The sequence below is a fragment of the Photorhabdus temperata genome, from assembly GCF_025384845.1.
Classification (GTDB): Bacteria; Pseudomonadota; Gammaproteobacteria; order Enterobacterales; family Enterobacteriaceae; genus Photorhabdus; species Photorhabdus temperata.
Map to the genome: position 1 here is coordinate 1 of NZ_JAJAFX010000035.1, position 56,190 is coordinate 56,190.

The 56,190-nt window shown below is 43.0% G+C and carries 60 protein-coding genes and 3 pseudogenes; 21 read left to right on the plus strand and 42 right to left on the minus strand.

From position 1 onward, the window contains the following. The 14 genes and pseudogenes from LGZ99_RS14550 to LGZ99_RS24860 form a co-directional block, all read right to left on the minus strand. Positions 1–392 (minus strand): annotated as a pseudogene (locus LGZ99_RS14550) (hypothetical protein); the annotation flags it as partial. Continuing rightward, positions 383–1,540: a KPHS_23130 family T6SS system protein gene (locus LGZ99_RS14555; protein ID WP_262979250.1), complete on the minus strand. Its 1,158-nt coding sequence runs from the start codon at positions 1,538–1,540 to the stop codon at positions 383–385. The gene LGZ99_RS14555 and the pseudogene LGZ99_RS14550, both read right to left, overlap by 10 nt. 287 nt (positions 1,541–1,827) lie before the next feature. Further along, positions 1,828–2,274, minus strand: coding sequence for a cytochrome c oxidase assembly factor Coa1 family protein (locus tag LGZ99_RS14560; RefSeq protein ID WP_023046422.1), 447 nt, complete (start codon positions 2,272–2,274; stop codon positions 1,828–1,830). 135 nt (positions 2,275–2,409) lie between these two features. Next, complete coding sequence (locus LGZ99_RS14565; protein ID WP_262979251.1) at positions 2,410–3,894, minus strand: formylglycine-generating enzyme family protein; 1,485 nt, start codon at positions 3,892–3,894, stop codon at positions 2,410–2,412. Next, on the minus strand, positions 3,891–4,814 hold the full coding sequence (locus LGZ99_RS14570) for a formylglycine-generating enzyme family protein (RefSeq protein ID WP_262979252.1): 924 nt from the start codon (positions 4,812–4,814) through the stop codon (positions 3,891–3,893). Before LGZ99_RS14570 ends, LGZ99_RS14565 begins: the two co-directional genes overlap by 4 nt. Continuing rightward, positions 4,811–5,758 carry a formylglycine-generating enzyme family protein gene (locus LGZ99_RS14575; protein WP_390894022.1) on the minus strand — a complete coding sequence of 316 codons (948 nt, stop codon included), beginning with the start codon at positions 5,756–5,758 and terminating at the stop codon, positions 4,811–4,813. Before LGZ99_RS14575 ends, LGZ99_RS14570 begins: the two co-directional genes overlap by 4 nt. Positions 5,759–5,763: 5 nt before the next feature. Beyond that, entirely contained in the window at positions 5,764–6,699 is a 936-nt protein-coding gene (locus tag LGZ99_RS14580) for a formylglycine-generating enzyme family protein (protein ID WP_390894023.1), read from the minus strand. A 5-nt stretch (positions 6,700–6,704) separates the two neighbouring features. Next, positions 6,705–8,903: a hypothetical protein gene (locus LGZ99_RS14585; protein ID WP_262979255.1), complete on the minus strand. Its 2,199-nt coding sequence runs from the start codon at positions 8,901–8,903 to the stop codon at positions 6,705–6,707. Between the two features lie 20 nt (positions 8,904–8,923). Then, positions 8,924–11,404, minus strand: a complete 2,481-nt coding sequence (locus LGZ99_RS14590; protein WP_262979256.1) for a type VI secretion system Vgr family protein — start codon at positions 11,402–11,404, stop codon at positions 8,924–8,926. Continuing rightward, positions 11,394–13,046: an OmpA family protein gene (locus tag LGZ99_RS14595; protein ID WP_023046230.1), complete on the minus strand. Its 1,653-nt coding sequence runs from the start codon at positions 13,044–13,046 to the stop codon at positions 11,394–11,396. Before LGZ99_RS14595 ends, LGZ99_RS14590 begins: the two co-directional genes overlap by 11 nt. A gap of 10 nt (positions 13,047–13,056) precedes the next feature. Further along, positions 13,057–13,707, minus strand: a complete 651-nt coding sequence (gene tssL, locus LGZ99_RS14600; protein WP_021322974.1) for a type VI secretion system protein TssL, short form — start codon at positions 13,705–13,707, stop codon at positions 13,057–13,059. After that, complete coding sequence (gene tssK, locus LGZ99_RS14605; protein ID WP_023046231.1) at positions 13,704–15,062, minus strand: type VI secretion system baseplate subunit TssK; 1,359 nt, start codon at positions 15,060–15,062, stop codon at positions 13,704–13,706. The genes tssL and tssK overlap by 4 nt, the downstream gene beginning before the upstream one ends. A 20-nt stretch (positions 15,063–15,082) precedes the next feature. Next, on the minus strand, positions 15,083–16,615 hold the full coding sequence (gene tssC / locus LGZ99_RS14610) for a type VI secretion system contractile sheath large subunit (RefSeq protein ID WP_036840809.1): 1,533 nt from the start codon (positions 16,613–16,615) through the stop codon (positions 15,083–15,085). Between the two features lie 71 nt (positions 16,616–16,686). Continuing rightward, positions 16,687–16,782, minus strand: a pseudogene (locus tag LGZ99_RS24860) (type VI secretion system contractile sheath small subunit); the annotation flags it as partial. A gap of 102 nt (positions 16,783–16,884) precedes the next feature. Here LGZ99_RS24860 and LGZ99_RS14620 point away from each other — a divergent pair. The 4 genes and pseudogenes from LGZ99_RS14620 to LGZ99_RS14635 all read left to right on the plus strand — a co-directional run. Further along, on the plus strand, positions 16,885–17,115 hold the full coding sequence (locus LGZ99_RS14620; RefSeq protein ID WP_152552762.1) for a hypothetical protein: 231 nt from the start codon (positions 16,885–16,887) through the stop codon (positions 17,113–17,115). 451 nt (positions 17,116–17,566) lie between these two features. Beyond that, entirely contained in the window at positions 17,567–18,352 is a 786-nt protein-coding gene (locus LGZ99_RS14625) for a class I SAM-dependent methyltransferase (RefSeq protein ID WP_036840813.1), read from the plus strand. Further along, positions 18,352–18,522, plus strand: coding sequence for a hypothetical protein (locus LGZ99_RS14630; protein WP_160171168.1), 171 nt, complete (start codon positions 18,352–18,354; stop codon positions 18,520–18,522). The genes LGZ99_RS14625 and LGZ99_RS14630 overlap by 1 nt, the downstream gene beginning before the upstream one ends. A 148-nt stretch (positions 18,523–18,670) precedes the next feature. After that, positions 18,671–18,817: pseudogene (locus LGZ99_RS14635) on the plus strand (IS982 family transposase); the annotation flags it as partial. A 229-nt stretch (positions 18,818–19,046) separates the two neighbouring features. Here the strand turns inward: LGZ99_RS14635 and LGZ99_RS14640 are convergent. Together LGZ99_RS14640 and LGZ99_RS14645 are read right to left on the minus strand one after the other, a co-directional pair. After that, on the minus strand, positions 19,047–19,325 hold the full coding sequence (locus LGZ99_RS14640) for a type II toxin-antitoxin system PemK/MazF family toxin (RefSeq protein ID WP_262979257.1): 279 nt from the start codon (positions 19,323–19,325) through the stop codon (positions 19,047–19,049). A gap of 2 nt (positions 19,326–19,327) precedes the next feature. Further along, on the minus strand, positions 19,328–19,600 hold the full coding sequence (locus LGZ99_RS14645) for an AbrB/MazE/SpoVT family DNA-binding domain-containing protein (protein ID WP_023046237.1): 273 nt from the start codon (positions 19,598–19,600) through the stop codon (positions 19,328–19,330). A gap of 187 nt (positions 19,601–19,787) precedes the next feature. On the opposite strand from LGZ99_RS14645, the gene LGZ99_RS14650 reads away from it, so the two are divergent. Together LGZ99_RS14650 and LGZ99_RS14655 are read left to right on the plus strand one after the other, a co-directional pair. Continuing rightward, complete coding sequence (locus tag LGZ99_RS14650; RefSeq protein ID WP_023046238.1) at positions 19,788–20,870, plus strand: DUF262 domain-containing protein; 1,083 nt, start codon at positions 19,788–19,790, stop codon at positions 20,868–20,870. Beyond that, a complete protein-coding gene (locus LGZ99_RS14655) occupies positions 20,870–21,646 on the plus strand; it encodes a HEPN domain-containing protein (protein ID WP_036840814.1) in 777 nt (258 codons plus the stop codon). Before LGZ99_RS14650 ends, LGZ99_RS14655 begins: the two co-directional genes overlap by 1 nt. 889 nt (positions 21,647–22,535) lie before the next feature. Here the strand turns inward: LGZ99_RS14655 and nqrM are convergent. The 8 genes from nqrM to LGZ99_RS14695 form a co-directional block, all read right to left on the minus strand. Beyond that, positions 22,536–22,763: a (Na+)-NQR maturation NqrM gene (gene nqrM, locus LGZ99_RS14660; RefSeq protein WP_036840817.1), complete on the minus strand. Its 228-nt coding sequence runs from the start codon at positions 22,761–22,763 to the stop codon at positions 22,536–22,538. Positions 22,764–22,775: 12 nt separating this feature from the next. Then, positions 22,776–23,771 (minus strand): FAD:protein FMN transferase, encoded by a 996-nt coding sequence (locus LGZ99_RS14665; RefSeq protein ID WP_390894024.1) that lies wholly within the window; start codon positions 23,769–23,771, stop codon positions 22,776–22,778. A 109-nt stretch (positions 23,772–23,880) separates the two neighbouring features. After that, positions 23,881–25,107: an NADH:ubiquinone reductase (Na(+)-transporting) subunit F gene (gene nqrF, locus LGZ99_RS14670; RefSeq protein ID WP_036840820.1), complete on the minus strand. Its 1,227-nt coding sequence runs from the start codon at positions 25,105–25,107 to the stop codon at positions 23,881–23,883. A 15-nt stretch (positions 25,108–25,122) separates the two neighbouring features. Further along, positions 25,123–25,719: an NADH:ubiquinone reductase (Na(+)-transporting) subunit E gene (nqrE, locus tag LGZ99_RS14675; protein WP_021322987.1), complete on the minus strand. Its 597-nt coding sequence runs from the start codon at positions 25,717–25,719 to the stop codon at positions 25,123–25,125. An 8-nt stretch (positions 25,720–25,727) separates the two neighbouring features. Beyond that, the gene (locus tag LGZ99_RS14680) at positions 25,728–26,357 is read right to left on the minus strand and encodes an NADH:ubiquinone reductase (Na(+)-transporting) subunit D (RefSeq protein ID WP_036840822.1); all 630 of its coding nucleotides are present in this window, start codon (positions 26,355–26,357) and stop codon (positions 25,728–25,730) included. Further along, on the minus strand, positions 26,350–27,147 hold the full coding sequence (locus LGZ99_RS14685; RefSeq protein ID WP_036840826.1) for a Na(+)-translocating NADH-quinone reductase subunit C: 798 nt from the start codon (positions 27,145–27,147) through the stop codon (positions 26,350–26,352). Before LGZ99_RS14685 ends, LGZ99_RS14680 begins: the two co-directional genes overlap by 8 nt. Beyond that, the gene (locus tag LGZ99_RS14690; protein WP_036840829.1) at positions 27,140–28,378 is read right to left on the minus strand and encodes an NADH:ubiquinone reductase (Na(+)-transporting) subunit B; all 1,239 of its coding nucleotides are present in this window, start codon (positions 28,376–28,378) and stop codon (positions 27,140–27,142) included. The genes LGZ99_RS14685 and LGZ99_RS14690 overlap by 8 nt, the downstream gene beginning before the upstream one ends. Positions 28,379–28,381: 3 nt before the next feature. Beyond that, positions 28,382–29,725, minus strand: coding sequence for a Na(+)-translocating NADH-quinone reductase subunit A (locus LGZ99_RS14695; protein ID WP_036840832.1), 1,344 nt, complete (start codon positions 29,723–29,725; stop codon positions 28,382–28,384). A gap of 417 nt (positions 29,726–30,142) precedes the next feature. On the opposite strand from LGZ99_RS14695, the gene LGZ99_RS14700 reads away from it, so the two are divergent. Then, positions 30,143–30,877 carry a L,D-transpeptidase family protein gene (locus LGZ99_RS14700; RefSeq protein WP_036840834.1) on the plus strand — a complete coding sequence of 245 codons (735 nt, stop codon included), beginning with the start codon at positions 30,143–30,145 and terminating at the stop codon, positions 30,875–30,877. On the opposite strand, the gene LGZ99_RS14705 is transcribed toward LGZ99_RS14700, so the two are convergent. Together LGZ99_RS14705 and lpcA are read right to left on the minus strand one after the other, a co-directional pair. Next, positions 30,848–31,615: a class II glutamine amidotransferase gene (locus LGZ99_RS14705; RefSeq protein WP_036840835.1), complete on the minus strand. Its 768-nt coding sequence runs from the start codon at positions 31,613–31,615 to the stop codon at positions 30,848–30,850. The two genes, LGZ99_RS14700 and LGZ99_RS14705, sit on opposite strands and share 30 nt — an antisense overlap. A 24-nt stretch (positions 31,616–31,639) precedes the next feature. Further along, positions 31,640–32,221 (minus strand): D-sedoheptulose 7-phosphate isomerase, encoded by a 582-nt coding sequence (lpcA, locus tag LGZ99_RS14710; protein WP_036840841.1) that lies wholly within the window; start codon positions 32,219–32,221, stop codon positions 31,640–31,642. A gap of 254 nt (positions 32,222–32,475) precedes the next feature. Between lpcA and fadE the strand changes: the two genes are divergently transcribed. After that, positions 32,476–34,911: an acyl-CoA dehydrogenase FadE gene (fadE, locus tag LGZ99_RS14715; RefSeq protein ID WP_036840843.1), complete on the plus strand. Its 2,436-nt coding sequence runs from the start codon at positions 32,476–32,478 to the stop codon at positions 34,909–34,911. A gap of 65 nt (positions 34,912–34,976) precedes the next feature. Here the strand turns inward: fadE and lysA are convergent, their stop codons facing one another. Next, the gene (gene lysA, locus LGZ99_RS14720) at positions 34,977–36,248 is read right to left on the minus strand and encodes a diaminopimelate decarboxylase (protein ID WP_262979258.1); all 1,272 of its coding nucleotides are present in this window, start codon (positions 36,246–36,248) and stop codon (positions 34,977–34,979) included. Positions 36,249–36,372: 124 nt separating this feature from the next. On the opposite strand from lysA, the gene LGZ99_RS14725 reads away from it, so the two are divergent. Next, a complete protein-coding gene (locus tag LGZ99_RS14725) occupies positions 36,373–37,308 on the plus strand; it encodes a LysR family transcriptional regulator (RefSeq protein ID WP_262979259.1) in 936 nt (311 codons plus the stop codon). Here LGZ99_RS14725 and LGZ99_RS14730 read toward each other — a convergent pair. After that, positions 37,291–38,205 carry a LysR family transcriptional regulator gene (locus LGZ99_RS14730; RefSeq protein WP_036840853.1) on the minus strand — a complete coding sequence of 305 codons (915 nt, stop codon included), beginning with the start codon at positions 38,203–38,205 and terminating at the stop codon, positions 37,291–37,293. The genes LGZ99_RS14725 and LGZ99_RS14730 overlap by 18 nt on opposite strands. Positions 38,206–38,311: 106 nt before the next feature. On the opposite strand from LGZ99_RS14730, the gene LGZ99_RS14735 reads away from it, so the two are divergent. Continuing rightward, complete coding sequence (locus tag LGZ99_RS14735; RefSeq protein WP_023045378.1) at positions 38,312–39,196, plus strand: MBL fold metallo-hydrolase; 885 nt, start codon at positions 38,312–38,314, stop codon at positions 39,194–39,196. A gap of 32 nt (positions 39,197–39,228) precedes the next feature. Beyond that, positions 39,229–39,870: a DsbA family protein gene (locus LGZ99_RS14740; RefSeq protein ID WP_262979260.1), complete on the plus strand. Its 642-nt coding sequence runs from the start codon at positions 39,229–39,231 to the stop codon at positions 39,868–39,870. 34 nt (positions 39,871–39,904) lie between these two features. Here the strand turns inward: LGZ99_RS14740 and LGZ99_RS14745 are convergent, their stop codons facing one another. Further along, on the minus strand, positions 39,905–40,582 hold the full coding sequence (locus LGZ99_RS14745; protein ID WP_262979261.1) for a prepilin peptidase: 678 nt from the start codon (positions 40,580–40,582) through the stop codon (positions 39,905–39,907). A gap of 297 nt (positions 40,583–40,879) precedes the next feature. Between LGZ99_RS14745 and rsmE the strand changes: the two genes are divergently transcribed. The 4 genes from rsmE (at position 40,880) to ruvX (ending at position 43,663) form a co-directional block, all read left to right on the plus strand. Beyond that, positions 40,880–41,611: a 16S rRNA (uracil(1498)-N(3))-methyltransferase gene (rsmE, locus tag LGZ99_RS14750; RefSeq protein WP_262979262.1), complete on the plus strand. Its 732-nt coding sequence runs from the start codon at positions 40,880–40,882 to the stop codon at positions 41,609–41,611. A gap of 9 nt (positions 41,612–41,620) precedes the next feature. Beyond that, positions 41,621–42,571, plus strand: coding sequence for a glutathione synthase (gshB, locus tag LGZ99_RS14755; RefSeq protein WP_021323008.1), 951 nt, complete (start codon positions 41,621–41,623; stop codon positions 42,569–42,571). A gap of 108 nt (positions 42,572–42,679) precedes the next feature. After that, a complete protein-coding gene (locus LGZ99_RS14760; RefSeq protein ID WP_021323009.1) occupies positions 42,680–43,243 on the plus strand; it encodes a YqgE/AlgH family protein in 564 nt (187 codons plus the stop codon). After that, the gene (ruvX, locus tag LGZ99_RS14765; RefSeq protein WP_262979263.1) at positions 43,244–43,663 is read left to right on the plus strand and encodes a Holliday junction resolvase RuvX; all 420 of its coding nucleotides are present in this window, start codon (positions 43,244–43,246) and stop codon (positions 43,661–43,663) included. 42 nt (positions 43,664–43,705) lie between these two features. Here the strand turns inward: ruvX and LGZ99_RS14770 are convergent, their stop codons facing one another. Then, the gene (locus tag LGZ99_RS14770; protein WP_262979264.1) at positions 43,706–44,725 is read right to left on the minus strand and encodes a type IV pilus twitching motility protein PilT; all 1,020 of its coding nucleotides are present in this window, start codon (positions 44,723–44,725) and stop codon (positions 43,706–43,708) included. Positions 44,726–44,746: 21 nt separating this feature from the next. On the opposite strand from LGZ99_RS14770, the gene LGZ99_RS14775 reads away from it, so the two are divergent. From LGZ99_RS14775 to LGZ99_RS14800, 6 genes are all read left to right on the plus strand, one after another. Further along, a complete protein-coding gene (locus LGZ99_RS14775) occupies positions 44,747–45,442 on the plus strand; it encodes a YggS family pyridoxal phosphate-dependent enzyme (RefSeq protein WP_262979265.1) in 696 nt (231 codons plus the stop codon). 25 nt (positions 45,443–45,467) lie between these two features. Further along, positions 45,468–46,289, plus strand: a complete 822-nt coding sequence (gene proC, locus LGZ99_RS14780; protein WP_262979266.1) for a pyrroline-5-carboxylate reductase — start codon at positions 45,468–45,470, stop codon at positions 46,287–46,289. Positions 46,290–46,307: 18 nt separating this feature from the next. Then, positions 46,308–46,856: a YggT family protein gene (locus LGZ99_RS14785; protein ID WP_021324397.1), complete on the plus strand. Its 549-nt coding sequence runs from the start codon at positions 46,308–46,310 to the stop codon at positions 46,854–46,856. 26 nt (positions 46,857–46,882) lie between these two features. After that, positions 46,883–47,476 carry an XTP/dITP diphosphatase gene (locus LGZ99_RS14790; protein ID WP_023045370.1) on the plus strand — a complete coding sequence of 198 codons (594 nt, stop codon included), beginning with the start codon at positions 46,883–46,885 and terminating at the stop codon, positions 47,474–47,476. After that, positions 47,469–48,599 carry a radical SAM family heme chaperone HemW gene (gene hemW, locus LGZ99_RS14795; protein WP_021324399.1) on the plus strand — a complete coding sequence of 377 codons (1,131 nt, stop codon included), beginning with the start codon at positions 47,469–47,471 and terminating at the stop codon, positions 48,597–48,599. Before LGZ99_RS14790 ends, hemW begins: the two co-directional genes overlap by 8 nt. Before the next feature lie 564 nt (positions 48,600–49,163). Further along, positions 49,164–50,189, plus strand: a complete 1,026-nt coding sequence (locus tag LGZ99_RS14800) for an IS630 family transposase (protein ID WP_262979267.1) — start codon at positions 49,164–49,166, stop codon at positions 50,187–50,189. 132 nt (positions 50,190–50,321) lie between these two features. On the opposite strand, the gene LGZ99_RS14805 is transcribed toward LGZ99_RS14800, so the two are convergent. The 12 genes from LGZ99_RS14805 to LGZ99_RS14860 form a co-directional block, all read right to left on the minus strand. Beyond that, positions 50,322–50,642, minus strand: a complete 321-nt coding sequence (locus LGZ99_RS14805; RefSeq protein ID WP_262979268.1) for a contact-dependent growth inhibition system immunity protein — start codon at positions 50,640–50,642, stop codon at positions 50,322–50,324. A gap of 44 nt (positions 50,643–50,686) precedes the next feature. After that, on the minus strand, positions 50,687–50,998 hold the full coding sequence (locus tag LGZ99_RS14810) for a contact-dependent growth inhibition system immunity protein (RefSeq protein WP_036839941.1): 312 nt from the start codon (positions 50,996–50,998) through the stop codon (positions 50,687–50,689). Between the two features lie 45 nt (positions 50,999–51,043). Then, entirely contained in the window at positions 51,044–51,364 is a 321-nt protein-coding gene (locus tag LGZ99_RS14815) for a contact-dependent growth inhibition system immunity protein (RefSeq protein ID WP_036839938.1), read from the minus strand. 80 nt (positions 51,365–51,444) lie between these two features. Continuing rightward, positions 51,445–51,750 carry a contact-dependent growth inhibition system immunity protein gene (locus LGZ99_RS14820; protein ID WP_051769556.1) on the minus strand — a complete coding sequence of 102 codons (306 nt, stop codon included), beginning with the start codon at positions 51,748–51,750 and terminating at the stop codon, positions 51,445–51,447. Positions 51,751–51,833: 83 nt separating this feature from the next. After that, positions 51,834–52,154 (minus strand): contact-dependent growth inhibition system immunity protein, encoded by a 321-nt coding sequence (locus LGZ99_RS14825; protein WP_036839933.1) that lies wholly within the window; start codon positions 52,152–52,154, stop codon positions 51,834–51,836. A gap of 81 nt (positions 52,155–52,235) precedes the next feature. Next, on the minus strand, positions 52,236–52,556 hold the full coding sequence (locus LGZ99_RS14830; RefSeq protein WP_262979269.1) for a contact-dependent growth inhibition system immunity protein: 321 nt from the start codon (positions 52,554–52,556) through the stop codon (positions 52,236–52,238). A 44-nt stretch (positions 52,557–52,600) separates the two neighbouring features. Beyond that, a complete protein-coding gene (locus LGZ99_RS14835; protein WP_051769552.1) occupies positions 52,601–53,206 on the minus strand; it encodes a contact-dependent growth inhibition system immunity protein in 606 nt (201 codons plus the stop codon). A 45-nt stretch (positions 53,207–53,251) separates the two neighbouring features. After that, entirely contained in the window at positions 53,252–53,572 is a 321-nt protein-coding gene (locus LGZ99_RS14840) for a contact-dependent growth inhibition system immunity protein (RefSeq protein ID WP_036839918.1), read from the minus strand. A 40-nt stretch (positions 53,573–53,612) separates the two neighbouring features. Further along, positions 53,613–53,903: a contact-dependent growth inhibition system immunity protein gene (locus tag LGZ99_RS14845; RefSeq protein ID WP_021324254.1), complete on the minus strand. Its 291-nt coding sequence runs from the start codon at positions 53,901–53,903 to the stop codon at positions 53,613–53,615. A 16-nt stretch (positions 53,904–53,919) separates the two neighbouring features. Continuing rightward, complete coding sequence (locus tag LGZ99_RS14850) at positions 53,920–54,789, minus strand: RNase A-like domain-containing protein (protein ID WP_051769550.1); 870 nt, start codon at positions 54,787–54,789, stop codon at positions 53,920–53,922. A gap of 2 nt (positions 54,790–54,791) precedes the next feature. Then, positions 54,792–55,271 (minus strand): Hcp family type VI secretion system effector, encoded by a 480-nt coding sequence (locus tag LGZ99_RS14855; protein WP_021324256.1) that lies wholly within the window; start codon positions 55,269–55,271, stop codon positions 54,792–54,794. A 456-nt stretch (positions 55,272–55,727) separates the two neighbouring features. Beyond that, the gene (locus LGZ99_RS14860; RefSeq protein ID WP_072008863.1) at positions 55,728–56,045 is read right to left on the minus strand and encodes a YjeO family protein; all 318 of its coding nucleotides are present in this window, start codon (positions 56,043–56,045) and stop codon (positions 55,728–55,730) included. Positions 56,046–56,190 lie beyond the last annotated feature (145 nt).

The window sequence follows — 56,190 nt, forward strand, 5'->3', positions numbered from 1 at the left end:
TCTACCTGTTCCGGTTCGCCCATCACCAGCAATATGCGCACTTTGCGACGCCAGAAACGGCCATAACACTGGTTGAGGTGAAAATTGATAACCTCGACATACTCATCTTCAGAGGAATGAATTTTTAAACGCTTTTCCTTGGCTGGATACAGCCCTTCTTGTTCGATTGTCCTTCTAATATATTCCTGTCGATAGATTCCGGCGATTATCGGTGCAAGATGAAGTACACCCAAGATCAAAACAGCCAATCCCCAGGCAAACGTTTTTTTATAATTTTCATCCAATCCGACTTTTTCACCATAAAACCAGATACAAAATGCCAGTACAGAAGCAATGACGATAAATAGCAATGCATTACCGGCTCTGGTCCATTTATTACCGATTATTTCCATTGCTCCTCCAATGTCTGAACGGTATTTATCACCCAGTTACATTCATTTTTTGACAAAACTAAATAACTTCCTGAATTATATTGAGATAGATCAATAGCCAATCCGGTCGTCAACCAATAAGCGCCGGGACCGGGTACACCTATAAACCTTTCGATATTCTCAATATGTTCTAGCTTTAATGCTGCATTCTGCTTTTGGATCACAGACATTATTTGTGAGAAATATGAATGCATACTGCCATTATCCCCTATCATGTCTGTTGCCATTTTGGCGGGTAATTGGGTACTGATAAAGATTTGAAGTTCTTGTTCAAAATCTTCTGAATCAATTTCCATAGGCCGGTATATTCTGGCTTTCTCAGCCAGGTTAAATTTTTTCGTCAAATCATCTGTTGCGATAAGAAATACAGCTAGACCTTCTGAAAACTGTTCATTGCTTTCAATTTGCATCAATATCAATAATTGCACTTCACTGGTGGTTTCTTTTAACCAATTATCAATATGCATTGCAGACAAATGAGGCGATATATTTAACTGAGATAATGGCTTACCCGAAGGAAAAACCGACTGCCAGCTTTCCTTTAGCACACTCTCTAATTTTTCATATTCCTGCTCAACATAATTAGTGATAACAGTTGCACAGATTAACTTATCCGGCAGTATATCCGAAATCGTTTTTTCCACACTATGCAATAATATCTTCATTGAGTCACGCCATTTATCTTCTGACCATGAAAAATAATCTATGACTTTTCGCTTGCCATATTGAACTTCAATTTTCGATTCTTCCTGTACTATGGTGGCAGCGGTAATATTCTCCGGCAAAAATACGCAACTGTATAACACTGACATATATCGGCCCGCCCAAGATTGCCATTCTTTCTCAACATGTTGGCCCTCTTTATGCCAAAGACGATACATCTCCAGCCGGTAACCAAAGAGATATAACCGCAGCCCAAATGCGGTAAGCCATATCAAGCCGATAACGCCAAAGATCATCCACCACAGAGACTGCCTGATAAATTCAGACCATAGCAGATAGCCGGCAATACAGATGCCAACAATAGCAATCAATGAAACCAGCCAACGCCATAATACGGGAGGGACAGGCTCTTGCTGCATGGTTATAACAGGTTTATTCCAACCCATATTTACCCCATCGAAACATGTAGTACACTTGAGATAACCCGACAAACACATAAAGGAGGAGAAAGATATTTAATTACACTGAATAAAATATCATTCACCCTAAGTTTCTCGATTTTCTCGTGCAGAAATGAGTCTCATTATCCCAAGATAATATTAATCACACTCAGGCGAATGAAGACATTAATAAAACCACAAAAGAAAATAATCTTTATTTCATGGAGTTATCCATTACCAACACATCATTAATTTCGCATTTTAAAGTTATCCACGACATTGCAGAACCTGTATTATTGATTCAAACTGGGATTCAGCAGGTTTATTAATTTACTGCCGTCATCGGGCTGAACAGAAATCTCCTTATATCGCCAATGACCTGAATGTTTCTCAGCATCAACATACACTGTAGCGCCGGAGCGATTTCCTTTAATGGGTATTTCCAATGCCGCTTCGCTATTACTGATACTACCAGAAACAAACCAACCCACCTCAATAGGCTGCCCTAATATATTCTTTACCACAGAACTGGATTGCGCCAATGATAACGCTTTTTCATAAGGCTCCGAGGATTTCATTGAATGAATGATTATAGCGAATACACCGGCGATGATAATAGGCATTATACAAAGAATAACCCATTTCCATTTTCCTGCCAACCAACGGTGTTTTCCAACAAGAGAAGGCGTACCCGTCATGGATTCATTATCAGTCAGAGACCACTCTTTTTTTATCTTCATATCTTTAATACCTTATCTATTATGGCAGAATGCCATGTTAAAAACATTTTTTGATGATAAATGCTAACTTATTACTAAGATTCGAATATAAGTACAAATATCGTTGTTCAGATAAATGATTGCTATTTTCTATAACTACGCAGACCGTTTAGCACCTAAATTTACCGTCTGCCAACCATGTTGTTCAACTACAACTTGTGGACAGCTACTTAATAACGCCGCATTCACCGGTTTCAATGGTTCATTGGCATTTGCCTGAACAGCAGGTAGTGAACGATAAATTTTCCGTAAATTCTCAGCATAATGGCTCGATTGGATCGTAACCTTAGCGGCAAAAGGAATAAAATTATCACTGCGCCCATAATTTACCGGCGTTTCACCTTTGCTTAAAAAGGTAATAACTTTCGCTTCATTGATCTGCCAATTCTTTTCCCCATCAGCCGTCGGAATTATTTCCACATGTTGCATCACATTTTCATAATCACGCTTTGACTGTATCCATTTTAACGCCGCCAACACTGCTCGCTTACGCTCATTGAGTACAGAACCTTCCCCACACTTCTGCTCGTCATGATTCACCGGGTTTACCACTTCCCGCCAGAGGTTAGAATCAATCAGAACGGCAATTACCTCCCCTTTAGTTTCTAATGGCATAGACTTCAACATATCGCCCTGGCTGGCATTGATTTTTTCCATCAGTTCCACCCGCGCTTCTTTATTGTTGCGAATGCTTGTTAAGTCTGGCGTTAAATTTTTAACTTCCGGACGATTAATGACACAGCGAAAACCATAGCCAGGAAAGTAATGATCGCCATTTTTAAAAGCCTCAGAAGATGTATTGCTCCTTGCCACTGTTGTGCTAAGAGATTCATCTTTGCCAGCTATGCCCCTCATTACCTTTTTATCACCATGCTCAGGCCCTTGGGGATTACGCTCTGGTGAATTCTGATAATAGTCAGCAGCATACCAGTCATTAACCCAATCCTGACCATTCCCCATCATGTCATACAACCCCAGAGGATTCGGCGGATAAGAACCTACCGGGCTAAAACCATCTGTAAAATTCTTGCCCAATTCAAGACGGTTATTATTGTTAGCAAAGATAAATAACTGACCACGACTACGGGCTGCATACTCCCATTGCGCTTCTGTCGGTAAATCCACCGGCTCACCACTGACTTTACCCAACCACTGGCAATAATCCTTAGCCTCTTGCCATTCCACCGAAGCAGGATAGTTATCTCCCGTAATCCGGGCAAAATACTCGCCAGAGTTGCCTTTCAAACTGTCATACGCTTCTGATTTCGGCTTCCCCAAAATTGCCCGATAGCGGTTAAGCTGGCCCCATGTCACTTTGTATTTAGCGATGCTAAAACTGTCCAGCGTCACCTTATGCTCTGGTTTGTTATCCTGATCCGGGGTGAGGGGAATGTGTTTACCCATCTGCGGGCCAAAATCGCCCATCATAAAGCTACCCCCTTCCACAGGCACCATTTCCGCCAATGCTTCTTTCACCAGTGTCTGCGGTTCTGGCTGAATTTTCTTTTCACCTTTACAACCCACCAGTGTCAGCAATGCCAGCCCAGCTATTATGGGATAACACATCGTTCGTTTTATCATTTCAATATTTCCTCGTTGTTGTGGGAATTTTTTGAATCTAAATTAGCGTTTTTGGTTTCAGGTGTATTGACCACACAACGAAAGCCATAGCCCGGTGGGTTAGTTTTAGGATTCTCAAAGTAATCCAAAGCTCTCTTATCACGATTAATAACATGATTACCTAATATATCAGCTCCCATCTGGCCCCTGATTACTTTTGCTTTTCCCTTTTCAGGACCCTGTGGGTTATGCTCCGGCGAATGCTGATAGTAATCGGCATCATACCAGTCATTAACCCAATCATGCCCATTACCCATCATGTCGTACAACCCTAACGGATTAGGTAAATATGAGCCGACCGGACGAAAATCATCTGTAAAATTTTTCCCTGGCTCATACACATTGTTATTGTTGGCAAAAATAACTAACTGACCTCGACTACGGGCCGCATACTCCCATTGCGCCTCTGTCGGCAAGTCTACTTTCTTACCACTCATTTTTTCCAACCATTGGCAGTAATCCTTAGCCTCTTGCCAGTACACCGAAGCAGGATACTTTTCTCCCAACAAAGCACGATAATACTCGTATTCTTTCCCATACTTTTTAAAGTGTTGATAGAAATCATTCTCTGGTAACCCAAGAATCCCTCGGTAACGATTAAATTGAGCCCAAGTCACCCGGTATTTCGAAATACTAAAACTATCCAGCGTCACTTTATGTTCTGGCTGATTATCTAGATCAAAACCATAAGGCAAGTGCTCACCTACCCGACGGCCAAAATTTCCCATCATAAAACTGCCACCTTCCACTGGTACCATTTCCACCAATGCTTCTTTCACCAAAGCCTGCGGTTCTGCCTGAACTTTATTTTTATCTTTACAGCCCGACAGTGTTAGTAATACCAAGCCCGCTACTAAGGGATAACAGAATATGCTTTTCACGATTTTGCTACTCCCTGTTTATTAAGCAGGTTCACTGTCGGCTTTTCTCCGTCATGTGAGTCTTTTAAATCTAAAGTTGGATTCTTGGTTTCAGAGTAGTTAACTACACAACGGAAGCCATAACCCGGAGGGTAACTCTTATGTTTTTCAAAGTAATTTAAATCTATGTTGTCACGGCTAATAACCAAATTATCTTGGTCACTATCACCAACAGATCCTCTTAATACTTTTTCCTTTCCCTTTTCAGGTCCTTGCGGATTATGTTCCGGTGAGTACTGATAATAATCTGCGGCATACCAATCATTCACCCAATCCTGTCCATTACCCATCATATCGTATAGCCCTAGTGGATTAGGTGGATAAGAGCCGACAGGACGCATATCCCCTGTAAAATTTTTATCTAATTCATACACATTATTATTGTTGGCAAAAATAAATAACTGACCGCGACTACGAGCCGCATATTCCCATTGTGCTTCTGTTGGCAAATCCACATCCTCACCACTCATTTTCCCCAACCACTGGCAAAAATCCTTAGCCTCTTGCCAGTACACCGAAGCTGGATACTTTTCACCCAGCAAAGCATGATAAGACTTATACTCTCTCCCAAACTTTTTAAAGTGTTGATAGAAATCATTCTCTGGTAACCCAAGAATCCTCCGGTAACGGTTAAACTGCTCCCAAGTCACTCGGTATTTCGAAATACTAAAACTGTCCAGCGTCACCTTATGTTCAGGCTTGTCATCCTGATCCCAGCTATAAGGCAGGTGTTCATATACCCGACGGCCAAAATCCCCCATCATAAAACTGCCTCCAGCCACTGGTACCATTTCCGCCAGCGTCTCCTTCACTAATGCCTGCTGCTCTGCCTGAATTTTCTTTTCATCCTTGCAGCCCACCAGCGTCAACAATGCCAGCCCAACTATCATGAGATAACTGGTTATTCGTTTCATGATTTCGCATCTCCCTGGGAAGAGGACTGTTCAGCCACAGGTATGCTCTGGCTGCTGCTGGCGTTTTTCAGATCTAAGGCAGCGTTTTTGGTTTTAGACGAATTGACTACGCAGCGGAAACCGAATCCCGGTAGATAAATTTCTTCACTAGGACGGTGGCTATAGCGATTAATTACCAAGTTATCCTGATTGTCATCCCCGACAGATCCTCTGAATACTTTTTTATCCCCCTTTTCAGGACCTTGAGGATTATGTTCCGGTGAATGCTGATAATAGTCTGCTGCGTACCAGTCATTGACCCAATCCCGTCTATTACCCATCATATCGTAGAGTCCCAGCGGATTAGGTGGATAAGAACCCACTGGACGAATCTCACCCGTAAAATTTTTATTCGGCTCATAGACATTGTTATTGTTGGCAAAAATAAATAGCTGACCACGACTACGTGCTGCATACTCCCATTGCGCCTCTGTCGGTAAATCCACTTTCTCACCGCTCATTTTTCCCAGCCATTGGCAATAAGCTTTAGCATCCAGCCAACCCACCGAAGCCGGATAATTATCTCCTGTACTCTGAACGAAATATGCAACATCTGTTGCGCCTTTCAGATAGTTATATGTTGCTGTTTTCGGCAACCCCAAAATAGCCAGATAACGGTTAAACTGCCCCCAGGTCACTCGATATTTGGTAATACTAAAACTGTCCAGCGTCACTTTATGTTCCGGTTTGTTATCCTGATCCACGCTGTAGGGCAGATGTTCATATACCCGCCGACCAAAATCGCCCATCATAAAGCTGCCTCCAGCCACTGGTACCATTTCCGCCAGCGCCTCCTTTACTAATGCCTGCTGCTCTGCCTGAATTTTCTTTTCATCCTTGCAGCCCACCATCGTCAACAGTGCCAGCCCGACTATCATGAGATAACTGGTTATTCGTTTCATGATTTAAATATCCTCACATAGCTGTGCTGTTCAACCACCACCTGCGTAATGCTTTTAAACAACTCTGCATTTACTGGTTTCAATGGTTCATTCAGACACTTCGCCAACTCTTCAGTAGTCGGTAATGAGTTATAAATGTCTTTCAGATTTTTTGCATAATGGCTTGGCTCAATAGTCACTTTAGCCGCAAAGGGAATAAAATTATCACTACGCCCATAGACTTGAGGCGATTCTCCCCGACCTAAAAAAGCAACCACTTCTTTTTCATTTGTCTTCCATTCACCACTCTCTTCGCCCGGTATTTTGCACAGGGACTTCATCACATTCTCGTAGTCACGCCTTGACTGCACCCATTTCAGTGTCATCAACACTGCCCGTTTACGAGCACTGAATATTGTCAAAGCCTCACCTTTTAGTTCACGGTGACTGGCCGGGCTAGCGACCTCATCCCAGAAGTTGGTCTCAATCAGTGCTGCAATTACGGCTCCCCGGGTTTCTGGCGGTGCGTATTTCAATACATCCCCCTGACTGTCATTAATTTTCTCCATCAGCGCCACCCGTTTTTCTTTATCCTTCCAAGATTGGCGCAGAGCGGAAACTAAACTGTCAATGCTCTCAGTCAGCACCAATCCCCCCAAATTCAGCAACGGCATCATACAAAACGCGTAATAGTGTTCCTTGACTATCAGTTCCGTCAGCTTCACGTAATCCGCATTGCGCAGCATATACGCCAGGCAGGGCATAAATTCCGTCATAATCTCTTCGCCATCGATATCAAAACTGACCGAGCCTTTACCGCCCACACCCCAGCATAGGCCACCTTTTGCGATTACCCGGATAAGACCGTTCTGATAACTGAATGACACGATGCCACTTAAACCCACACCGCCCTGCAATGTAGCGCCTGCACTGACTTTCGCCAGTGGCTGAAATTTCATTGGATCTTTTTCCGGGTTTTTCCACATCAGGCTGCCACTCAGATTGGCGCTGCCTTCTGCACCGACAAACACACCCAATTCAGCCCCAGCATCCGAATCTTCCAGCATCTTAGATACATCCACCTTACGACGCCCCGGTATCCCGTTGTTATCCAACGCCATCTTCGCCGGTACGCCTTTGGCGATATCACCTTTCAGGTTCACACCTGCCTCAATGCCCAAACTGGCACCCACACTGCCGGATAACGTTAGCGTCAGGTCAAACCGCCATATGCCCAGCACCCCCTCACTGCCATCCTTGCGGGGATAGCACAATCTCACTCCTGTTCTGTCCGGCAAATGCAGCGTCCCTCTGCTCCTTGATTCCGCCAGAGCAAAATTGGCATAAAAATTGGCTTTTCCTGAACCCTCCAACAGCCCCTTTATGCCATTTTTTGTGATTTCCAACGGATTCAGTGAGGCTTTAACCCCGGCGCCGTAAGACCAGCGCATGAGTTGTGATTCCGAACTGAACGAAATGTGCTCCCCCTCATATGGCGACATTTTCAGGCTGTCATTCAGGTCCTGCGCCCATTTCCCCCAGACTCCACTGTGATCATTAATCAGCTTTTTATCTATCACGGTTAATGAAGGTTTGAGTTTTTTAATTTGCGACTCCAGTTTCTTCCCATCTATCTCCATTCGGGTACGGCTGTTGCCCTCTTTATCTGTATACGGCACTTCCCGTAAAAAGCTTTTACCGCCGCTTTTCTTATCCTGATCATTCAGCTTATAGCGCCGCCAGTGGCTTTTGATTTTGTCCGACCGGACATAGGTGTACTTGTAGCCCTGATACCCCTTATCCATCGCGATCAGTTCAGTGATACCAATCGCGCTTTTTTTGGCGTTTTCATCCAGTAACATGGTTTTAGGCAAGTTCTCCAGTGGGCTTAATGTCGTCAATTGATTATGCAGTCGATCACAAGCACCATTGAGTTCGTCATACGCCGCTTTAAGCTGCGTTTCATACCCATAAGCAGGCACCATTGTTTGTCTGGTACACTGTTCAGTCAGCGTATCCAACTTCAATTCAGCCTCAATGCGCTGTTCCACGCAGTGACTGAGAAAGTTATACTCTGCCTCCAAAGCATGGATATCTTCCTTATCCACAAAAATCAGCGTTTCACTGTCAGGGTGAAAATAAAGTGCAGGCTCTGCCTGTACGTGCACATCGGTATTTTGCGGCTTTACAGCGGTTTTCCCGGTAGATACGGCCATAAGATCTTCCTCTTAGAAACTTAAAAATGTTCGATATTCAGCTTGTCCGGCATTACCGTATGGATCTCAACAGTTTTACCGTTTTCATCACTCCTCCCTTCAAATACCTGTCCATCGGAAGTGGTAATGCGATAACGCTTATGAGGTAGAATTTGCCCGCTATCTTGATCCTTCAAAGTGAAAAACCCACTAAAACCCGGTGATAAAGCCGGCGGCGGCGCATTAAAATTCGTGGCACCCATCACTTGTACGTTGGACGTTTTCAGCAGTATGTTGCCGGGACAACCCAATTCGATATTGCCGTCTTTAATCCGAATATAACCCCCGCCACTGGTCAGCAAGATTTCCTGACTGGCGCTAACCGTGACTTTTCCCTCCACACTGGTAATATCAACATCCTTTTTCGCCAGTGTGGATAACCCATCGTCCTGCGCCTGTATCTCCAGTTTTCCCTGATGGGCAAATAATTTCATGCCGGACTTTTGCGCAAACAGATTCACCGACTCACCGCCAACAGCCGTAATGTCTTTTAATGCACTGATATCCGCATTTTTTCCCGCGATCACTCCGACACTGCTGTGACCCGATGCCACCCTGACCGTCTTAGGGCTGATAATCCCTATTCCTTGTGGCGCATGCATCAGTATTCCCGGCTTTTTCAACCCTGCCAGCGTCTGGTTAAGTGCAGCCTGTCCCGCAGAATCTCCCGGTTTACCCTGGCCGATCTCTGCCGCCTGCGATAATGATTTAGCGATAGACAATGCGGTTTCTAACTGTTCGATCACTGCCGACATCTCCAGTTGCTGTCCTGAAGCTTTGGTCTGCTCATCCGCACTGATAAATAGCCCTTTCCCGGCACGAATAGCTCCCCAGTCGTCGGTTCGCAGTTCGAAGCCTTCACCGCGTTTATTCGGATGCGGTCTCTGCCTATCCACCAGATGACCCAGATTAAGCTGGCTTTTACCCCCGTACTCGGTACTCAGTTTGATGTGTTCTTTGCCGCGCTCATCGTCCATGCGCAATTTGTTGTTAGCCGGTGTACGCAGCACGTTGCGTTTGTAGTTGTAGCGGGTCACATGATCTTCATGCCGCGAGTCATGCAACGCATGGGCGATATAGGGCCGGTCCGGGTTGCCCTGTTCAAACGCCACCGCCACCTCCGTCCCCTGAACCAAAGGCCAGTGGAAACCGTAGGCGCTGCCCGCATACGGGCGGGCTAACCGTACCCACAGGCTTTCTCCTCCCAGCGGCCATTCATCCAAATCAAAATCAAATTTGATGCGGTAACGCCCCATTTTATCGATATGGCCGTAGGTGTCGTTCGGCCAGTCACTGGTCACCCGCGCCGGCACGGTTCCCGCAATGACGGGCCGGGCTATCAGGGCTGGCCGGTAGCTCATCATTTCGCTGTAAGGAATACCACTGAAACTGATCAGATAGTTGCTGTCCCGCCGCGCGCTGCTTTGGGTTGACACGATCAGCAGCCCTTTCTTCAGCACCGCCGGGCTTTCTCCTGTCACTTCCAGTACCTGGCCCGGCGCTAAAAGCGGCGACGAGCTTTTGCCACAAATGATGTGCTGACGGCACAAATCGCGCTCATGATGCAATCGGGCATAAAATGCCGCGGTTTCCACCTGTGGCCGGATCTTTTCACCCCGGGTCAGAAAGTGGTCACCATAGCGATAAACCTCGCCTTCCGTCGTCGTATCCCGTTCCCGTGTGACCTGAAATTGCAGGTCACTCCCCACTTCCCGGTAGTTGTAGTCACGCACCTTCACCCCTTGAGTGACCACCTGATGTTCAACGTGCAGGCCCCACACCGAGTCATTCGCGTTGTGATTCATCCCCGCCGGGTTATGCAACGGCAACAGCACGTCGTACTGATAATTGCGCTGATTGTCACCAAACCGGACCACGGTAATGCCCAGACGGCTGTCCACGTCGAAGCGGTACCAGATCCCCACCTCCGCCAAGATACGATGCACAAAATCCAGATCACTCTCTTGCCACTGCACGACCAGTTCCCGCTTTGGGTAATCCTGAGCCAGTGTGAACAGAAAATCCTGCCCCCGGAAAGCGTGTCGTTCACGCAAGATCTTTTCCACAATGTCCGGGACCGACTGGTTCTGGTAAATCGCACAACGGCGGGTATGACGCAGCAGCGCCAGATACGGCTCCAGACACACCTGATAGTGCGTTTCATCCCGCGAAGTGGAGATCCGGTTAAAACGGGTAATCACCCCGTGTACCTTGCGCACCTGACCGGGATTATCCGGCGCCTGCAAGGTAAATGTCGCGGATTGCTTCAACATCACCACCGGGTCGATATCCCGGGTGGTACTGGTGAAATCAATGGTGTAGCGATACGGCGCGCATAAGTGCTCTTCCCCAGTGAAGCTGAAAACATCCAGCACCGCGTCACAACGCCGAACTTCAAGCTGGTAACGGGAATGGCCTTGCAGCCACAGTTTGCCCGTTTGCCGTAATTGTTTATTCATCATTCGCTTTCCCCGGAATCAGGCTGATTTCAACCCTGCGGTTGGCCGCTCGCCCCGCAATCGTTGAATTGGTGGCGATCGGCTGTGCGGCTCCCTCACCTCGTACGGTGAAACAAGCAGGTGACCTATCGCTGGCTTGTAATATCCAATCGCGTACCGCTTCTGCCCGCGCCAGTGACAGCGCCTGGTTTTTTGCAGTATCACCCGTGGAATCGGTATAGCCTGTTATCACTATCATCCAACCGGGTTTAGCGTTGATATCACTCAACACATTCACCAAGGCTTTGACAGACCCCGCTTTAAGGCGTGACTGCCCAGGATCAAACAGTGATAAGCTGTTAAGCGTCAACGTCTGCGCCTTATCGTTCTTCGGCAAAGCAGGCGGTGGCGCCAGCAATACCGCCTGGTTGATCACCTTCATCAGAGGCATATAGAGGCGATCGCCTAAATAAAGCCCTAATCCCAAACGCACCGGCACACCATCACGCTGGTATTTTTCCAGCAATGCGGCATCAAGCCTGAGCTGATGGTAAGCCTGTGCCCGGGTACGATGATCTGTCATGCTGATGGCGTGATAGTGTTGTAAATCACTGCGTATATGACGCAACAGACGCTGGTTATTCCAGGCGCTGGCCGTTAAGGACAGGCAAGTAAACCCGGTCAGCAAGCCGATAGCCCAAACCCCCGCACGCCGTCGTGGTGTATCGCCGTTATGACGAGGCAACAAGCGCAGCATGGCATCAGGAAATGGCGGTGTGATCACCGTCCCCGATAGGCTGTGACTGATGCTGGGTAAGGTGGTGCGGGAAACCAGCCATTGAGTCCACAGGTTGTTTGCCAGCGGAGTTTGTGGCAAAAACATCAACGCCATGGCAATGGGATAACAGGGCTGGCTGACAGACTCCTGCGATTGGCACTCACTCAGGACGTTTTCCACCATCCAACGTTGCCATGCCGCCACTGCAATCACCTGTTGCAAACGCGCCGTACGTTGTGACATCTCTCCTTCGGTCAACCAAATATTCATGCCAACAGCAGAGTGTTCCTGACTCCATACCGTCATCATCGGACTATCTGCCTGCAATTCGAACCACGGGCTGATATCGCCATCAAGATAGCCGGCAATCAGCATCGGTGTACGACATGCGGTCAATTGAGCCACCCTGGCAACCTGATAGCGAAACTCCCGAATTTGTGCCACCATCACCGGCTGATCGCGTTGCTGCTCAGGAAAGAGTGTCAGTAACACGCTGATTTGAGCGCCCCAGTCCGGTCTGACGGCAATGATGGCCTCTGCTAATGTGGCTATCTCATTTCGCCGGGATGCACAGATAAAACAACCTTGTGGGGTGATGCGAACCGGTTCCCCGGCAAACAGGGTTGCCACATTTTCCCCACAAGTCAGTACCACCGGCTGACGCCAGGCAGCTGGTGGCAGTTCTGCCAGCAAATGGCGGAGAGTTTCCTGGCCGGGCACCTCACGCATAACACGCCCTACTTGCCACCAGGCAATCATCGCGACGATGAGGATCACCCCCAACCCCAGTGCAACAGACACGTTCCCTAACGGGAAGAAAAACCGGCACAGCACCGCCGCCAGAACGCAAGCCAAAAGCCACAGTGCTCGTTTGAATACGCAACTCAACGTTCTCTCCTTAGCCTTGTCCAACAGACAGACATTGCTGAAGATAGAGATGCAGACCCAACCACATCAACGCCACGACAGCAACAGCCAGGCCGCCCCAAAACCACGGGGAACGTGAACGCCAGCACCGGCCTTGATGGCGACGCTCATTTACCCGGATGGCCTGATGGGGTTGCACCACCATAACGCCGGCACGCTGAGTCAATTCATCCAATAATGACTGGCGTTCCTGGGCAATATGCGCAAGGTCTTCCCCTTGAAATCCGAGCGCCAATATGCGTTGGAAACAGGCCAGCACCAACTGAGAGGGTTGCGGTTGATTCAACACATGGCGTATACGTTCAAACAACCACTCCCCTGCATAATGGGTATTAAAAAACCGCGCCTGCAACGGTGTTTTCAACCAAATTTCATAACCGTTATCCTGAACCGGACGTCTCAATACGGTTTCATCCAGCAACGCACACAAGGCGTACATCATCTGATTGATGTTGTCTTCACTCACATCCCCTTCATTTAATCGCTGCCGGGCGGTCTCTATCAATTCAATCCCTTTTTGATATAACGCCTCACCGTGCGTCGATTCATCACCGTTTTTCAACGCAATCACCCAGACTTCAATGTCAAGCATCAAATCATCAATTGAGATCACTTTATTCATGAGCGCAGCACCGCAAACAGTTCTAACTGAATACCCGATAATGTCCCGGGCACATAGAAAGCACAGCTTCCCGCTTCCAGCATGGCTTTAGCCAACGGGTTATTCAGATCGAAAGCAAAATATTGGTTTTCCAGCCGCAGTGGGATCGCCGCCGGCACATGACTAAGCGGATGTAAAGGGATCCCCCTCAGTGCTTGGTTAATCAGACGGTTAATATCATCAGGGGCACCCACTTTGCACAATTGCGGAAACTGGGTTTGCAGTAAGTGCGCCGGCATTGACGATCGTACTGAGAGGTAGAAATCGGCTTCTTCTCGCAGGCGTCTATCGTGAAGTGAGGCTTTCCACTGATTTTCGCGCACCACTTCCAGTTCAATAGCCACCACCCTAGATGGCAGGCTGGCTTCCAATAAGGTGCTGATAAGCCGCATCAACGGCGGGAAAACATCACTTAATTGATCGTGTTTATAAGGCGGGATCACATCAAGATCATGATCCAGAGAGAACGTGAGCAACGCGCCGGCCAACTTGGCCAGTTCACGGTGGATGATTTCTGGGTGCAGCGCTGGGGCAGCATTAAACCCATTCAACACCGGTTCATAGCTGTTGAGCGCATTGAGCAACCAGAACAATGACACATCAGCAACAGCAAAATCCGCCATTCGTTCATTACTCTCGCGGCGCATCCCCATCAGACGACTGCGTTTAGTACGTAGCTGCATGAGCAGCAGATCGAGCTGTTCCAGGAGTGGCGGATGAGCAGCAAAAGAAATCAGCGGAGGAATAAAACGATTATCGAGTTTCCAACCCGCTTTCTCATCACGCACCAGACGGGCCAGCGGACACGTTTGGTAAGCCTCATTTTCGTCATGGGCAAAGCGCAAGGACAGTGCGTGGCGCTCAACCGCAATGGACTCACACGTACTGCCGTACCGGTCCTGCACCTCAACCCATTCCTGCTGATAACGTAGCGGTGTCTGGCCCGGTACCATCGCCTCACCGCTCTGACGACAGTTTCCCCCATTGGCGTGCTCCAGGGGCAACGCGAGTAATACCTCGACGGTACTCAACTCATCGGGAATGATTTGCTGCAAATCACAAGCCGCAGGCAAATTATCCGCGTGATCGGTATCAATCAGTGTGCCATCCTGTAAACGGACTCGGAGATGTTGAACTTTCAGGCGACCTAAGCGCAGTGCATCCTGATCAAACTGAATGTTGTCTATCCCCCAAGGGTGGATCACCCCCAAACGAGCAACACAATTGTTAGTCAACACCTCCCAGCGTACCTGTTGCTGAAATTGTTGCGGCGACAAAAAGGTATCCTCAATCCAAAGAGGACGTAAAATTCTCATCATAATCTCCTGGTGAACGGTTATTCTTTCGCTTTCGGCATCTGAGAAACCAAAGACAAATTGACATTGAGCCCTTCTACCTGGAAGTGCGGTACGGCATACAATTTGACCCGGAATAACCCCGGATTGTCGTCAATATCCTCAACAATGACGCGCGCTTCGCGCAACGGATGAGACGCCTGCAAATCGTCGGCAGGATCAGTCATCTCCGTCACTAACGTATCGATCCAATTATTCAGTTCAATTTCGAGCAGACGCCGATCCTTAGTGGTGCCGATATTCTCCCGCTGGATCAACTTCAGATAATGGGCAATACGTGACAATAGGAAAATATACGGTAGACGCGCATTGATACGGCTGTTAGCCGTCGCTTGGCTGGTATCGTACAACGCGGGTTTCTGTGTGGAATTGGCCGAAAAGAAGCAGGCGTAATCCCGGTTTTTATAGTAAGAAAGTGGAATAAAACCCAAATTGGCAAATTCAATCTCACGGGTTTCCAAGATCATCACTTCTGATGGGATTTTAGCCTGATGGCGGGTCCCCAGATCGTAGAGATGGATCGGTAAATCGGTAACAGCGCCACCTGCCAGAGGCCCACGGATCTGCACACACCAGCCATTTTTCACAAAGCTTTTGACCATGTTAGCCGCAAAAGCAAAAACCGCGCTGGTCCACAAATATTTATCGTGATTCGGCCCTTTTACCTGTTCGGTATAGTTAAACGTCCGCATCGGCACAGTATCTGGGTCGTATGGCAGACGCCCCAGAACACGCGGCAAAGTCAGGCCGATATAACGGGCATCGTCGCTGTCGCGGAATGCTTGCCACTTGATGTATTCGGCGCGGTCAAAATAGTCACCGATGTTTTTAATCGCGACCACTTCATCCATATTTTTTTTGCCAAAAAAGGCCGGACCCGCAGCAGCAATGAAAGGCATATGCGCCGCGGCTGATACTTTAGCGATATTGCGCAAGAGGACAATATCCTGTGGACTGGCGTCAAACTCATAATTGGCAATCACCGATCCGATAGGTTCGCCGCCCGGCATGTCGAATTCCTGAATGTAAGTGTGGCAATAGAAACCACTCTGGATAATTTCCGGCGTATCATCAAAATCCCGCCGCAGATCATCCTTGGTCACATCCAGCACATCAATTTTAACGTTCTGACGAACATCAGTCCGATCAACCAAAAATTTCAAGCCTCGCCAGGCGGATTCGATTCTCTGGAACGCTGGATGATGTATGACCACATCCAACTGGCGGCCAATTTGGTTATCCAGTTCACCGATATAATGATCCAACAAGGCCTTGTCCAACTGCTTAATTTTACGCGCTGAAACTTTCAACAGATTGAGAAAAACGCTGACCGCCGCAGTCACCCGTTCATCCTCCGTCACCTCAGCCAGCACATCGTTATTCTGAAAGCGGTCGATATCACCCAATCGTTCGATCGGCTGTAAATGGATTTTCTCAAACAACGATTGATAGACACGGCCTTCGGCGTAAATGGTGGTTGCCACCGCAGAAGCCGTTTGCTCTTGTACAGTCATTACATTTCCTTACTTAACTTAAATCAGATCATGCCTTTTCCAATGCCAAAAAACCGTTCAGCCCGCAGTTAAGGAATTTGGCGGGCCACTTGCTCAGGCTCGAAATCGTTTATTCTCTGAAAGGTGAATACGATATTTTCTTCGCTGCCGTTTCCGGCCAGCGTATTAGTACGCAAATCCAATTTAATATTCACACGCGATTTGTGGATCGCGTTTTGGAAACTCTGTATCACAAGCGACGCCTCAACAATGAAAAAGAACTCAATAGCATGAGTCATGCCATAATAAATTTCAGGAATGCAAAACCGGATTCAGGTATTTCAGGACAGGCAATTAACCAAGCAGAAAATAAGAGAACACCGACAATACCCACCACAATAAATAACATCATTTACCAAGCAGGCCATTTCCTAACCAATGGCGATTTTCTAAACTCTCTTTTAAAAAATCAAGACATTTTTTTAAAAAAGCACTTTTTGTTTAAGGCTTGTCAGAGATAAAACCCACAAAATGGTGTAAGAAAAAAACAATATATCAACAAAACATAAACGGATTGACACTCACTATCATAAAGAAGTTGTATTTATTTTCATTAAATGATAGCCAATCATCTATTACTCTATAATAGATAGAGTAACTCAGCTATATATTACACTGCCGTACTTTTATTATTTATATTATTTTTCAATCAGGTAAATAATAAAAATCCACGTTAAAGCATCGGTGAAAAAGAGAATGATTATCAATCAAAATGTGAGAATGAGAATAGATTCTGTCAGGAGAAGTTATAATCTTTGTAATATATGACCAAGCATGATAATTATTTTATCGCTTATCTGTGATAATAATGAGTTTAAAACCTGAATACTTATTAGAGAGTTTTTTAGATGTTTCTGCCGTGGACATTATTGAAAATATTTTACGGGCAATAGAGAAGGAGCAGAGGATAATATGACACAGCATAAAGAAAAATTTGATGGTTTGGCTAAAGATTATGATCGCTACCGCCCTCATTACCCGCAGGCACTTTTCCGTGAAATTTGCCACTGGCTGCCTAAAGATAGAGCGCTGTCTGTTGTCGATATTGGTGCTGGAACCGGCATTGCTCTCGAAGGGCTGGCAAATCTGCTTGGTCAGCAACACCACTACACGGCCATTGATATTTCGCAGGATATGATCGACACCGGTAAACAGAAACTACCATGGGTCAGTTGGTTACATGGCCGTGCTGAACAGCATCTCGCCAATGTGGGTCATCCTGACCTAATCATGGCAGCACAATCTTTTCAATGGATGGAGCGGGCAACAGTATTAAATCTGGTCAGAAACAGCCTGGCAGATAATGGCGTCATGGCGATCCTGCAAAATAACCGAGATTACCGGCATAGTGAATTTCTGAATGAGTATGAAAATCTGCTGGAAGAATTAAGCCCTAACTATAGCCGTCACTATCGGGATTTTGATTATGAGCAGGAATTGAATACTGCATTCCTGCATGAAAATGCCCTCCGTATTACACTCAATACCCGCTGGAGTATGCCTATACCCGGCGAAGCATTTATCGGGATGAGTCGTTCATCGACTCAAGTGCAACGTGCTTTAGCTGTCCACGGTGAGTTATTTATCGAAAGATTAAAAATGCTGGTGGATAAATATCAATTTGAGGAGAAATTGGCAATTTTATATGAAAGCCAACTGTTTATGGTTGTTAAGCAGGTTAATTCTGGAAACGAATAATGCCAGAAATCGCGATCAGCTTCTCTATACCAACTGAGGAAAATATCCAGAGAATATTGGCACTCTTGCAAGATGTTTATCTGCCATTTGTGGCTGATTTTATGCCGACAACACTGAATGCAACGCCTGTCAGTACTATGGGAGAAGTTAATTTATTGGAGAATTACTAAATAACCTGAATTCTGGATAAGAAATTGACGAGAAGCCTGTTCCGGGAGCAAAGTTTTGGTGAACGCCGAAAACAGCTCCGAGGAGGAACAGGCTATGAATAACTTAGTTGAAATTTTCTGCGATGTCGACGATTTTTGCCGTTTTTTCATCCCTCAAATAGAACACTCGCGCCACCGAAGTATAAAAGGATTTCTGTTGACTGTTTTAGGGGGTGTGATTGTTTACAGCCTTAAATTGAAAAAGCCATCACTTAAAAATTTCTACTCAGAAGACGATTTTCCAGTGATGGCTTAAGCGGAATTCGGGTTAATTTAAGCAGTTATCCATCTGGTTTTGCGAAGACTAATTATTGATGACATGAACGACCTGATGAAAAAACTCAGCATAACATTGAAGCGCGGGCACCCTTGCTCAAAATTTGACGATCAATTTAATTGAGGATCTAAAATATCTATCACTTTAGCTAAGACTTCATCAACGATATTAGGTTCAGCTTGTGCCGAATAGGTAGCTTTGCGTTTATTCAAATCAAGTGAACGAATCTGGTAGCAAAGCACCACACCGGTAATTTTTCCGGTATCGGTACTTGAACGCCATCTGGATATACGGCGATAGCTTCAGAACGTGCCAGCCCTCCTCCACTGGTAATTGGAACACAAAGTGCAGTGCCTAACTTTTGGTTCAGTGCAAATTCAGAGATAACCAGCAGATAATAATGTGCCCCTTTAAACTCTCTGCCGCTAACGGGATCGCCGTCAGCATGCCAGATTTCCCCCTTGCTTGGGACGTTCCTTCTACGCATCATTAAATCACCTCATTACCAACAGGATGAGAATTTAGATCGTCGGCTGCTGCTTCGTTGAAAGTCCGCACTTCTGTTTCATCAATGCCCTGCAACAATTCAGAAAGAGACTTCCTGCCTCTGGCAATTCTACCTGCTGGTTTGATGCTTATTCCGTCGCCTGACGTTTTTACATCCAATTTTATGCCTACTGACCACCCCATTACTGCTGCAACGTCACTAGGAATTGTGATAACCACTGCCCCGCCCTGTTGACGTAAACGTGTTATTGCCATCTTTACCTCCAATCAATGCGTAACTTTATCTCACATATTGATTATTATCATATAGTTTCACAAAGTCACATCTTTTGCTTTAAATAAATGTTCCAACAGAATTAGGAAATATAGGCTTATTTTAGTTCACCTAGGTGTAAGTGGTGATGTATAATGCCATATACTTTATTCTTTTGAGGTTTATAAAATGACATTGAAAAATCAATTGGCTGACTTACAGAAAAAAGCCAAAGAAAGAACTGTAAAAACTCAGAACATAGAGTATGACTTAGAGACATTAGTAAAAAAAATAGACCGTAAAACAATAAAACTTAATCCTGATTATCAGCGCAGGCATCGCTGGACAACGGAAGCTTCATCTCGGTTAATAGAAAGCCTAATACTTAACATACCTATACCTTATGTATATATATCTTTAGACGTTGATGTAGATGATGAAATCGATGATGAAGATGAACAATATAGATATTCAGTTATTGACGGTCAGCAGCGAATTACTGCAATATATGAGTTTATGAAAAATAAATATCCTTTATCTGGATTAGAAGTATTGTCTCCATTAAATGGCTCTTGCTATAAAGATTTACCACCATTCTTAATAAGAAGATTAGAAGAAAGAACCATTAAATGTCTAAGAATAGACTCAACTGTTGATTCACAAGTAAAATATGACATCTTTGAAAGACTTAACACAGGAGCATTAAAACTCGAGTCACAAGAACTAAGGAATGCCATTTACAGAGGGCCATTTAAAGATCTCCTAGTTGAATTATGCTTAAATAGTGACTTTAAAAAGACAACAAATCTGAGCGAGAAAAAAATAGCAAAAATGGATGATCAGGAGATCATTCTTAGATTCTTTTCACTACATTACAAAGATGGATATAAAAACTATAAACGTGGATTTAAAAAATTCCTCAATGATAAAATGGAGCATTTTAACGGATTAAGTGAAAATGAACTAAAAGAAATGAAATCTCTATTTGAAAATACATTCAAAAAAATTGTAAATAGCAACATTAACATACCATTTTCAAACTGGAGTAATAACAAAACAACCGGTAAAGTAAAGAAAAAATCAAACTTCAATGTTGCTGTATATGACACAGTTTGCAGAATATATGTTTTAGGCAACAACAAATTAACAAGAGAATCACTAACCGATTTCTTGTTCAGTGATCCTAGCTACGTAGAAGCTAATTCTGGAAGCTATAACGACATATCAAAGTTAAAAGCCAGAATGACTAAAGCTATGGAGTTATATAAATAATGAGAACGTTTACTGTCGACTATCTAAGTAAACTTAATGCTCAATGGAGAGAAATTGATTACATAATTGACTTGGCAGATAAACACATACATAGCCATATTGACACATATAACAGCCTATGTCGTTCAGCTATGGTCTTATGTGTATCTCACATGGAAAATTTTTATAAGGAATTAGTGAAAAATTTCATTTCAGATATAGAAATAATGGATTTTAAATTACTTCCTGATGCAATGAAAAAGCAATTTTGCAGGAAATTTATCGGATATGATGAAAGCAAAGAAAATAATGAAAAAATAGAATCTCTAATGAAAGAATTAGAACAACATGGTAATTTCAAATTATCTTACGATGCATTTCTTCCAAACAAAAACAAAAATCCAAAACCTAGCGTTATTGAATCAATATGTGACAATTTAGGAACAAAAAAGATATTTAAAAAGCTGAACGGGACAATATTTGATAACGTGTTCTCTATGACAGATAAGGAAATAGAACGATTCGAAAAAATCATAGATAAAGCTGTAAAAAAAAGGTTATCAAAACAAGACAAGTTAGATACATTTGCGTTAATAAAAAAAACACAGTCAACACAATCACAAGACAGAAGTCTTTGGGAATCATTTTTTGATAATATTAATACAAAAAGGCATGATATTGCTCATGGTAATGTTTTTGACAACTCAACATCCACATTAGAATTAAGAACAATAAAAAACAAATGTAAAATATTTCAAAAAATTTGTATTGTCATTATATTTTCGAACCTTAACTAATATCTAATCGGGGTAACTACAGAAAATGGAAAAAAATAGTGCGCTAAGCCAAGAGAGCATAAAATAATGTCCCAAACTTTTTTATACTCTATAGAAACGTCGATGTCATACTGACATTGGCAGAGAAAACGTCAGGAAAAACGGATTTTAAATTGATTAACAAGATGACAAAGTTAACCCAATAACAAAACGTTTAATAAAGTTAACCGTATTGTAGAAAAAGAACAATAACGTTTAGCAGAATTAAAAACGACTAAAGCAATGAGCTTTGATTTTAATCCCATTGTCATCTCTTTTACCCTCTCTGATTTTAAACTTAAAAAATCAAATACTGGAAAAAGAAAAACGAGAGAACCTGAGTATCAATTTAATGCAGAGGAGAAAGTTTAAATACGGAACAGAAAAAACGATGCATTTTTTGATGATCTCAATCGCCTTTTTATCAGTTATTAACTCAGCTATCTATCAACTAAAGGTAAAAAAACATAGGTTCTCCATTAATACCAGATTTTAAAAAGAGACAACTTGACCGAAAACGGTTTTATTTTCTGTCACATTTAATGCACTTATCGGCAATACTATCCTCTGTTTATTTAACCAACCTGATTATTTAAAAATACTAATATAAATAGATTTAAGTTTTTGTATAATACCCTGATTTAGCTCAAAAAATGCATTTTCTCAAATAAAGGTAGATTCACATAATAAGTGCAACATCGTTAATCTGGAAGTAAACATGTCCGTATTCCCTTAAATAATTCATGTCGTTACTTTTCAAATCATTTTCGTGCCCTATTAACGCTTAAATATCCATCTCCCCCCAAATACTAAAAGTTCGCTTTGCTCTCAATTAGCATTTGGGAAGGAGAATTCCACAGTTTTATTAAACTCAGATAATCCGATGCTTCTCTAACTGAACCTGCCGGGCTGCTTCACGATCCATACGTCTCTTACGGGCATCACAAGGTTCTGGGCAATCACACACTTTCTCTACCCCAATGCTGCTTAAACCACCACAGCTCCCTTGTATGCTTTTACGTTTAATCATATAACCTAATGACATTCCCGCAAAAGCCAGCAGGAAAAAGATGAAGGTTGCAATAAATATTTCCAGCATTCCCTTCCCCTCTCATTGCTTTTTCTGTAAGTACGGCTCAAAAGCTTTACTATAACGCTCTTCAAAGCCATTTTTTGTTTTTACAATCATAAAAACCGGGATATTCAAGCTTTCTGCAACTTTCAATCCTTTTTCCGGCCCTAACACATTTAACCCGGTAGAAAGCCCATCAGCGCTCATGCAAACCGGCGCAACTATAGTAATAGAGACCAGATTGTGCGAAATAGGATCACCTGTTTTTGGATCAATCGTGTGTGAATAGCGCACACCATCTTGTTCAAAATAGTTACGGTAATCGCCAGAAGTGGCAATCGACATATTTCCAGGAGTTATCACTTCCTGAGCACTTTGTTCCATTCCGGTATCAGAAGGCTTTTCAATCGCAATCCGCCACGGCAGATCTTTACCATTATGGCCTGATGTACGAACTTCACCACCAATATCAACCATATAATCGTTGATATTCTGCGATTCCAGATATTCAGCAACAACATCTACACCATAACCTTTAGCGATAGATGACAAATCGACATACAGCTCTGGCACTGTTTTAATCAGATTATTGCCTTCCACCGCCAGTTTCTCAATCCCCGTCCATTCACGACGTTTTTCCAGTTCACTTTCAGAAGGTGCCTTCGTCACGCGACCTTCAGGGCCAAAACCCCATAAATTAACCAACGGCCCCACCGTTACATCCAATGCGCCATCCGTTAATCTATTAATACGGATCGCTTCTTTGACTACTTTTGCTGTCGCCGGTGATACAGGGAATGGCTTATTAATCTCACGGCTTTGATTAAAACGACTCAATTCAGAATCAGGACGATAAGTTGACATCTGGTCGTTAACCTCTTCCAGCAAACGATCAATCTCTTTTTGCAAAATTTCTGGCGAGGGGGCCGACGAACCAGTGACAAATTTAATGGAGTAATAAGTCCCCATCGTTTGCCCATGAATATTTTGCTGCTCCTGACCATCACATGCAGCCAACAGCAACACTGCAAACATTAACGCTATCCAGCTACTTATCTTTCTACGCACAATTCATTACCCTTTCTGAACCACCAGCGCCCACAAATTGTGGGCGCCAGTATTAAATCAAACTGTTTATGGCCTATCAGCCACCGAAATCATCCAGCATGATGTTTTCATCCTCAACACCAAGATCTTTTAACATCTTGATCACTGCGGCATTCATTACTGGAGGTCCACACATGTAGAATTCGCAATCTTCAGGAGCCGGATGGTCCTTCAAATAGTTTTCAAACAAAACATTGTGGATAAAGCCGGTGTAACCATCCCAGTTGTCTTCAGGCAATGCATCAGATAAAGCCACGTTCCAGGTAAAGTTTTCATTTTCAGCCGCCAGTTGGTCGAAATCTTCAGTATAGAACATTTCACGTTTAGAACGGGCGCCATACCAGAAGCTGATTTTACGTTTGGAATTCAATCGATTAAGCTGATCAAAAATATGAGACCGCATTGGCGCCATACCCGCACCACCACCAATGAAAATCATTTCCGCATCAGTATCTTTTGCGAAAAACTCACCGAATGGACCAGAAATAGTCACTTTATCACCGGGTTTCAGTGACCAGATATAAGAAGACATAATTCCCGGAGGCGCTTCTGAATCCCTTGGCGGCGGCGTTGCAATACGAACGTTAAGCATGATAATGCCATGTTCTTCCGGGTAGTTTGCCATTGAGTAAGCACGAACTGTCAGCTCTTTCACCTCAGAGACAAAACGGAACAAGTTAAATTTATCCCAGTCTTCGCGGTACTCTTCCGGCACGTCATAATCTGAGTAACGAGCAGTATGTGGTTGAGCCTCAATCTGAATATAGCCACCAGCACGGAAAGGCACGACTTCGCCATCAGGGATCTTCAGTTTCAGCTCTTTAATGAAAGTGGCCTTGTTATCATTGGAGATAACTTCACACTCCCATTTCTTAACACCGAATATCTCTTCCGGTAATTTGATTTTCAGGTCCTGTTTTACATTAACCTGACAAGCCAGACGGCAACCCTCTTTCGCTTCACGCTTACTAATGTGGGAAAGCTCTGTTGGCAGAATATCGCCACCACCATCTTTAATCTTTACACGGCACTGACCACAAGAGCCACCACCACCACAGGCAGAAGATACAAAAATGCCCTGGCTTGATAACATATTCAGCAACTTATCACCGGCAGGAGCGGTAAAGCTCTTTTCCGGATCACCGTTAACTTCAACTTTAATATTCCCGGTGTTAACTAACTTTGATTTTGCGAACAAAATCAGGGCCGTTAGTACCAACACAATCAGGGTAAACATCACTACGCCTAAAATTATTATATCCATGAACGCTTCTCACCTTTATAACTGCACACCAGAGAAGGACATAAAACCCAATGCCATCAAACCCGTGGTGACAAAGGTGATCCCCAATCCTTTCAGACCTGCCGGAACATCAGCATATTTCATTTTTTCACGGATAGAAGCCAGCAAAACAATTGCCAGCATCCAGCCTATACCTGAACCAAAGCCATATACGATGGATTCAGAAAAGTTATAGTCACGCTGCGCCATGAAAGAAACACCACCAAAAATCGCACAGTTAACGGTAATCAGTGGTAAAAAGATGCCGAGCGCGTTATAGAGTGAAGGGAAATAACGATCGAGGATCATTTCAAGAATCTGCACTAATGCAGCAATCACGCCGATAAAAGTAATAAAGTTCAGGAAGCTGAGATCAACCCCTTCAACCAATGCACCGTCACGCAAGACAAAGTTATAAACGAGGTTATTAGCAGGAACAGAGATCCCGAGAACCACCGTTACTGCAATACCTAAACCAAATGCTGTCGTGACATTTTTCGATACAGCCAAAAAAGTGCACATACCGAGGAAGAAAGCCAATGCCATATTCTCAATAAAGACGGCACGGACAAACAGGCTTATAAAATGTTCCATGTTGTCAGTTACTCCTTCTCAGCCTGCGCCGGTTTTAAAGTTCTCAGACCCCAAATCAGCATACCAATGATGAAAAATGCGCTGGGTGCTAACAGGAACAAGCCATTAGGCTGATACCAGCCACCATTCTGTGCGGATTCCATCACGGTAATACCGAACAATTTGCCGGAGCCAAACAACTCACGCAGAAAACCAACCAGTACCAGAATAACGCCATACCCCAAGCCATTACCGATACCATCCATAAAGCTCTCAATAGGTGGAGACTTCATAGCATAAGCTTCCGCACGCCCCATCACGATACAGTTAGTAATGATAAGGCCAACAAATACAGATAATTGCTTGGAAATTTCATAAGCATATGCCTGCAAAATCTGATCTACTACGATAACCAGGGATGCAATAATCGCCATCTGTACAATGATTCGTACACTGCCGGGGATGTAATGACGGATCAATGAGATAAAAAAGCTGGAAAATGCGGTAACCAACGTCACAGCGATTGTCATCACCAACGCAGTTTCCAGTTTGGTTGTTACAGCCAGCGCGGAACAGATCCCCAGAACCTGCAATGCAATCGGGTTGTTATCCAATAGTGGTCCAAGAAGGACACGTTTTATTTCTTTACTATCAGCCATCTTTCAACGCTCCTTCGCGTACTTTTTTCAGGAACGGACCAAAACCGTTATCGCCTAACCAAAAATCAAACATATTCTGCACACCGGCAGAGGTCAGAGTCGCACCAGACAGGCCATCAACACCATAAGGATTATCAGCAGTAGCGCCGCCACGGACAATTTTGATCGCCGGATGGCCTTCATCGTTATACAGTTTTTTACCTATCCACTTTTTACGCCACTGTGGATTATCGACCTCACCACCCAGCCCCGGGGTTTCTCCGTGTGAATAATAGGTAATACCGCGGGCGGTTTTGCCATCTACATCAACAGAGATAAAGGCATACATGACAGACCACAGACCAGAACCATAAACAGGCAGAACGATTTCACTGGTTTTACCCTGTTCATCCTTCACCAGATAGATCTCCGCCATATTGGCGCGACGGCGGATTTTAGCCAGATCCTTCTCAGGAGGTAATGCGATACTGGTATCATCACTGCGCAACGCATCATTCAGGTTAAACTTGCTATGGCTCTTTTCAAGCGTTGCCGTATCCAGATTCAATAATTCAGTTTTAATACGGCTTTCGAACGTTTCTTTAAGCTCATCAACACTCATTTGGAGGGTTAATAACCCGGCGACATCGAGAATGTTACGCTGTTTATCCAGCAGTTTTTGTTCCTGTTGCTGAGATTTCAGCCCTACCGCAGAACCTGCTACAACAATTGAACAAACGAGACATAGCACAAAAACAACGATAAACGTCCTGCCAGTGCTGTCATTATTTTTTGGTTTATCATTAGCCACGGGCTTTTCTCCGCTTAATGTTGGCCTGTACTACCAGATAATCAAACAATGGCGCAAACAGGTTGGCGAACAGAATCGCCAGCATCATGCCCTCCGGGTATGCCGGGTTAACAACCCTGATCAGAACACACATCACACCAATCAGAATGCCGTACCACCATTTACCTTTATCGGTAAATGATGCGGATACCGGATCTGTCGCCATAAAAATCATACCAAAAGCGAAACCACCCAGAACCATGTGCCAGTGCCACGGCATAGCAAACAGCGGGTTAGTGTCTGAACCGATAGCATTAAACAAGTAGGAAGTCGCCACCATACCCAACATGACACCAGCGACAATGCGCCATGAAGCAATGCGGGTAAACAGAATGATTGCCCCACCGATGAAAATCATTAGGGTAGAAACTTCACCAATAGAACCCGGAATATTGCCAATAAAAGCATCCATCCAGGTAACAGGCTGACCGGTAACTGTATTGACTAATCCCTGACTACCACCGGCAGCCCACTGAGACAACGGAGTCGCACCAGAGAAACCATCAGCCGCAGTCCATACCAAGTCACCTGAAATCTGTGCAGGATAAGCAAAGAACAGAAATGCACGGCCAGCCAATGCCGGGTTCAGGAAATTACGACCGGTACCGCCGAAGACCTCTTTCGCAATCACAACACCAAATGTAATACCCAGCGCTGCCTGCCACAGGGGAATCGTTGGCGGAACAATCAATGCAAACAGAATAGAGGTGACGAAGAATCCCTCGTTAATTTCATGTTTACGAATAACGGCAAACAGCACCTCCCAGAAACCGCCAACAGCGAATACAACGGCGTAAACAGGCAAGAAGTAAGTTGCACCAAGCAACATTTTACTGCCCCAACCCGCATCTGGTGTCAGTGATACGCCAAAGAACTGAGCAACACGATAGTGCCAGTCAGATGCCAGCAGCTGTTGCAGTTCTGCGCCACTGTATAAATGATGCAGTGCAGGGATCGCCTGTTGACCAACGTTATACATTCCCCAGAACATTGCCGGGAATACCGCCAGCCATACCGTGATCATCATACGTTTTAGATCGATAGCATCACGGACATGGGCACGGCCAGAAGTCACTGTACCTGGTGTATAGACAATCGTCGTTACCGCTTCATACAACGGGTAATATTTTTCTAATTTTCCCCCGGGCTCAAAGTGGCGCTCAATTTTTTCAAAAAAGTTTTTCAGGCCCATGGATCATCCTTCCTGCTCTATCTTAGTCAGCACTTCACGCAGTACCGGACCATATTCATATTTGCCGGGACAGACATAGGTACAAAGCGCCAGGTCTTCCTCATCCAGCTCCAGACAACCCAGTGCCTGAGCACTATCGGTATCACCTGCAAGCAGATCCCGCAGCAAATGCGTTGCCATAATATCCAAAGGCATAACACGCTCGTAGTTACCGATTGGCACCATAGAGCGCTCACCGCCGTTCATTGTGGTTGAAAAAGCAAAACGCTTATTTTTCAGGAAATGACCAAGAGTGGTACGGGTAACAGAAAACTTATCGGCACCCGGCATGATCCAACCAAACAGTTCTTTTTCGCGGCCTTCACGCAAAACAGAGACTAAAGTGTGGAAGCGGCCGAGATAGTGATGAGCATCATCTGACTGCGTCCCACACAATACAGAACCTGAAATAATACGGTTTTCGCCCGCTTTCAATTGATCCTGAGTCAACTCAAGCAGGTCTGCGCCCAGGCAGGTACGCATAAGGCGCGGCTTCTCAACTTGTGGTCCCGCCAGTGCAATAACACGGTCAGTATAAAGTGTGCCGGTAGTGAATAACTTACCGATAGCAATCACATCCTGATATCCCAGATGCCATACCGTTTTAGTCGCGCTGACGGGTTCAATAAAGTGGATGTGAGTTCCAACAAGTCCCGCAGGGTGTGGACCAGAGAACTGATTATAAGTAATTTGTGCATTATTACCGGCATTCGGCAAGCTTCCTGCACCATGGCAAACATGAACTTTACCTTCGGTTAATCTGGTCAGCACATTCAGACCATCAACAAAAGCCTCTTCCTCAGCAGCGATAACCACCTGTGGATTTGCAGCCAGGGGCTGGGTATCCATTGCTGTTACAAAAATTGCTTTCGGTGAGGAACCGGGAACAGGGCTTTGACTGTAAGGGCGGGTACGCAGTGCAGTCCATAATCCGGAATCAATCAGATTCTTTTCTGCTTGTTCCCGGGATAACTGGGTAAGTTGGCAACGATCATAACGGTCAAAATCAACCTGCTCGTCTCCAGTTATCTCAATCACAATTGACTGAAAAACACGTCGCTCACCACGATTGATCGCAACTACCTGCCCACAAGCCGGACTGGTGAAAACTACCCCTGGATTCTTTTTATCTTCAAAAAGAATCTGGCCTTTCTTAACATACTCACCTTCCTTAACCAACATAGAAGGACGCATTCCAACATACTCATCACCCAGCAGTGCTACATGGCGAATCGTCGGACCGTCTTCTATCACTTGAGCAGGCGCTCCTGCAATCGGGAGGTCGAGTCCTTTTTTAATTTTAATCATAAGATTTGCACAAGTTTATCAATTAAATCATATGCTACAGATTACCTGGTGGTAACATAGCCACTCTATAAAAAACCCCTTAAGTCACGAATCGTGCCCAGGTTATAATTCTCCGATAATTGTTACGATTTTCTTTCAATCTCAGGGCAGCAATTTTAACATCTCCCTTCTTCGACTGTCTGACTAATCAAGTGATTTAGTTCAAGCAAACAGGAATAATTTTGGCCCTGAACAATCAACAGATCGTAAAAAACGAACTATTGTATCACCTTTCCCGACAACTGATTGTTTTTCGATCTCATAATCACTTTGCAGGACAAAACCATCGTTATTATTCTTTATTCACAAAGTCGATCACTCATGGCAATCTTAAGCTAAATTCCGAATTAGCCCACGACATCTCTATAGGGTAGTCACATGAAAAAAACTGCTGCTTTTGCTGCAATAACGTTGTTGTCTTTTAGTTCATTCCTACCTGTCTATGCTCAGGATACTTTAGTTCAACTTAAGCAAAGCTCCCCCACGCCCCCCGGCTATCCCATCTTTATCCAAATATTCAAAGAGGAGCGGATACTGGAGCTTTACACTAAAAATAATCATGGAAACTACCAACTGACTAAAAGCTACCCCATTTGCAATTACTCTGGTGGCCTCGGCCCTAAAACCACAGAAGGTGATTTGAAAAGCCCAGAAGGTTTTTATCGTGTAAAAACCAGTCAGCTAAATCCAAATAGTCGGTATTACCGATCTATTAATCTCGGTTTTCCAAATGAATACGATAAATCCAGAGGCTATTCCGGCAACCATTTAATGATCCACGGCGAGTGTAAATCTGTCGGCTGTTACGCGATGACTAACGGTTACATGGATGAGATTTACCATTATGCAGAAAGTGCATTATTGCGCGGACAGTATGAAATTGATATCAGCATTTACCCATTCAGAATGACACCGCAGAATATGTTACGCCACCGCTCATCCTCCGATTATATGTTTTGGCTGCAATTACAACCGGCCTATGAGTATTTTGTCAAAAATAACCGGCCGGCAGCGATTAGCGTCATCAATGGTCAATATACGGTTAACGCAACACCTTATAGATCGCCATCTTTACAGAATCAATCACAATATGCATTCACCAAGATGAAATAGCGCATAATCACCCGGCTCGATCCGATTCCAGGACTCATTGCCAGTTAAAGGCTGAGTCACAATGACAGAAACAACATCATCCGGCTGAGTGTGCTGTTGGAAATCAATTTCAACATCCTGATCCAAAAGTTTTGCTTTTCCAAACGGCGCACGGCGGGTAATCCAATAAAGATGGGTTGAACAATATGCCATCACAAAACATCCGTCTGACAGCAGCATATTGAATACACCTTTTTTCCTGAGTTCATCCGCCAGTGAGGCAATAAAACGAAAGACCGCAGGCCAGTTAGAGGGAGTCCTTGGATATTTTTGTGAAAGTTGATGCAAAATCCAGCAAAAAGCATATTCACTGTCAGTTTGCCCGACGGGACGATATTGACCAGTTTCAAGCCGCCGATAACCTCTAAGTTGCCCATTATGGGCATAGGTCCAATTGCGCCCCCACATCTCACGGATAAAAGGGTGGGTATTTTCCAACGCAACATTACCCCGGTTAGCCTGCCGGATATGAGAGATCACCACTCTGGATTTAATCGGGTACTCTTGTACAAAACGGGCAACAGGTGAATGGCAACCTGGTTGATGATCTTTAAATGTGCGACAGCCCCGCCCCTCATAAAAAGTGATCCCCCAACCATCTTTATGGGGTCCGGTATGACCGCCACGCTGAATCAGACCACGTAAACTAAAGCAGATATCTGTTGGCACATTTGCACTCATGCCAAGTAACTCACACATTGCCCACCTCTGTAGCCTGTACAATCAAGCTTTAACCATCTCTTTTTCGATAAGTTGAATCAGGATATGAATCACTTTGATATGAATTTCCTGAATACGATCTGCATAGCCAAAATGCGGGACACGAATCTCCACATCAGCCGTTCCTGCCATTTTGCCGCCATCTTTGCCGGTCAACGTAATCACTTTTATACCTTTCAAGCGGGCAGCTTCAACGGCCTTAATAATATTGCCGGAATTACCGGAAGTGGAGATACCCAGCAAAACATCTCCTGCTTGCCCGACCGCTTCCACATAACGGGAAAAAACGAATTCATAACCAAAATCATTACTGACGCAGGAAAGATGGCTCACATCAGAAATTGCAATCGCCGGATAACCGGGGCGATTTTCGCGATAACGGCCTGTCAATTCTTCCGCGAAATGCATCGCATCACAGTGCGAACCACCATTACCGCAAGACAGTACTTTGCCACCCGCTTTAAATGAATCAGCCAGTAATACCGCTGCTTTCTGAATCGCTTCAATATTTGCATCGTTACTTAAAAACTTTGCCAACGTATCCGCGGCCTCACTCAATTCACTACGGATCAGGTCTTGATGCATAGGTTCCTCACTTCAGTCAGGTAATCTTTAATGTTGCGCCAAAGGGCAGTTTACCGGATCAAGGGTATCGAAAGAAGACAACATCACATTTCCGGGAAATTAATCTGCTCGCGATCTCCATCAATTTGTGAGCTGTATTGTAATTAAGATGTAAATATATTGATAAAAACACATTACTGGTCTAAAAAGAAAGGAACATTACAACAGGTCAGACCTCTGATGACTTACCCTGAGATTAACCAGGAGCTTTTATTATGACCACATTGAGTATTGTTCTATTCTTAGTATTAATTGGGATGCTTTGCTACCACAAAGTTAATCTCAATCTCAGCAGCCTGCTGCTTCTTGTCTATACCGTCCTGATGGGCGCTATTGATGCATGGAGCTACTGGATTTTACTGCCAATGGCCATCATTCTGTTCCCGCTGAATTTTGCGCCAATGCGTCATTCCTTACTTTCCGCTCCGGCATTGAAAGCCTTCCGTAAAGTGATGCCGAGCCTATCCCGTACCGAAAAAGAGGCCCTTGATGCCGGTACTACCTGGTGGGAAGGAGATCTGTTCCGGGGTAAACCTGACTGGAAAAAATTGCATGACTATCCAAAGCCTCAGTTAACCGCTGAAGAACAAGCATTTTTGGATGGACCGGTAGAAGAAGCCTGCCGCCTGACCAATGATTTCCAGATAAGCCATGAACTTGCTGATTTACCACCTGAGTTATGGAACTACCTGAAAGAACACCGCTTCTTTGCCATGATTATTAAAAAAGAATATGGCGGCCTGGAATTTTCAGCTTATGCGCAAGCACGGGTATTGCAAAAACTGGCAGGTACTTCCGGCATTCTAGCCATCACCGTAGGTGTACCTAACTCCCTTGGCCCAGGTGAATTATTACAGCATTATGGCACCGACGAGCAGAAAAACCGTTATTTACCCGGACTGGCCCGTGGTGAAGAGATCCCTTGTTTCGCACTGACCAGCCCGGAAGCCGGTTCAGATGCCGGCGCTATCCCGGATACAGGCGTAGTTTGTATGGGAGAATGGCAAGGCGAACAAATTCTGGGTATGCGTCTGACCTGGAACAAGCGTTACATCACACTTGCCCCTATCGCCACCGTACTTGGCCTGGCTTTCAAACTCTCTGACCCTGACCATTTACTGGGTGATACAACAGAATTAGGCATTACCTGTGCATTGATCCCAACAAATGTACCAGGAGTAGAAATTGGTCATCGCCATTTCCCGCTGAACATTCCATTCCAGAATGGTCCAACTCGCGGTAAAGATATTTTTGTACCAATCGACTATATCATTGGTGGACCAAAAATGGCCGGACAAGGCTGGCGTATGCTGGTTGAGTGTCTGTCTGTTGGCCGCGGCATCACCCTGCCGTCAAACGCAACCGGTGGTTTGAAAAGCGTTGCCATGGCGATTGGCGCATACGCTTATATTCGCCGTCAGTTCAAAATGCCAATTGGTAAAATGGAAGGGATTGAAGAGCCACTGGCACGCATTGCCGGTAACGCCTATCTGATGGACGCCGCTTCAACGCTTGCTACAACAGGTATCATGCTGGGCGAGAAACCCTCTGTGTTATCAGCTATTGTGAAATATCATTGTACTCACAGAGGCCAGCGTTCGGTTATTGACGCAATGGATATTGCCGGTGGTAAAGGTATTTGCCTTGGCCCATCCAACTTCGTTGCCCGCGCTTATCAGGGCGCACCTATCGCCATTACCGTTGAAGGCGCTAATATTCTGACCCGCAACATGATTATTTATGGTCAGGGAGCTATTCGCTGTCATCCTTATGTACTTGATGAAATGGCCGCGGTTGAAAATAACCGTATTAAAGATTTTGATAAGGCATTGTTTAGCCACCTCGGTCACGTTGCCAGTAACCTGTTACGCAGCTTCTGGCTTGGCCTGACCAATGGCCGCACCAGCAGCACGCCGGTTAATGATGCAACCCGCCGTTATTATCAACAATTAAACCGTCAGAGTGCCAACCTGGCTCTGTTATCAGATGTGGCAATGGGGGTATTAGGTGGCAGCCTGAAACGCCGTGAACGTGTCTCTGCCCGTCTTGGGGATGTTTTGAGTCAAACGTATCTGGCTTCAGCGACCTTGAAACGTTATGAAGATGAAGGTCGCCAGAAAGACGATTTACCGCTGGTACACTGGGCCGTTCAGGATAGCCTGTATCAGGCAGAACAGGCGATAGACAACTTACTGCGTAATTTCCCAAACCGTCTGGTTGCAGGTCTGATGCGCGTTATTGTCTTCCCATTAGGACGTGTGCATTCAGCGCCATCTGACCATTTAGATCACAAACTGGCGCAGCTCTTACAACAGCCTTCAGCTACCCGTGATCGTATTGGCCGTGGTCAGTATCTGACACCAAACGAACATAACCCTCATGGATTATTGGAAGAAGCTCTGCACGACATTATTGCCGCAGAACCAATCCATGCCCGTCTGAGCCGCGAAGCTGGCAAACGCCTTGGCTTTACTGGCCTGGATAAACTGGCAGAACGGGCGCTGGCAGAACATAAGATTACACCAGAAGAGGCGGAGATTCTGAAACGTGCCGAAGCAAACCGTTTACGTTCTATTAATGTCGATGAGTTTGAACCGGAAGCGCTGGCTGTTCCTGTTCAGGACACAAAACTAAAAACGAAAGCGGCCTGATGCTGACGGCTGAAAAAGAGTAAAAACTAATCACGGGGCGATATCCTAGGGTATCGCCCCGTATTTTATGACAAGGATACCTCTTCCAATGCTAATAACTCTTCAATCGTTTGACGACGGCGAATCAATTGAGGTTTGCCATTAATAAACAGCACTTCGGAGATAAGCGGACGACTATTGTAATTAGAAGACATTGACGCACCATAAGCACCGGTATCATGAAAAACCAGATAATCGCCAACCTGAACAGGTGGCAACATTCTTGGCGCAACCCCACCACCCTCCACCTGAGTGAAAACATCACCTGATTCACATAACGGACCTGCGACTAATGTTTCCTGCAATGGAAATTGTTCAGGCTGACGTCCATCAGCAGGCAAAACCGAAATATGGTGATAACTGCCATACATTGCCGGACGCATTAAGTCATTGAATCCCGCATCCACCAGCACATAATGACGGCTCCCCATCTGTTTAACAGCCCGAACTTCTGTCATCAGAATGCCGGATTCTGCAACCAGAAATCTCCCCGGTTCAATTTCCAGTTCAATGCTATGACCTAAATGTTGCTCAATTCTTTTACGGGCATCATCCCACAACCCAAAATAGTGAGTGATATTGATCTGTTCATCTCCCTGCTGATAAGGAGTAGATAAACCGCCACCAGCTGAAATTGCCTGAATATCTTCACCGCAGAGAATAACTTGTTCAACCATAGCATCGCACACACTCGCAAGGTGTTGATAATCAACACCAGAGCCGATATGCATATGCAAACCAAGCAATTTCAATCCATAGTGCCGTATTTTCTCAATTGCCAGTGAGAGATCCTGATACCAAATACCATGTTTGCTGTTTTCACCACCAGTATTCGTTTTCTGACTATGACCATGACCAAACCCAGGGTTAATCCGCAACCATACCGGATGTCCTTTTTTACATTGACCAATCTGCTCCAGCATATCAATAGAGCCCGCATTCACTGGAATATCCAGTTCAGTTACCTGTCTAAGCGTTGGCACATCTATTAAATCAGCAGTAAAAACGATTTCTGCCATTTCTTGGCCTGGACGAAACCCAGCCCGTAAAGCACGCTCAATTTCACCCAGTGAAACCGCATCAACTTTCACACCATACTCACGCATAAGACGCAAAATATGAGTATTAGAGCAAGCTTTCTGCGCAAACCGAATCACATCAAACTGACGTAACATCCTGATCCTTTGGATAATCGTTTCGCTATCATAAACCCATAACGGAGCGCCATAAGTTTCTGGCAGACAGCTCAGATTTTCTGGCATCAGATCAGAACGACTATTGCGGATAAAGGTATTCATCAGGGTTTCTCTCACAAAATCGGCAGATAACCCATTATTGGCAGTAAAAAACAGGAATAAAAATATCTGTTTCGCTATAGTCTATTCATTTGTGATATAGAGTTATCAACTGAAGGAGTCATCTATGTCTGCTTGTTCATGGCGCCATATTGAAATATTCCATGCGGTAATGACGGCAAAAAATCTGACAGAAGCGGCGGCTTTATTACAAACTTCACAACCAACGGTCAGCCGAGAATTAGCACGATTCGAGCATCTGATAAAATTCAAACTGTTTGACCGGGTAAAAGGCCGCCTGCATCCGACAGCCCAAGGATTACGCCTTTTTGAAGAAGTTCAGCGCTCTTATTATGGACTTGAAAGAATAATGAATGCGGCTGACAGTATCCGTAAATTTCAACACGCCCAACTTTCTATTACCTGCCTGCCGGTATTTTCACAATCCTTGTTACCTAAAGTTTGCCACAACTTTACCCGCCAATATCCTGATGCTAATTTAACCATCATTCCACAGGAATCACCGCTATTGGAGGAGTGGCTCTCAGCTCAACGTCATGACCTTGGCCTGACCGAACATTTGCAAACACCGCCCGGTACACAAAGAGAAACACTGATCACGCTGAATGAAATTTGCGTATTGCCCACCGCTCATCCGCTCAGTCATAAATCATTGCTGACTCCTGAAGATTTCAGTGGACAAAATTTTATCAGCCTTTCGATAACTGACAGCTACCGTCAACTTATTGATGGAATCTTTGCAGAGCACCATATTAACCGCCGAATGATTATGGAAACTCACAGTGCCGCATCAGTATGTGCAATGGTACGAGAAGGTATCGGCGTTTCTATTGTCAACCCACTGACCGTACTCGATTATCTGGACCACCACGGCGAAGCTGAGATATGCGCCCGCCCGTTTAATATTAACATTCCTTTTACTGTCAGCCTGATCAAGCCCATTCACCGACCTTCTTCCGCCCCAGTCGATACTTTTATTGAACACCTGAAAGCACAGATTGCCCTGTTTCCTCAGAAATTGAAGTCAGCTTTTCAGCATTAACTTTTGCCAGTACGGAGAAGAAGCAAACCATTTCACCAAAAAATCCAGTAATGCCCTGAGCGTTGCCGGCATATTTTGACGACTGGCATAAATACCATAAATACCCATGGCCTGAGGTTGATATTCCGGCAACAACTGAATCAGTTTTCCTGATGCCAGATGAGAAGCAACAGAATAATAAGGTTGCATAGCGATTCCCGCACCTTGCAATGTTGCTTCCATTAAGACAATGGATTCATTGGCGCTCAAAGTGCCGCTAACAGGAACAGAATATTTTTCCCCCTGACGTTCAAACAACCAAAGACTTTTGCCAAAGAAGTTATAAGTCATACAGTTATGCAATGCCAAATCAGCTGGCTTATGAGGGATAATTTTTCCTGCCAGATAGGCAGGAGCAACACAAACAACAGAATGGCAAGTCGATAACGGTCTGGCAATCAAATTCGGTTCCAGATTATTCGTGATCCGTAACGCCAAATCTATCCGCTCTTCAACTAGGTTGATTGCCTTATTACTCATCTGCATATCAATAGCTATCTGAGGATAAATTTGCATAAACTCAGGAATAGCTACAGATAGTGCGCTCATTGCCAGAGATTGAGAACTGCTTATCCGCAAAAGACCACTGAGCTCCTGGGCAACTACTGGCTGATGGACCGGTATCTCTTCCGCCAATTGCAACAGCTTACGGCTGCGCTGATAGGCGATCTCTCCTGCCGATGTCAGGCTGATCTTTCTCGTTGTACGATGCAATAGGCGTACTCCTGCCCATTTTTCCATTTCAGCCAAATAGCGCGACACCATTGCCCGTGACATATCTAACCGTTCCGATGCGGCAATCATGCTGCCTTGTTCTACAATTATAGTGAACACTTGCGCAGCAGTGACTCTATCCATCAATTAGCTCGATTTATGCAACAAATAATTGCCAATTATGCGGTTTTTTCATCGAAAAACGCAACTTATTATGAACCTTGCTACACACAACATCAGGAATTCAATCATGACTCGCAAAACAACATTAAATATTGCGCTGGCAGGTATCCTTTCCTTGGGTACTATTTCTCTGGCACAAGCCACTAGCCTAAAACTGGATATTTTCAATCCAGGTGAAAGAAGCGTATTTCCCGTCTCTTCTGAGCTCATCATCGGTGATAGAGAAGTTGTACTGATCGATGCTCAGTTCCAAAAAAATGACGCTGAAGCACTGGCCAGAAGAATTAAGTATACCGGCAAAAAACTGACAACTATCTATATCAGTCAGTCTGATCCTGATTTCTATTTTGGCCTTGATACACTGACCAAAGCGTTCCCTAACGCAAAAGTCATTGCATCACCAGAAACAATTAAAGAAATCAACCAAACCAAAGACGGCAAATTGGCTTATTGGGGAGGTGTCCTGAAAGAACAGGCACCCAAAAAAGTTATCGTGCCGCAACCGCTGGAAGGTAACACTTTTACGGTTGATGGTGAAAAGCTGATCGTTGTAGGTCTTGATGGCCCTGCGGCTGACCGTACTTTCGTTTGGATACCAAAACTGAAAGCGGTAGTCGGTGGCGTCACCGTTTCAGGCAACATTCATGTCTGGATGGCAGATACACAGACTAAAGAATCCCGCAAGAATTGGATGCAAACGTTGGATCGTATCAAAAAACTGAAACCTACCATTGTGGTGCCGGGGCATTTCATTGGTAACGCACCAATGACATTGCAATCGGTCAAGTTCACTCAAAAATACCTAGCTACTTTTGAGAAAGAATTACCAAAAGCGAAAGATTCAAAAGCGCTGATAGCCGCAATGGAAAAATATTATCCAAAACTTGGAGACAAATCCAGCCTCGAACTGAGTGCCAAAGTGCTGAAAGGCGAAATGAAGTGGCCTCAATAAGTCAATTAACTCTTTTTCAGGAATAAGTAAATATGCCCGGAATGACTCTGCACTATATCTATGATCCCCTATGTGGCTGGTGTTATGGCGTTTCCGCTCTAATACAAGCGGCGCAAGAGGCCACAAATGTGAAAATTAAATTGCATGGCGGCGGAATGCTAACTGGAGATAACAAACGCCAAATAGACAGCGCATGGCGTGATTATATCCTTAGTCAGGATAAACGGATCGCAAGCCTTACCGGGCAAGTTTTCAGTGAACAATATGTCGCACTGTTAAACGATAAATCACTGATGATGGATTCATTACCACCAATATCAGCCATCCTTGCAGCAGAAAAGTTGTCTGGTAAAGGTATCGAAATGTTACTGGCAGTACAAAAAGCGCATTATGTTCGTGGATTAAAAATCAGCAAAACTGAAACATTATTGAATTTAGCAAATGAATTACAGCTTGATTCAGAGCAATTCCAGCAAGAGCTGAAACTGAATAATGAATCAGAAAGTCTCCAGCATATCAAGAACAGCCGTGAACTATTGGCAAAAGTTAGCGGCTCAGGCTTCCCTACTTTTATTCTGGAAAATGACAGAAACGAGCTATCTGTCATTTCTCTTGATAAATATTTAGGACAACCAAAACGTTGGCAAGATGCACTGATTCACTCTCAGTTTTAATACCACTGTTTAACTACTGGCGCCCATATCTTATTCAGCTATTGGGCGCCATCCACGATAATCCATCAATTCCTTGTAAGTTCAAATAGAGCATTATGATCGCAGAAATGGCTATATATGGGCCAAAAGCGACAGGAGCCTGATAATTTCCCCGTGATTTCCACATCCACAAACACCCAATAATGCCAAACAATGAAGATAGGAGCATTAATAAAGGAATTGCGCCAACCCCCAACCAAGCACTAACTGCCGCCATTAACTTAAAATCACCATACCCTATCCCCTCTTTGTGATTGATAACTTTGAACAACCAATAGAACGACCACAAAATCAAATAACCAGCAACCGCGCCTATGACAGATTGTTCAATAGGCACAAAAGTTTGATTCAAATTCAATAATAAACCTAACCATAAAAGTGGATAATTTATTACATCTGGCAATAATTTAATTTTTATATCAATAAAAGAAAGTATAATTAGCATCCAAATAAATATTAAAACAGCATATAAATGAAAACCCAATGGAAGATAAATAACAAAAAAAGCAGTTATAAACAGTGTAACTAATTCAACCTGGAAATAACTAAAAGCTATTTTCTCATATCCATAAATAATTTCAGGAAACACCGATATCACTTTATTTAAAATAATTCCCGCCGCCATTCCAATAGAAACAGCCAGAATAACAATCACTATATTAAAACCATACAAACAAAACACCTTTAATTTCAAATAATTATATTTGGAACATCTTAATTTAAGAGCAAAGACAATTCCTAATGTACTTTCGACACAATAGGATAATAATAAAAACACCCACTCTAAAACAACAAAATAAATATAGAATATTCAAATAAGAGATAAATCTGCGAGCAGACTCGCAACATTTATTCAGAGATAAAAACCAGTATCAGAGATAACTTGATAATTGGCTTGAGCCTACCTTATCATAACGCCATTATTTATTGCCTTATGTATCGCTATACCCCGCTGGAAGGAAAGAAAAACATGCGTATACCCCGCATTTATCACCCTGAATTACTCTCATCCAACACTGAAATTTATTTGAGTGATGAGGCAACCAACCATGTCGGGCGGGTACTCAGAATGAGTAACGGTCAACAGTTACAACTGTTTGATGGCAGTAATCAGATCTTCAATGCTGAAATTACCGAAGCCAATAAGAAATCTGTCAAAGTTCACATTAACAATAGTGAACTTGCCGATAACGAATCACCACTTAATCTGCATCTGGGGCAAGTCATATCCCGCGGTGAGAAAATGGAATTCACCATTCAAAAATCTGTAGAGTTAGGGGTGAATGTTATTACACCTTTAATTTCTGAGCGCTGCGGTGTCAAACTGGATGGAGAACGGTTGGCTAAAAAACTTCAGCAATGGCAAAAAATTGCCATTGCTGCCTGTGAGCAATGTTGCCGTAATCGCATACCTGAAATTCGTCCGGTAATGCAACTTGAATACTGGTGTGCAGAAGATGATGGCAGTTTAAAATTAAATTTACATCCACGCGCCAGCCAAAGTATCAACACTCTGCCTTTACCTGTGGAAAAAGTACGTCTACTGATTGGCCCGGAAGGTGGCTTATCAATAGATGAAATTGCTATGACAGCTAATTACCAATTTACTGATATCCTGTTAGGACCACGTGTTTTAAGAACAGAAACGACAGCGCTTACCGCAATTACTGCATTACAAGTGCGTTTCGGCGATTTGGGTTAAGGAGAAAGAATGGTCAAGCTCGGTATAGTGATGGATCCCATTTCATCCATCAAAATCAAGAAAGACACCAGTTTTGCTATGCTGTTAGAAGCGCAACGCCGCGGCTGGGAACTTCATTATATGGAGATGAACGATCTCTATCTGCACCAAGGGGAAGCCCGCGCACGTACCCGCCTATTGCAAGTAGAAAACAATCCACAGCAATGGTATCAATTCGATAGAGAACAAGATCTGGCACTGGAAACACTGGATGTCATCCTGATGCGTAAAGACCCTCCATTTGATACTGAGTACATTTACGCCACCTATATTCTGGAGCGCGCGGAAGAGAAAGGCACGCTTATCGTCAATAAGCCACAAAGCCTGCGCGATTGTAACGAAAAACTCTTCACAGCCTGGTTCCCTGATTTAACACCAGACACATTAGTCACCCGCAATGCTACTCACCTGCGTGAATTCCATCAAAAACACGGTGATGTCATCTTTAAACCGTTGGATGGCATGGGTGGCGCATCTATATTCCGCCTGAAAAAAGATGACCCAAATGTCGGCGTAATTATTGAAACCTTGACAGAACACGGCAATCGCTTCTGCATGGCGCAGAATTTCTTACCTGCTATAAAAGAAGGCGACAAACGGATATTAATTGTCGATGGTGAACCTGTCCCTTATTGTCTGGCCCGTATTCCAGCCCAGGGTGAAACCCGTGGTAACCTTGCTGCTGGCGGTCGTGGTGAAGCGCGCCCGCTTTCAGAAAGTGACTGGGCTATAGCCAGAGCTGTTGCGCCAACGTTAAAAGAAAAAGGGTTAATTTTTGTTGGACTGGACATTATCGGTGACAGATTGACCGAAATTAATGTCACCAGCCCAACCTGTGCACGCGAGATAGAGGCAGCTTTCCCTGATATTTCAATAACCAGCATGTTGATGAATGCGATTGAAAAACGATTGGAGAAATAAAAAGCTCTTTTCGTTAATTTTCCTGTCAAGGTTTGTCATTTGCACTTTTAGCCCACATACTGTGGGCTAAATAATCCTTAAATAGCCAGGTTAATTACCAAAAACAAAATGAATCTACAGCACCATTTTCTTATCGCCATGCCCACATTATCTGATTCCTACTTCAAACGCTCAGTTGTTTACGTTTGTGAACACAACGAAAACGGGGCAATGGGATTGGTGATAAATAAACCAATTGAACAAATCTCTGTTCGGAAAGTTCTACAAAAACTGAAAATCTCACCAGAAGATCGGGATGAAAGTATCAACCTAAACAAACCGGTCATGACAGGTGGCCCTCTTGCTGAAGATCATGGTTTTATATTGCACACACCACAACCAGGTTTCAGTTCAAGTATCAGAATTTCCGATGACACAATGATCACCACATCCAAAGATGTACTTGAAACTCTGGGTACACCACGCCAACCAAAACAGATATTAGTCACGCTGGGGTATGCAAGTTGGGAAAAGGGGCAACTTGAAAAAGAGATAATGGAGAATAGTTGGCTAACCGCAAACGCTGATCCACATATTATTTTCAACTCTCCCATTGCAGATCGCTGGCGTGAGGCCGCATCTTTGCTTGGTATCAATATCTATAATATTGCTCCACAGGCAGGACATGCATAGATGGGTAACCGCACAATAATGGCTTTCGATTTTGGTACCCGCAGTATCGGCGCGGCTATCGGGCAGGAAATTACGGGTACCGCCAGAGCATTAACCTCGTTTAAAGCCACAGAGGGTATCCCCAATTGGCAGCAAATCGAAAAATTACTTAAAGAGTGGCAGCCAGATCTGGTTATTGTTGGTCTTCCCCTCAATATGGATGGCACTGAACAACTTGTAACAACACAGGCACGTAAATTTGCAAACCGGCTGCATGGCCGGTTTGGTGTGCAAATTGAACTCCAGGATGAACGCCTGACAACGGTTGAAGCCCGCGCTCATCTGTTTGACTGTGGAGGCTACAAAGCGTTAGATAAAGGCAAAGTCGATGCTGCATCCGCTGTTATTATTCTGGAAAGCTGGTTCGAGCAGCACTATTAAGCTATCAACTAACAATAACTGCGGATCAACTAACAACAGCGATTAACTGTTAACCTCCGTCTGATCTGCCAATAATCCCTGTAATTTACGCTGCTGCCAGCCTTGCTCATAGGTTTGCATTCCACTGGCAGCACCGGTCTGCATAAGCGTTGTTATTTGATGATTTTTGCCTTCCCGTATCAGATGACTGACCGCCTGATTAACCACCAACACTTCATACACAGCGATCCGTCCTCCATCCTGTGCAGAAACCAATTGCTGCGCTATCACAGCCTTCAAACTCCCTGCAAGCTGACTGCGTACCCATCCTTTTTCTTCCGCCGAAAATATATCCACCAGCCGATCAATTGCCTGTACTGCGCCTCTGGTATGCAAAGTTGAAAATACCAAATGCCCTGTTTCTGCCGCAGTTAATGCCAGACGTATTGTCTCCTTATCCCGTAGCTCACCCAACAACAATACATCAGGATCCTGCCGAAGAGCACCTTTCAGCGCTTCCTGATAGCTGGAGGAATCCAATCCGATTTGTCGTTGTTGTATCAGACAATTGCGGCTGTGGTGAATAAACTCCACAGGATCTTCCAATGTAATAATGTGCTGACAACAATGACTGTTCAGCATATCCACAATAGCGGTTAAGGTTGTCGATTTCCCGCTGCCTGTGGCACCGGTCACCAGAATCAATCCACTTTCTTCCCGTAAAATCATTTCCCGAATAATTTCAGGTGCTTTTAGCTGTTCCAGAGTTGGACACTGAGAGCTAATTAAGCGCAGAACAACTGACAACCCCGATTGCTGACGGAAAATGTTGCCTCTCAATCGTTGGTGGTTTTCTGTCTCCATCGCAAAATCCACATGCCCACAAATTAGTAACTGTTTTAACTGATTTTCTGATAAAAACTGCCTGCTCCACTCTTCCAACAAAGTATTATTTACAGATGGCAGTTGAGTTTGTGGATAAAGCACACCATTTATACGTAATACAGGAGCTTGCCCAACACAAAGATGCAGATCAGAAGCATTATGCTTTACACTAAGGGCCACTAGCTTATCCATATTCATTTTTTAATCTCCTGAGTCACTATGAACAATATTGAACAAAACTTACAAGATGTCAGGACCCACATAACCGTTGCCACACAGAAATGCGAACGCTCTCCAGAAGAAATTACTCTGCTTGCAGTCAGTAAAACCAAACCTGTGGAAGATATCGAAAAAGCAATAGTTGCCGGTCAGCGCCAGTTTGGTGAGAATTACGTACAGGAAGGGGTAGAAAAAATTGCTTATTTTGCAAATCGTAATGATTTGATATGGCACTTTATCGGTCCGTTACAGTCTAATAAAAGTCGTCTGGTGGCAGAAAATTTTAACTGGTGCCATACCGTTGACCGCCTGAAAATAGCACAGCGTTTGAGCGAACAACGCCCAGAGGGAATGGAACCGCTGAATATTCTTATTCAAATAAATATCAGTGATGAACAGAGCAAATCAGGTATTCAACTTACTGAACTCCCCACTCTGGCAGCCGAAGTAAGCAAACTGCCGAATGTGAAGCTACGTGGTTTAATGGCAATCCCTGCACCGGAGCCCGACTATGAACGCCAATTGGTAGTTTTCAGGCAAATGGAACAGGCTTTCTTTAACCTGAAAACTCAATATTCTCAAACAGATACCCTTTCAATGGGGATGACTGATGATATGGCAGCCGCCATTAATTGTGGTTCCACATTAGTGCGGATCGGGACGGCAATTTTCGGTGCACGTCAGTATCACAATTAACCATATCAACGCTAAGAGGTATTTAATGGAAAAACGTAAAATTACTTTTATTGGTGCAGGTAATATGGCTCACGCCATCATTGCCGGATTGGTAAAAGAAGGCTACCCTGCTGAACTGATTAATGTCTGCGCTCCTGGCAATGCTCGCCGCGATGTACTGGCAAAGGAATATGGCGTCAACAGCAGCAGTGATAATATTCGCGGCGCACAGGAAGCCGATGTTGTTGTTATGGCGGTAAAACCGCAAGTAATGGCAGATGCCTGCCAGCCGCTAAAGGAGCAGGTGGATTTCAGTAACAAATTGGTTCTGTCTATCGCAACAGGAATTTCTGTTGCGCGCTTTGAGGCTTTATTACAAGACAAACTCAACATTGTCCGTATCATGCCAAACACCCCAGCATTAGTTGGTCAGGGGTTGAGTGGATTATTCGCGTCTGAGCAAGTCAGTCAGTCTGACCGTGATTTCACTCAAGCATTGATGAACAGCGTCGGTAAAACCCACTGGGTAAAAGATGAAAACGGCATCAATGATATTCTCGCTATAGCAAGTAGTGCCCCCGCTTATTTCTTCCTGTTTATGGAATCAATGCAACAGGAGGCAGAACGCCTAGGTTTTGACAGTGAAACAGCCCGTGAAATCGTTTTGCAAACAGCAACCGGTTCTGCGGCGCTGGCCGCATCAAATGCAGATCTCCCTTTTGCAACCCTGCGCGAGCAGGTAACATCTAAAGGTGGTACCACTGCGGAAGCATTGCGCATCTTTTATGAAGGCAAATTGCCGGAAATCGTATCCAGTGCCATGCAGGCAACTATTCGCCGCGCACAGGAAATAGAAAAACAATTTTAATTTTATCAGGGCTGCTAAATGCAATTTTTAACTTTTATTCTGTTCACCGTTCTGGATTTATACATCGTTGTTTTATTACTTCGAGTATGGATGCAATGGGCCCGTTGTGATTTTTACAACCCATTTGCCCAGTTTGTCGTGAAAATTACTCAGCCGGTCGTTCGGCCACTGCGCCGTGTGCTCCCGGCTATTGGTCCACTTGATACCGCTTCCGTTGTTATAGCCTATGCTCTGGTACTGCTTAAATTAACCATGCAACTCTGGTTCAGCACCGGAGCGTTTACCTTCCTCACACTTTTCATCCCTATCGGGTTAATTGAACTGCTGACAGCCGCAGGCAAGCTAGTATTTTGGCTGGTGCTGGCGCGTGCTCTGTTAAGCTGGATAAGCCAGGGCCGCAATCCGATTGACTATGCTCTGATGCAACTGACAGAACCACTGATGGCACCTATCCGCCGTATTATCCCAGCAATGGGTGGCCTTGATTTCTCCGCAATGATCGTCATTTTGATCCTCTACGCACTGAATTATCTCCGCGCTGATGTTCTCTCATGGCTGATACAGTAAATAAGAATTAAATTAGGTTCAAAATAATGCAAAAAGTTGTTCTGGCAACCGGCAATCCCGGAAAAGTTCGTGAACTGGCACAATTACTGGCTGATTTTGGTCTGGATATCGTTGCTCAAACTGAATTAGGCGTAGATTCCATCGAAGAAACTGGGCTGACATTTATTGAAAATGCCATTCTTAAAGCCCGTCACGCGGCACAAATCACCGGCCTGCCAGCGATTGCTGATGATTCCGGTTTATCCGTAGATATCCTTGGCGGCGCTCCTGGCATCTATTCAGCCCGTTATGCGGGTAAAGATGCCACCGATCAGCAAAATCTGGCAAAGCTGTTGGATACGATGAAAGATATTCCTGATGATCAACGTCAGGCTCAGTTTAACTGTGTGCTGGTTTATATGCGCCACACAGAAGATCCTACGCCTCTGGTATTTCATGGCCGCTGGGCGGGGATTATTGCCCATGAACCTGCTGGTAATGGCGGGTTTGGTTACGATCCCATCTTCTACGTACCGGAATTAGGCTGTACTGCGGCTGAGTTAAGTGGTGAACAAAAAAATGCTGTTTCACACCGCGGTCAAGCACTGAAAATGATGTTGGATACACTGCGTAATGCTTAAGCTTCCACCACTGAGTCTTTATATCCATATACCGTGGTGTGTACAAAAATGTCCTTACTGTGATTTCAACTCCCATGCATTGAAAGGTGATGTTCCACATCAGGAATATGTCGCCCATTTATTAGCAGATCTGAAAGCGGATCTGCCAATGGTCAACGGTCGGGAAATCACCACAATCTTTATTGGTGGTGGGACCCCCAGCCTGCTCAGTTCACAAGGGATGCAACAATTGCTGGATGGTGTTCGTACTCTCCTGCCAGTATCGCCGCAAGCTGAAATTACGATGGAAGCCAACCCGGGTACAGTGGAAGCCGACCGTTTCAGTGGTTATCAGCAAGCCGGCATTAACCGAATATCCATTGGCGTCCAGAGTTTCAGCCCGGATAAACTGGTACGTCTTGGCCGTATTCACGGGCCGGATGAAGCCAAACGGGCTGCACATTTAGCTGCCAGCCTAGAGCTACGCAGTTTTAATCTGGATTTGATGCACGGTTTGCCAAACCAAAGCCTTGATGAAGCACTGGATGACTTACGTCAGGCAATTGCGTTATCACCACCGCACCTTTCGTGGTATCAACTGACTATTGAGCCAAATACCAGCTTTGGTTCCCGTCCTCCGGTTCTGCCTGACGATGATGCTTTGTGGGATATTTTTTCACAAGGGCATCAATTGCTGACAGCAGCAGGTTATCAGCAATACGAAACTTCTGCTTATGCCAAACCAGGCTATCAATGCCAGCATAATCTCAACTACTGGCGTTTTGGCGATTATCTTGGTATTGGCTGTGGCGCTCATGGAAAAATCACCTTTGAAGATGGCCGTATTCTGCGTACAGTAAAAACCAAACATCCTCGCGGATATATGCAGGGGCGCTATCTGGATAAACAGCATCAGGTAGAAAATGAAGATCGGCCATTTGAATTTTTTATGAACCGGTTCCGTTTACTGGAAGCCATGCCAAAACAAGATTTCAGTGATTTCACCGGATTATCGGAAAGTTCAATCCGCAATCAAATTGATCAAGCCTTAGCCGCGGGTTACCTTTCTGAAACAGCAACACATTGGCAAATTACGCAGAAAGGGAAACTGTTTCTGAATTCATTATTGGAACTGTTTATTTAATGCAAAAATTGCCTTCGAAAAATTCAGTTCCACAAAGATCATCTTATGCATAAAATCGATACCGACACTGGTTTCGAGTTTATTCATAATACATTGCCCCTTACTGAACTTCAGTAGGGGCTCCCCGTTAGACGATAACAACTGAATGCTCAGTGTCTGGCTCCTGCTTCATCGCAACTAAGCGCCCCGCTCAGGCTGCTGACCAATTCATTATCCTTTTTTTATGCATTATTTTTATGGCTTGCTTCGTAAAATGACAGTGAGAAAGCATCTGAATATCAGTCTGTTTGAATAATATTCTTTTACATGCCAATTTTTTTTCAACTTTTTATTAATGTTTAATGGGCTTCGATTAAACGCAATTCATTATACTTCTGAAAAGCACGTTTATTGCGTTAAATCCACTTCTTATATAAGAACTTTAATCTCTATATTCGCGTTTTTAAATGGTTATAAAAGCTGGTATTAATGGAGTGCCTGTTTTTTTAACCCTTAACTAATAGATATACCCGTAATCATTGAAGATGCTTGATTTTATCCGAAATGGAGATCATTATCCTCGCTATGAAAATATTTATTACATCAGAACAAAAAATCAAACTTGAACGTCTTCACGACACCACTCGTGATGGTCAAGTACGAGACAGAATAAAAGCTATCCTTCTGGCTTCTGAAGGGTGGAGTTCTGTGATGATAGCCCAGGCATTGCGACTCCATCAGACCACCGTTGACCGTCATATCAGTGATTACCTCAATCAAGGTAAACTTCAATCTGATAATGGGGGGTCTGATAGTTTACTTTCTCGAGAGCAAACTGACTTTTTAATCAACCACTTATCTCAAAATCTTTTCCATCACACACATGAAATTGTGGCCTATGTTACTCAGCTCTGGAATATTACCTTTAGCATTCCAGGCATGAATAAATGGCTACACCGTCAGGGGTTTTCTTATAAAAAACCTTGTGGTGTCCCTCATAAATTCAATGCAGAAAAACAGAGACAATTTATTGAATATGATGAAAATCTTAAAGTCACAGCGAAAGACGAACCCATCCTCTTTCTTGACGCGGTTCACCCGACTCAAGGCACTAAACTCGGTTATGGCTGGATGCGAAAAGGCGAGAAAAAAACAGTCAAAACAACAGGAAGCCGAACTCGCCTGAATATATTGGGCACACTCAACCTGAATGCCATTGGTCGTACGGTGTTCCAGGAATATCAAACCCTCAATGACTACAACATTTGCTGTTTTTTCAATGAAATAAGAAAGTCTTATCCTAACTATCATCAAAAAATTCATCTTATTGTGGATGGGGCGGGTTACAACAAAGCTCATCTTGTGAAGGAGTGGGCTTATGTTAGCAATATTGAGTTACATTACCTTCCTCCATACAGCCCAAATTTAAACCCGATAGAGCGATTATGGAAGGTCATGAATGAACATGTTCGAAATAACCGTTATTTCGCTGATAAACATGAATTTCGAGACAAAGTATTTAAATTTTTCACCACAACGCTACCTGATATAGCGGACTCGCTGATGTCTAGAATTAACGACCATTTTCAGGTGCTAAAAACTGCATCTTGAAGTTTCTTGGGTATATATTAAATTATCTAACAGTGGATATTGGCTGTCCATTTTTTTTCCTGTAAATTTCAACTAATAAAGATATACTGTTGATATATAAAGTAATTTTTATCTGAATTCGTAATAATTTAATTATTCATCTTTTTCAGGGTGTTCATTTAAAAACTCCTGCGCTCTTTTCGATACATAATTTAGAAATTCAAGTGCTGTCATATTCCATACTTCTGGGAGAACATCAGCATCATGATAGAGAAAATCAAATCTATTCTCTACATTTTCGGATGTGTTAATAATAGAATCGATTTCTTCTATTAACCCTTTTATCATTCCTCGAGTTGCAACATGAAGAAAGTCATCTATAACATCATTAATCTCTGGCCCAGATATTATCGCATAGTCTTGATTAAAATAAGCATACATCAAAATATCTAGAAAAGGATACTGTTCGTTCATTAAATTAAATTTCCTTGTCTACTGTTGTATTAAAAATATTATGATTAGTTATCGTTATCTAAATAATTTTGTACTCTTTTTGATACATGATTTAGAAAGTCTAAAGCAGTAGTCTCCCATAAATCAGGGTTAAAATCATAACGATATAGTTCTTTGAATTCTCTTTCTACATCTTCGGAATTCTGGATAAAGTAATCAATATCTTTTATTAATTCTTTCATAAGCGTGGGAGGTTCGCTATTTATATACTCAGTTATTACCTTATCTATTGTTGTTTCGCCAAATATATCGCAATTTTGGTTAAAGTAAGTACCTATAAAGTTATCTAAGTATTGTGTTTTAGTTTCTCTTTCCATTAAATCAAACCTCTTTTTTTATTGTTGTATTTAAAAATACTTTAATTATTTATCTTGTTCAGTATGCTCGTTTAAAAAATCTTGTGCTTTTTTTGACACATGCTCTAAAAATTCAAGTGCTGTCATACTCCATACTTCTGGGAGAACGTCAGCATCAGAATATATAAAGTTAAATTTTTTTTCTATATCTTTGGAGTTACATATAAAAGAATTAACTTCTTTTATTACTTCTTTTTTCATATTATTGCTTGTGTTACTAAAAAAGTCATTTATAACGTCATCAAGCTCAGGGCCAGATATTATGTCGTAGTCTTGGTTAAAATAGGCGTACATCAAATTATCTAGAAGTGGGTATTGTCTGTCCATTTTTTTCCTGTAAATTTCAACTAATGATGATATGCTGTTGATATATAAAGTAATTTTTATCTGGATTCGTAATAATTTAATTATTTATCTTTTTCAGGGTATTCATTTAAAAATTCCTGCGCTCTTTTAGATACATAATTTAGAAAGTCAAGTGCTGTGGTATCCCATAAATCAGGATCAAAATCAGAATCAGAATAAACAAGTTTAAATTCTTTTTCTATATCTTTTGAATTGCAGATAAAAGAGTCAATTTCCTCTATTAGTTTTCTTTTCATCTCCTTATTTGTAGTATCAAGATAGTCATTTATGACGTCATCAAGCTCAGGGCCAGATATTATGTCAAAATCTTGATTGAAATAAGCGTACATTAAACGATTGAGTTCCATTTTCTTTTCCATAAATTTTAATTAAATTTGGGGAATGCTGTTAGTATATAGTATTGTTTACTGTTAAATTCAGAATGCTTTAATCATTCATCTTGTTCAGTGTGCTTGTTTAAATAATCTTGTGACTTATTTGACACGTGTGTCAAAAATTCAAGCGCTGTCATGCCCCACCCTTCGGGGAGAACGTCAGCATCATGATAATAATAATCAAATGTGTTCTCTACATCTTCAGAAGAATCAATAAGATCGTTAATTTCTTCTATTAACCCTTTTTTCATTCCCTGAGATGCATCATTAAGAAAATCATTGATAACATCATCAAGCTCGGGACCGGATATTACATCGAAGTCCTGATTAAAGTAGGCATACATTAAGATATCTAGAAATGGATATTGTCCGGTCATTATTTTTCCTGTAAATTTCAATTAATTATAGTATATTGTTGATATATAAAATAATTTTTATCTTAATTCGTAATAATTTAATTATTCATCTTTTTCAGGGTGTTCATTTAAAAATTCCTGCGCTCTTTTCGATACATAATTTAGAAATTCAAGTACTGTCATACTCCATACTTCTGGAAGAACATCTGCATCATGATAGAGAAAATGAAATCTGTTCTCTACATTTTCGGATGTGTTAATAATAGAATAGATTTCTTCTATTAACCCTTTTATCATTCCTCGAGTTGCAACGTGAAGAAAATCATCGATAACATCATTAAGCTTTGGACCTGATATAATCTTATAATCTTGATTAAAATAAGCATACATCAAAATATCTAGAAAAGGATACTGTTCGTTCATTAAATTAAATTTCCTTGTCTACTGTTGCATTAAGAATACTATGATTAGTTATCGTTATCTAAATAATCTTGTACTCTTTTTGATACATGATTTAGAAAGTCTAAAGCAGTAGTCTCCCATAAATCAGGGTTAAAATCATAACGATATAGTTCTCTGAATTCTTTTTCTAAATCTTTAGAATTATGGATAAAAGATTTGATCTCCTCTAATAATTCTTTTTTCATCCCTTTAGTTGTTGTTTCAAGATAGTCATTTATCGTATCGTCAATCTCTGGACCAGATATTATTTCGCAATCTTGATTAAAATAAGCGCCTATTAAACGATTGAGTTCCATTTTGTCCCCATTGAATTCTAAATAATCTTGTACTCTTTCTGATACATGATTTAGAAAGTTTAAAGCAGTAGTTTCCCATAAACCAGAATTAAAACTATGACGATACAGTTCTTTGAATTCTCTTTCTACATCTTCGGAATTATGGATAAAGTAATCAATATCTTTTATTAGTTCTTTCATAAGCATGGGAGGTTCGCTATTTATATACTCAGTTATTACTTCATCTATTTTTATTTTGCCAAATATATCGAAATTTTGGTTAAAGTAAGTATCTATAAAGTTATCTAAGTATTGTGTTTTAGTTTTTCTTTCCATTAAATTAAACCTCTTCTTTTATTGTTGTATTTAAGAATGCTTTAATTATTTATCTTGTTCGTTATGCTCGTTTAAAAAATCTTGTGCTTTTTTAGAGACGTATTCTAAGAAGCCGAAAGCAGTGATGTCCCACAATTCGGGAACGAAATCAGAGTCAGAGTAGGTAAGTTTAAATTTTTTTTCTACGTCTTCGGAATTATGAATAAAAGAATTTATCTCCTTTATTACTTCTCTTTTCATTTTTCTGCTTGTATTACTAAAGAATGCATCTATAACATCATCAAGCTCTGAACCATATATTATAGTACAGTCTTGATTAAAATAAGCATATATTAAAATATCTAGAAAAGGATACTGTTCGTTCATTAAATTAAATTTCCTTTTCTATTGTTACATTCAAGAACACTTAATATTTGTCTAAACAATCTTGTGTCTTTTTCAATACGTATTTTAAAAACTCAAGTGCTGTGGTATTCCATAGTTTAGGGCAGAAACTAGAACTATAATAGAGTACTTGAAAGTCTTTCTCTATATCTTCTGAATTCTGGATAAAAGACTCTATCTCCCCCATTAACTCTCTTTTCATCGCTTCACTTGCAGTATCAAGATAGTCATTTATGACGTCATCAAGTTCTGGGCCAGATATTATATCGTAATCTTGATTGAAATAAGCAAACATTAAACGATTTAGTTCCATTTCTCTTTCCTAAGGTTTAATATGTTGGAAATGCTGTTAATATATAATATATTTTACCATTGAATTCGGAGTGAGTTAGAACTACTCTAACTTTATATAGTTTCTGTATGTTTTTAGATCCATTAATAAGACCAAAACCAACAGGTGTGCTTGAAACATATTCAATCTCTTGTTTTACTCCTTTTGGAGTATGTTTTAGTAAAGTGGTTATTTTTATCTGATTATTCTTTAAGGCTTTTGAAATTACTTTCTCTGCCACATCTTGGTTATAAAATGTGCTTACTTCTCTTAATCTTCCTTTACTGTTTAGTATCCTATCCCTCAACTCCTGCTCCGATAACCCAACATGTTTAGCCAAAGTATGACCACCCGGTTTTAATCCAGTCTCTGACTCATGCTCAATTAATTTAATTCTGCCTACCCGAACAGAGGCAACTCTAACAGCTCCCACTATTGAAGCAAATGATAACGGTACAGCGATATCAACGGTAAGACCTATTTCAGACGCGGTATAGTCATCAGCACCAAATTCTTTTGCTAAATCTGCCGCCGCGCGATAAGTTTCCGTCATTGTTTCTCTGCCGGTTATCATTTGACTGGCAGAAGCATTCATTACATCAAGACTGTGTGCCCCGACAATAACACAGGCCGCTTTAGTGAGTGTGGTCGGGTCGGGTACCAGACAAAGACCGCCGGCACCAATAAGTTCAACCACCCCAGCGGCTAAACCCGCACCCCCTAATATTCGGTTACTCCAGGTTTCTTCTTCAGTAACGGTATTATCCGACAGAACCGCTGCCAACTGAACCGGCGAAAAAACAATGCGTAACCCATTTTCAGATTCTGAATCAACAGCATCATCAGTCAAATAATTGACGTTATTCATGGTTAATAGATCCTGTCATCCCAGAAGCTATAAGAACCTGTTGAACAAGCAAGATTGTTCCAAGTGATATTCTTGTAAGTAAAACAGATAACTTCTTGTGGTGTGCCTGAATTATTGTCTTTGGAGTGCGGATAATTGGATTTTATGCTGGATATAAAAGCATAGCCTAGCCTGATAGAATAGTATTTTTCTAACCCTCCGGTTGGCGATGTTCGGTATAATTCAAATAAACATTCCAGTTCTTCATTTTCAGAAAAACACTGCGCCAGTAAAGGCGAAGATTTATCGATAGGCTTTATTATCATGACCGGATGATGAGAAGCATGTTGCTCTCTGGTCATTAAATGTTGAAGAGTGTAAACGAAAATTTCATTTTCATGACCATGCTGGTAATTATTGCCTATGGAGTTTAAGGAGCCGCAACCCGCGGAGATTAAACCCTGTTTTTTACCTTTCAGTGTTAAATAAATCATATTTGCCATGTTGATCGCCCCTTATACTGTTTGTTTGATTCTTCTGTAGGGTGCGTGGAAAAATCAACCAAAAATTTATAAATTTAAGATAATTTACATTTGTCAGGAGAATGTAAGAAAGAAATCTGGCACAAAATATGATTGATACTATTAGTATGGCAAAGTTATTTATTTTATATATCAAATGGTTAGTCATGATTGCATATTGATCTTTACTCTACAAAGATATGTATACAGGGACATTTTAAATTATGTGATTTCTATGAGATTTGAACATCAGAAAATACTCGGATTTTCAATTTCTATAGTTGTGAAAAAATCGAAGTACAAAAGGGAATAAAAAAACGTGAACATTTTTAAGAGAGATTGATGGGGTATCCGGGGATCGTATTGGTGGCAATGACGTATGATGAGTTGACATTCAGGTAGCATTCGGCAGTTGCCACCTGAACATTTTAAATTATTCTAAATACATACCATTAATCTGATAAAAAACCGCCATATCCAATATCCCAGTAACGTAAATGTAATGATATTAAGGGAACGTGATTTGAATCTTTTCCTTGCAGTTGCATAAATTAATGGCGATATAATCAGTAAGCATGTTGGTGCAAATAGATCGCGGTTATCATTTAAAAGTGCTCTATAAGTCGCACACATGTTATTTAAATCCTTACCAACTACGTAGTGTTCTTCTTCTAAATAGGACATCAAAAATATAAACAACGCGCAAAAAATGGCATAACTGATATTTAAAGCTAAGGCTATAGCTAATCTGCTCATTCTGAAATTCTCATTATTAAATGCATTGTCTTTTCTCTATTTCCACCAATAGTAAAATAGCGGTTTTTCCTTAGTGGGCGTACTTTATTATTAAGTTTCTTTGTATTGTGAATAAGCCGATTTATGTGCCCATAAATAACTTTGA

Bases quoted from the DNA above. Each gene is read 5' to 3' on its own strand.
- LGZ99_RS14620 (WP_152552762.1), top strand. From the start codon at position 16,885: ATGAGTCATGCCATAATAAATTTCAGGAATGCAAAACCGGATTCAGGT.
- LGZ99_RS14820 (WP_051769556.1), bottom strand. From the start codon at position 51,750: ATGGAACTCAATCGTTTAATGTACGCTTATTTCAATCAAGATTTTGAC.
- LGZ99_RS14830 (WP_262979269.1), bottom strand. From the start codon at position 52,556: ATGAACGAACAGTATCCTTTTCTAGATATTTTGATGTATGCTTATTTT.
- fadE (WP_036840843.1), top strand. From the start codon at position 32,476: ATGACCACATTGAGTATTGTTCTATTCTTAGTATTAATTGGGATGCTT.
- LGZ99_RS14810 (WP_036839941.1), bottom strand. From the start codon at position 50,998: ATGGAAAGAGAAACTAAAACACAATACTTAGATAACTTTATAGGTACT.
- LGZ99_RS14835 (WP_051769552.1), bottom strand. From the start codon at position 53,206: ATGGAAAGAAAAACTAAAACACAATACTTAGATAACTTTATAGATACT.
- LGZ99_RS14705 (WP_036840835.1), bottom strand. From the start codon at position 31,615: ATGTGTGAGTTACTTGGCATGAGTGCAAATGTGCCAACAGATATCTGC.
- LGZ99_RS14555 (WP_262979250.1), bottom strand. From the start codon at position 1,540: ATGGGTTGGAATAAACCTGTTATAACCATGCAGCAAGAGCCTGTCCCT.
- LGZ99_RS14640 (WP_262979257.1), bottom strand. From the start codon at position 19,325: ATGCGTAGAAGGAACGTCCCAAGCAAGGGGGAAATCTGGCATGCTGAC.
- LGZ99_RS14730 (WP_036840853.1), bottom strand. From the start codon at position 38,205: ATGGATAGAGTCACTGCTGCGCAAGTGTTCACTATAATTGTAGAACAA.
- LGZ99_RS14680 (WP_036840822.1), bottom strand. From the start codon at position 26,357: ATGGCTGATAGTAAAGAAATAAAACGTGTCCTTCTTGGACCACTATTG.
- LGZ99_RS14630 (WP_160171168.1), top strand. From the start codon at position 18,352: ATGCCAGAAATCGCGATCAGCTTCTCTATACCAACTGAGGAAAATATC.
- LGZ99_RS14560 (WP_023046422.1), bottom strand. From the start codon at position 2,274: ATGAAGATAAAAAAAGAGTGGTCTCTGACTGATAATGAATCCATGACG.
- LGZ99_RS14825 (WP_036839933.1), bottom strand. From the start codon at position 52,154: ATGACCGGACAATATCCATTTCTAGATATCTTAATGTATGCCTACTTT.
- LGZ99_RS14625 (WP_036840813.1), top strand. From the start codon at position 17,567: ATGACACAGCATAAAGAAAAATTTGATGGTTTGGCTAAAGATTATGAT.
- LGZ99_RS14735 (WP_023045378.1), top strand. From the start codon at position 38,312: ATGACTCGCAAAACAACATTAAATATTGCGCTGGCAGGTATCCTTTCC.
- LGZ99_RS14740 (WP_262979260.1), top strand. From the start codon at position 39,229: ATGCCCGGAATGACTCTGCACTATATCTATGATCCCCTATGTGGCTGG.
- LGZ99_RS14645 (WP_023046237.1), bottom strand. From the start codon at position 19,600: ATGGCAATAACACGTTTACGTCAACAGGGCGGGGCAGTGGTTATCACA.
- LGZ99_RS14790 (WP_023045370.1), top strand. From the start codon at position 46,883: ATGCAAAAAGTTGTTCTGGCAACCGGCAATCCCGGAAAAGTTCGTGAA.
- LGZ99_RS14665 (WP_390894024.1), bottom strand. From the start codon at position 23,771: ATGTTTGCAGTGTTGCTGTTGGCTGCATGTGATGGTCAGGAGCAGCAA.
- LGZ99_RS14655 (WP_036840814.1), top strand. From the start codon at position 20,870: ATGAGAACGTTTACTGTCGACTATCTAAGTAAACTTAATGCTCAATGG.
- tssL (WP_021322974.1), bottom strand. From the start codon at position 13,707: ATGAATAAAGTGATCTCAATTGATGATTTGATGCTTGACATTGAAGTC.
- nqrF (WP_036840820.1), bottom strand. From the start codon at position 25,107: ATGGATATAATAATTTTAGGCGTAGTGATGTTTACCCTGATTGTGTTG.
- gshB (WP_021323008.1), top strand. From the start codon at position 41,621: ATGGTCAAGCTCGGTATAGTGATGGATCCCATTTCATCCATCAAAATC.
- LGZ99_RS14585 (WP_262979255.1), bottom strand. From the start codon at position 8,903: ATGGCCGTATCTACCGGGAAAACCGCTGTAAAGCCGCAAAATACCGAT.
- LGZ99_RS14650 (WP_023046238.1), top strand. From the start codon at position 19,788: ATGACATTGAAAAATCAATTGGCTGACTTACAGAAAAAAGCCAAAGAA.
- LGZ99_RS14800 (WP_262979267.1), top strand. From the start codon at position 49,164: ATGAAAATATTTATTACATCAGAACAAAAAATCAAACTTGAACGTCTT.
- LGZ99_RS14695 (WP_036840832.1), bottom strand. From the start codon at position 29,725: ATGATTAAAATTAAAAAAGGACTCGACCTCCCGATTGCAGGAGCGCCT.
- LGZ99_RS14700 (WP_036840834.1), top strand. From the start codon at position 30,143: ATGAAAAAAACTGCTGCTTTTGCTGCAATAACGTTGTTGTCTTTTAGT.
- LGZ99_RS14855 (WP_021324256.1), bottom strand. From the start codon at position 55,271: ATGGCAAATATGATTTATTTAACACTGAAAGGTAAAAAACAGGGTTTA.
- LGZ99_RS14860 (WP_072008863.1), bottom strand. From the start codon at position 56,045: ATGAGCAGATTAGCTATAGCCTTAGCTTTAAATATCAGTTATGCCATT.
- hemW (WP_021324399.1), top strand. From the start codon at position 47,469: ATGCTTAAGCTTCCACCACTGAGTCTTTATATCCATATACCGTGGTGT.
- LGZ99_RS14760 (WP_021323009.1), top strand. From the start codon at position 42,680: ATGAATCTACAGCACCATTTTCTTATCGCCATGCCCACATTATCTGAT.
- lpcA (WP_036840841.1), bottom strand. From the start codon at position 32,221: ATGCATCAAGACCTGATCCGTAGTGAATTGAGTGAGGCCGCGGATACG.
- LGZ99_RS14690 (WP_036840829.1), bottom strand. From the start codon at position 28,378: ATGGGCCTGAAAAACTTTTTTGAAAAAATTGAGCGCCACTTTGAGCCC.
- nqrM (WP_036840817.1), bottom strand. From the start codon at position 22,763: ATGCTGGAAATATTTATTGCAACCTTCATCTTTTTCCTGCTGGCTTTT.
- tssK (WP_023046231.1), bottom strand. From the start codon at position 15,062: ATGAGAATTTTACGTCCTCTTTGGATTGAGGATACCTTTTTGTCGCCG.
- proC (WP_262979266.1), top strand. From the start codon at position 45,468: ATGGAAAAACGTAAAATTACTTTTATTGGTGCAGGTAATATGGCTCAC.
- LGZ99_RS14770 (WP_262979264.1), bottom strand. From the start codon at position 44,725: ATGAATATGGATAAGCTAGTGGCCCTTAGTGTAAAGCATAATGCTTCT.
- nqrE (WP_021322987.1), bottom strand. From the start codon at position 25,719: ATGGAACATTTTATAAGCCTGTTTGTCCGTGCCGTCTTTATTGAGAAT.
- lysA (WP_262979258.1), bottom strand. From the start codon at position 36,248: ATGAATACCTTTATCCGCAATAGTCGTTCTGATCTGATGCCAGAAAAT.
- tssC (WP_036840809.1), bottom strand. From the start codon at position 16,615: ATGACTGTACAAGAGCAAACGGCTTCTGCGGTGGCAACCACCATTTAC.
- LGZ99_RS14775 (WP_262979265.1), top strand. From the start codon at position 44,747: ATGAACAATATTGAACAAAACTTACAAGATGTCAGGACCCACATAACC.
- LGZ99_RS14815 (WP_036839938.1), bottom strand. From the start codon at position 51,364: ATGGACAGACAATACCCACTTCTAGATAATTTGATGTACGCCTATTTT.
- LGZ99_RS14785 (WP_021324397.1), top strand. From the start codon at position 46,308: ATGCAATTTTTAACTTTTATTCTGTTCACCGTTCTGGATTTATACATC.
- LGZ99_RS14805 (WP_262979268.1), bottom strand. From the start codon at position 50,642: ATGAACGAACAGTATCCTTTTCTAGATATTTTGATGTATGCTTATTTT.
- LGZ99_RS14725 (WP_262979259.1), top strand. From the start codon at position 36,373: ATGTCTGCTTGTTCATGGCGCCATATTGAAATATTCCATGCGGTAATG.
- ruvX (WP_262979263.1), top strand. From the start codon at position 43,244: ATGGGTAACCGCACAATAATGGCTTTCGATTTTGGTACCCGCAGTATC.
- LGZ99_RS14845 (WP_021324254.1), bottom strand. From the start codon at position 53,903: ATGGAACTAAATCGTTTAATGTTTGCTTATTTCAATCAAGATTACGAT.
- LGZ99_RS14590 (WP_262979256.1), bottom strand. From the start codon at position 11,404: ATGATGAATAAACAATTACGGCAAACGGGCAAACTGTGGCTGCAAGGC.
- rsmE (WP_262979262.1), top strand. From the start codon at position 40,880: ATGCGTATACCCCGCATTTATCACCCTGAATTACTCTCATCCAACACT.
- LGZ99_RS14840 (WP_036839918.1), bottom strand. From the start codon at position 53,572: ATGAACGAACAGTATCCTTTTCTAGATATTTTAATATATGCTTATTTT.
- LGZ99_RS14565 (WP_262979251.1), bottom strand. From the start codon at position 3,894: ATGATAAAACGAACGATGTGTTATCCCATAATAGCTGGGCTGGCATTG.
- LGZ99_RS14850 (WP_051769550.1), bottom strand. From the start codon at position 54,789: ATGAATAACGTCAATTATTTGACTGATGATGCTGTTGATTCAGAATCT.